Source organism: Streptomyces sp. AK08-02 (assembly GCF_033795085.1).
Lineage (GTDB): Bacteria > Actinomycetota > Actinomycetes > Streptomycetales > Streptomycetaceae > Streptomyces > Streptomyces echiniscabiei.
In genome coordinates this window covers 230,687-288,357 of record NZ_JARAZV010000009.1, presented here as the reverse complement: position 1 = coordinate 288,357, position 57,671 = coordinate 230,687, and the positions used below count along the sequence as shown (strand labels likewise).

Below are 57,671 nucleotides of genomic sequence, written 5' to 3'. Positions count from 1 at the left end.
ACGTCATGTGGCCCACCGCCCTGCCGTACGTGATGACAGGCGTACGGCTGGCCGCCACCGTGGCGCTCATCCTCGCCGTCACCGCCGAACTGGTCATCGGCGCACCAGGGCTCGGCCGCGAGATCGCCGTCGCGCAGTCGTCCGGCGCCGTGCCGCAGGTCTACGCCCTGGTCCTGGTCACGGGCCTGCTCGGCGTCGCCGTCAACCTGGTGGCGCGAGCGGTCGAGCGACGGGCGCTGCACTGGCACCAGTCCGTACGCACGGAGGTGGCCGGATGACCGTCCTCACCGTCCTGCGGCGCGCCCTGCTTCTGCTGGGCCTGCCCGCCGTCCTCTTCGCCGTGTGGTGGTACGCCACCGCCGACAGCACCGACTTCTACGTGCCGCCGCTGTCCAGCATCCTCGATGCCTTCGGGAAGGTCTGGACGGGAGAGCGGCTGCTGTCCGACGTCGTCCCGAGTCTTCTGCGCCTCACCGCCGGCTACCTCATCGCCGTGGCGGCCGGAGTGGGACTCGGCCTCCTGGTCGGTCTGCGACGAGCCGTACGGGACGTCCTGGAACCGGTCCTCGAACTCTTCCGGGCCATCCCACCACCCGTACTCGTGCCGGTGATCATGCTGTTCGCGGGTATCGGCGACACCATGAAGGTGATCGTCATCGTCAGCGGCTGTGTGTGGCCGATCCTGCTCAACACCGTCGAAGGCGTCCGCGCCGTGGACGAGGTGCTCAGCGACACCTGCCGGTCCTACGGCATCACCGGTGCCGCCCGTCTGCGGCACCTGGTGCTCCGTGCGGCGAGCCCGCAGATCGTGACGGGCATGCGCCAGGCGCTGTCGATCGGGATCATCCTCATGGTCATCAGCGAGATGTTCGCCGCCAGCAATGGCCTCGGCTTCACGATCGTGCAGTTCCAACGCTCGTTCGCCATCCCTGAGATGTGGAGCGGCGTCCTGCTGCTCGGCATCCTCGGCTTCCTGCTGTCCCTGCTCTTCCGGATCGCCGAGAACCGGGTCCTGGCCTGGTACCACGGCCTGCGCCGCGCCCGGCGCAACCCCTGAAACGGAGCCGTCGATGCTCGACGTACGCCACCTGCGGAAGATCTACACCGGACGGAACCGCAACGTCGAAGCCGTGCGCGATCTGACGTTCCACATCGATGCCGGTGAACTCGTCTGCCTGGTCGGCCCCTCGGGGTGCGGCAAGACCACACTGCTGAAGTGCATGGCGGGACTGCTCGACCCCACAGACGGCGAAGTACTCCTGGACGGACGCCCGGTCGTCGGGCCCCCGCCCGGAATGGCGGTCGTCTTCCAGGAGTACGGCCGCTCGCTGTTCGCCTGGATGAACGTCCGCGACAACGTCGCCCTGCCCCTGCGCCGCAAGAAGCTCGGCAAGGCGCGGACGCGGGAACTGGTGGACCACGCACTGGAGGTGGTCGGTCTGGCCGACGCCCACCAGGCCTACCCCTGGCAGCTTTCGGGCGGCATGCAGCAGCGCGTGGCCATCGCCCGGGCCGTCGCCTTCGAACCGAAGGTCCTGCTCATGGACGAACCCTTCGCGGCCGTCGACGCCCAGACCCGTGCCGAACTGGAGGACCTCATCCGGCACTTGTGGCGGGAACTCGGTGTCACCGTCCTGTTCGTCACCCACGACATCGACGAAGCCGTCTACCTCGGCCAGCGCACCGTCATCCTGTCCGCGTCACCGACCGTGGTGCGGGAGGACGTCACCATCGATCTCCCCGACGAACGCGACCAGTTGCACACCCGCTCCAGCCCGCGCTTCGCCGAACTGCGCGCCCACGTCTACGAGCAGATCCAGCAGGCGAAACACCACAACGGCGACACGGCCACCGAGGTCGCCGACCGGATCCCCGAGCCCTCGCTGCCGAAAACCGTACGCTGAGCGGCAGTTGCCGCGGAACACCCGCACCCGGCCGCCGTCCCTCACCTGTGGTGCTCCAGTTCCCGCGCGGGTGACCCGGCTCGGCGCGCTGCTACGGCCATGACGGCGACGGCGATCAGGACGAGGCCGGCGCCCACGTACAGCGGCGCCGTGTAGCCGAGGCCCGCGGTGATGGCCAGGCCGCCGAGCCAGGCGCCGAGAGCGTTGCCGACATTGGACGCGGACACGTTGGCGCCGGCGGCCAGCGCCGCTCCCTGGGCGTGGTCGGTGACGCGAGTGATCATGCCGGGCACACTGGCGAACCCGGTCACTCCCATCAGGAACACCAGGACCACCGACGCGGCGGCGCTGGTGGCCAGCAGACCGAACGGGGCGAGGGTGACGCCGAGTCCGAGCAGGGAAAGGACCAGCGTACGGTCCCGGTCCAGGTCGGCGGCCCGGCCGCCCACCAGGTTCCCGACGACCAGGCCGACGCCGTACACCATCAGCAGCCAGGCGACGTCCGACGACGAGAAGCCGCCGACCTCGGTGAACGTGTAGGCGATGTAGCTGAACGCGCCGAACATGCCGCCGTAGCCGAGCGCGGTGGCCGTCAGCGTGAGCCAGACCTGCCAGGAGCGGAACGCACGGAACTGGGCCCGCGGACCGGTGGGCGGCAGCCGCTCCGGGCGGCCCGTCACCTCCGACGTCAGGGGCCCTCCGGCCGAGCCGGGCACGAGGGCGACGATGCCCGCCAGCGCGAGCAGGCCGATCGCGGTGACCGCCCAGAAGGCCGCCCGCCAGCCCCAGCGTTCCCCGACGAGTGCGCCGAACGGCACACCCAGCACGTTCGCCACCGTCAGCCCGGCGAACATGACCGCCACCGCCCGGGACTTCCTCTCCGGCGCGACCAGACCGCGCGCGACCAGCGAGCCGATACCGAAGAACGAACCGTGGCACAACGCGGCGACGATCCGGCCCAACATCATCACCTCGTACGTGGGCGCCACCGCGGAGAGCAGATTGCCGATGACGAACAACACCACAAGGCCGACCAGCACCTGCTTGCGGGGCAGCCGTGCCGTGGCGGCGGTCAGCGCGATCGCACCGACCGCGACGCTCAGCGCGTACCCGGAGATCAGCCGGCCGGCGACAGCCTCCGACACGTCGAAACTCGACGCCACCTGCGGCAGCAGCCCGGCGATCAGGAACTCGGTCAGCCCGATCCCGAAACCGCCCAGGGCCAGCGCGATCAGTCCACTCGGCATCTGTCGCATGGCCCCACTCTCACCCCCGGCGGCGGACCCGTCCATGGACAAAGATCGATGACGCTTGGACGGAACCCAAGAGGCCCTGGGGCCGGTACACAGTTGGCCGCGCCGTGATCCCGTCGTCAGGACGTCGTGCCGTGCGGCTCCCGGACGACGGCGACATGCGACCAGAAACAAACGCGATCGGACAGATTCGATCGGCTGACGCGGTGGAGAGTGAACTTTCCGAGGGTTCGCTGTCAAGGCTCTGCGGGGAAGTCGTCCGTCGGATCGTTCGCAGGGTGTCGATTCGGTCCTTCGAGGCAGGAAATCCCCCGCGCACTCTTGACGGAGGGTCTATGGCTGCGTAGACATGACCGCGCGGTCAGTGATCGCGCGGTCATACGGTTGACCTGGTTCGATACTCACAGCCATCGGGAGTTCTCATGACACGAGTGGTGGGGCGGAACGCGGGTTCCGCAGCGCCGCGCAGCGCGGACGTGGCCCGGGTGGCCGGCGTTTCACGCAAGTCGGTGTCGCGGGTCCTCAACAACGAGCCGTACGTCTCCGACGAGATCCGCCGACGTGTCCTGGAGGCGGCCGAGCAGCTCGGGTACCGGCTGAACCACGCGGCCAGAGCGCTCGCCTCCGGCCGGAGCCGTTCCATCGGTGTCGTGGCCCTCGGAACAGCCGGGTACGGAACGGCCATGCTCCTCGTGGGTGTCGAGAAGGCCGTTCGGGACGCCGGTTACGCGCTGCGGGTGGTGAACACGGCGGACGGTGACCCCGACGGCATCGCCGGCGCGGTGCTGTCGCTCCTGGAACAGGGAGTTGACGGCATCGTCGTCTCCGAGCCCATCGTGGAGGGAGAGGTCTCCGTCAGGATCGACGTACCGGTCCTCTTCCTGGGCGCGCCGCCGGCCTTCACCTCGGCTCGGACCCTGAGCGTGGGTGTGGGCGCCTTCGAACTGGCGCGGGCGGCCACCGATCACCTGCTGGATCTGGGGCACACGACCGTGCACCATCTCGCGGGCCCGCGACGCTGGTACGCCTCGAAGGACCGTGCCGACGGCTGGCGTGCGGCGCTGACGGCACGGGGCGCGCCGGAACCTCCCGTGTTCGACGGCGACTGGTCACCCGAATCCGGTCACGCCGCGGGCCGTGAACTGGCCGAGGACCCGTCCGTGACCGCTGTCTTCGTGGCGGGCGACGAGATGGCCATCGGCCTGATCCACGCCCTGCGCGAGGCGGGCCGCCGGGTACCGGAGGACATCAGCGTGGTCGGCTTCGACGGCAACCCCGTCTTCGCCTACGTCACCCCTCCGCTCACCACGGCCCGTCAGCCCTTCGACGCCGCCGCACGGGAAGGGATCAGGCTGCTCGTGCACGCCATCGAGGAGCCGGAGACCGACCTTCCCGCGGCGACCGAACCACCGGTCGAGCTCGTCGTCCGCGGTTCGACCGCACCGCCGCCCTCCCACCGGAGGCAGCCGGTGCCCCGCACCAGCTGAACCACCATGCAGTCCGCGTGTGGAACAGGACCCACGCGTGAGCACCACCTCCGTCTCCGAGCACCCTCGTCCAGTGAGGTTCGCCGGAGCCGTCTCACCACGACGCCGGCCGCTGTCAGGGCCGGCCGGCGTCACTCGTCCGCCGACTCCACCGTTCTCCGCCCGGCTCGATCCGGCGGTCGGTGGGCGGCGGGCACGGAAACCCACCACACATCTCATCCCTTTCCCCGGGAGCCGCAATGTCCCCTGCCCAGACAGGCGCCAGACCCGGCGTCGCTCCGCAGACCCGTCCCCTCTTCCTCCTGACGGCCGTACTCGCCCTGCTCGCCGCGGTGGCGACACTCCTTCTGCCCGCGGCGGGCCGGGCCGACGCCCTGACCCGCCCGTCGCAGACGATGTACACGCCGCCGTCGAACGCTCCTTCGCCCGGCTCGTTCTATCCGCGGGAGCTGCGTCTGCAGCACAACGGCTCGGCCAACGGCACGCTTCTGTCGACGTTCGAGCAGTACACCACCGGCACACCGGTCTTCCCGATCTATCGCAGCACCGACAACGGCAACGCCTGGACGAAGATCTCCGACGTCGCCGACACGCAGAACGGCTGGGGCATGCGCTGGGAGCCCGAGCTGTTCGAACTCCCCGCCGCGATGGGTGACTTCCCGGCAGGCACCATCCTGGCCGCCGGAGCGTCCGTCCCCGCCGACCGATCCGCCATCAAGATCGATGTCTACGCCAGCCTGGACCGCGGCCAGACCTGGACCTTCGTCAGCAACGTCGCCACCGGTGGCGCGGCCTACGACACGAACGGCAACACCCCCGTGTGGGAGCCGTTCTTCCTCTACGCCAACGGCAAGCTGATCGTCTACTACTCCGACCAGCGCGACCCCGCCCACGGCCAGAAGGTCGTGCACCAGGTCTCCACCGACGGCCGTAACTGGGGCCCGGTCGTGGACGACGTGGCGATGCCCACCTACAGCCAGCGCCCGGGCATGCCCACCGTCGCCAGGCTGCCCAACGGCAACTACGTCATGACGTACGAATACGGCGGCTCGCCCGCGGGCAACTTCGCCGTCTACTACAAGATCTCCGCCGACCCGGAGGCGTTCGACTCCGTCACGGGCATCCCCCTGCGGTCGACGGACGGCGCGGTCCCCACCAGTACCCCGTACATCACCTGGCTGCCCACCGGCGGGCCCAACGGCACCCTCGTCGTCAGCGCCTACAGCACCGGCGACCTGTTCCTCAACACCGCCGGAGGCGCCGCCGACACCTGGACGCGCATCAACTCCGCGGTCGCCGGCGGCTACAGCCGCGGCCTGCTGCCCCTGGCCGACGGCCACAGTCTGCTGGTGCTCAGCGGGGGAAGCGGCGGCAGCGACGTCCGTAACCCCGTCACGTACGCCACCATCGACCTGGGCGGCGGTATCTCGGACGGCGCCACCTACACGGTGTCGAACGCCAACAGCGATCTCAGGCTGACCATCGCGGGCGGCACCACCGCCAACGGCACCGGCGCGACCCAGCAGACCACCACCAACGCCACCGACCAGCAGTGGCGCTTCGTGGCGCAGCCCTCCGGCTTCTTCAAGATCTTCAACGTGGCCAGTGGCAAGGTCCTCGGCGTGGAGAACCAGTCCACCGCCAACGGCGCCAGGATTCTCCAGTGGGACGACAACGGCACCCTCGACCATGAATGGGCCGTCGCCCCGAACCCCGCAGGCGGCTACACGCTCACCAACCGCGTCACCGGCAGGTTCCTGGAGATACCGAACGCCTCCACCACCGTCGGTGCCACCGCCGACCAGTGGGGCGACACGGGCTGCGCCTGCCAGCGCTGGAATCTGACGCAGACCGCACCGCCGCCGCTGGGCACGGGGCAGTACATCCTCGTCAACAAGAACAGCGGCAAATACCTCGACATCCCCAACGGCTCCACCGCCACCGGTACGGCCGTGGGCCAGTGGCAGAACTCCGCCTGCCTCTGCCAGCTGTTCACCTTCCAGTCCGCGGGCGGCGGAGCCTGGACCATCAGGAACGCCAACAGCAACCTCAACCTCGACATCCGCAGCGGTTCCACCACCGCGGGAGCCGCCCTCGTCCAGAACACCCCCTCCGCCGCCAACTCGCAGAAGTGGACCCTCACCGACGCGGGCAACGGATACTACGAGCTGAAGAACGTCAACAGCGGCCTCAACGCCGGCGTCGCCCAGTCGTCCACCAGTAACGGCGCGGCGGTCGTCCAGTGGACCGACGTGAACGTCGACGACCAGCTCTGGAAGATCGTCCGCATCAACTGAGCGCTGTAGGCCCCGCTCGCACAGGGTCTCCCGCCGGCTCGGACTCGCACCGCGACCCGAGTGCCGGGAGGCCCTGTGCCGCGCGGCCACGACGGCGACGCCGGGCGGCGAGATCGGTGGCGCCGCGGCCCGGACCACGCCGTCACAGGCAGCGAGTCGTCGGGGCGTCGCCGCCGGACCGCTGTACGCCCCGCCCGCCCGGCTCCGTGATCGAACGGCGGCACTTGCCCGCGTGGCGGGAGGCGTTCGCCTTTCCCGGTCAGCGGACCGGAGTACGGCTCTCCGGACTCGGCCCGCTTCTGCTGCCCGGTGCCGGCGGTGTCGGGCCCCGGCCGATCCACGACGAGGACGCGGCGGCGGGCGCGGAAGCGGGACCGAGACGTTCCAGGAGGCCGATGCGCAGGGGATCCGTGTCCGGGAGACCGAGATCGGTGACGACCGCCAGGGCCTGGGTCCAGGCGCCGGTCGCGGCGTGGGTGTGGGCGGTGACGTGGTGGACGTCGCCGAGACAGACGAGCCCGGCGGCCTCACCGTGGCGGTCGCCGGTCCGCTGGAACAGGTCGAGGGCCCGCCGGTAGCGGTCGACGGCCTCCGGGTGCTGTCCGAGACGGTGATGGATGTAGCCGAGGCTGTCCTGGATATGCGCCTGGCCGTTGAGATCCGCGGTCTCCTGGGCGAGCGCGAGGGCCTGGCGGCAGTGCGCGAGAGCCTGGGGGTGGTCGCCGAGTTGGGCGAGGATCCACCCGATGTGATTGAGAGCGGCGGACTGCCCGGCCCGGTCACCGGCCGCCCGATGATGCCGAAGGCTGTCGTGGGCGTGACCGAGCGCCTGATGGTGCCGGCCCTGTGCCTCCGACATCCGGGAGAGATGCTGATGGATACGGGCCTGCCCGGTGTGGCCGCCGGCCTGGTCGAAGAGATCCAGCGCGCGCAGATAGTGGGCACGGGCTTCCTCGGGACGGTCCAGCCGGTCCTGGGCGAGTCCGAGACCGCGGTGGGCATCGGCCTGCCCCTCCTTGTCACCTCGGCGCCGCGCGGCGTCCAGCGCCGTGGTGTGGACGGCCGTCAGCGCTCGCCGGTACCCGTGCCGGTCGAGATACGTGGTGAGCGCCGACGCGAGCCGCCAGGTATGGCTGTCGAAGCCCTGGGCCGGAGCCTGTTCCACGGCGGCCAGGAGGACCGCGTGCTCGGCGGCGAACCAGGCCTGCGCCTGTGGGTGGTCCGACAACTCCTCGGGCACGGCACCCGGCTGGGCGGGTGGCAGGGGAGTCGGACGGGGCCGGGGAGTCAGCAGGGCGTCGGCGCTGTGGGCGGTGTGCAGATAGTGGTCGAGCATCCGGTGCGTGGCCCTGCGCCGGGTGTCCGCACTGTCGTGCGCGGCGACGAGTTCGGCGGCGTAGGCGCGGAGCAGGTCGTGGAAGGTGTACCGGCCGGGCACCTGCTCGGTGACGAGGTGCCCGCGGACCAGTTCGGCCAGCAGGACCCGGGCACGCGGCGTCGGTACGTCGGCCAGGGCGGCGACGGCCGGAAGGGCGGCGTCGGGTCCGGGGTGCAGGCCCAGCAGCCGGAAGAGCCGGGCGGCGTCGGGGCCGAGCGCGTGGTAGCTCCACGAGAACACCGCCCGCACCTGGCTGGCCGCCTCCCCGCCGTCGAGGGCGTCCAGGCGTCCGTCGGCCCGGCGCAGCTCCCCGGCGAGCGCCGCGAGCGGAAGACCGGACTGGGCGGTGGCGCGGGCGGCGACGATCGCCAGCGCCAGCGGCAGCCCCGCGCACTGGCCGACGATCTCCCTCACGGCGGCGGGTTCGGCCGTCACCCGGTCCGCTCCCAGCCGGCCGACCAGCAGTTCCCGAGCCTCGACGGGACCGAGCAGGCCGAGGGTCAGCAGATGGGCCCCCTCGGCCGCGGCCAGCCCGGTCAGCGACTTCCGGCTGGTGACCAGCGCCAGACACCCGGGCGCGCCTGGCAGCAGCGGCCGGACCTGTTCGGCGTCACGGGCGTTGTCCAGGACCACGAGCACCCGACGCCCGGCCAGGAGGCTGCGGTACAGCCCGACCTGGGCTTCCAGGCCGGCCGGGACACGGGCCGGCGGCACGCCGAAGGCGTCCAGGAACCCCCGTACCGCCTCCGCCGGACCCACCGCCGGTCCGCCAGGATCGAACCCGTGCAGATTCACGTACAACTGCCCATCAGGGAAGGCCTGTTGGGTCCGGCGTGCCCAGTGCACGGCCAACGCGGTCTTGCCCACCCCCGCGGTTCCGGACACCGCCGAGATCACCACCGCCGACGGTTGCTCCAACGCCGATTCGAGGATCTCGTCGAGCCGCGAGAGCTCCTTGCCGCGTCCGGTGAATCCTCGTACACCCATGGGCAGTTGTACGGGGATTCCGCCCGGCCACGGCACGGTCGTCGGCGGCCGGCGCACCGGGGGAGCGGCGAGGTGGGCGATCTCGGTCGGCGGCCGGGGCGTCGGCCATGACGAGGGGCCCGGCCCGTCTCCCCGCAGGATCGACTGATGCGCCTCCCGCAACGCCGTCCCGGGGTCGGCGCCCAACTCCTCGGCCAGCCGCCGCCGGACGGTGGCGTAGCGGTCCAGCGCCTCCGCGCCGCGCCCGGCGGCGTGCAGGGCCCGCATCAGCGCCCCGGTGAGCGGCTCCACCAACGGGTACTCGCCGACCAGTTCGGTCAGCGGCCCGATCACGGCGACGGGATCACCTGTGCGTGACTCCAGGTGGGCCCACCCGACGGCGGCGTCCACCCGCTGCTGCCGCCACGCCTCCCGTACCCGCCCCGCCCACTGCCCGTCCAGCCCGGCCAGCGGTTCGCCGCGCCACAGGCCGAGTGCCTCGCGCAGCATCGAGGCCCTCGCTTCCGGCGTACGCCCCAACTCCCGTGCTCGTGAAGAGAGTTGCCGGAACCGGTGGACGTCGACCCGATCCGGGTGAGCCTCCAGGAGGTACCCGCCGGAGCGGCGCAGCAGGCGTAACCGGGCATCCTCCCTCTCCCTGTCCGCGGTCTGCTCGCACAGCCGCCGGAGCCGGGCGATATGGGCGTGCAGTGCGCGTCGTGCCCCGTCGGGCGGATCCGCGCCCCAGACCCGCTGGATCAGGACGTCGACCGTGACGGGCCGGCCGGTGTCCACCGCCAGCGCTGCCAGCACGGCCCGGCGCTGGGGTGGCCCGACCTCCGCCGTCCGGCCCCGTACCGACAGTTCCACCGCACCGAGAAGTCGCACATCCATCACGCTCTCCGCACCCCCCGTGCAGATCTTCTCCACGTGTCGCGCACACTCTCACGCTGGGCGACAACCTATCGACAACGTTCTGAGCCACATTCGAACCTCAGTCTGAGGGCCGAAGAGGCGTCGACGCACGGCGGCGCTCCGCACCCGGGGGACGGTGATGCGCGGAGCGGACGTATCGGGGTGCCCGCACCGCGACCGACCAGTCCGCGGCCCGGGCCCGAACCGGTACGAGAGGTGAGCACGGTGACGGGAGCCGTCCACCCGGTGGCCGTGTGTCGGCGGTGTGGGGGGAGACGGACGTGAACGAGCCATGGGGAGCACCGGGGACGGGGACGGCGGCGGGAACGGCGGCTCTGTCGGTGCGGCAGCTGGACCGGCCCGCGGAGTCGGAGCGGGGCGCGGCGGTGTACCCGCCGACTGTTCCGGACGGTGGCGGGCGGAGCGTGCTGGAAGGCGCGTTCGGATTACTGGACGCGGTGGAGCGGGCCGGTCACGCCGGACTGACCAGGCTCGCGGCGGAGTGCGGGCTGCCCAAGACGACCGCGTACCGGCTGCTGGAGCAACTGGTCGACCTCGGTGCCGTGGAGCGGAGCCGCACGGGCTATCGCATGGGCTCGCGGATGTTCCGGCTCGGGCAGGCGTGGCAGCCGTATCCGGGGCTGCGATCCGCCGCCCGGGGTCCGGCCCGCCGTCTGGCGCGGGCCACGGGCGCGGGTGTGGGGGTCAACGTGCTGAGCGAAGGGCGGACCCTGGTCCTGGACTGGACGGTCTGCGAGACCGACGAGGCGCTCGACCCGCTGCTCGACGGCGCGGTCTGGCCCTGGTCCACCGCGGCGGGCAAGGTGCTGGTGGCCGGGGCGCGCTCACGGCTCCCGCTGGGGCCGATGCCCGCGTCCTGGCGACGGGAGTCCGCGGCGATCCGTGACCGGGGCGTCGCCTTCGACCGGGAGGAACTGGTGGCGGGAGCCTGCTGCGCGGCCGTGCCGCTGTACGGCCCGGGTGGCGCGCTGCTGGCGTCCCTGAGCGTCGTGACGGATCCGGCGCACAGCCTGGAGCGGCTCGTGGACGTCGTCCAGCAGACGGGACGGACGATCAGCGCGCGCCTGCGCGCCCGGTGAAACGACGCGTCCTTCCGAATTCCCGGATACATGGGATTCCCGCAGGCAGGGGATTCCCGGAGACAGGGGCTGTCGATGAACTGTCGACGGATTGTCGACGGGCTCTGGGACGGTTCACCGGAGAAGGACGCACGGTCGAAACCAGAAGGGGGATTCCGTGGCAGCCGACGAATCTTCGGTGACTGTTGACGCTGTGACACCCAGGATCACGCCGAAACCGGACGACACACCGCCGAGCGCGAGTATCTCCTGGCCGACCGGAACGGTGCGAGCGGGCAAGCCGGTCACGATCACGGTGAACGCGAATCCCGGCACCGGGTGGACCTGGAAGACCAACCATTGGGAGCCCGTACCTCTGGTCACCTTCTCCGAGACGCTCCTTGTCATTCCGACCGTGGTGAACCTGAGGGATCACCGGGGAGGCGGCACGAGCTATTCCGCGAAGTTCCCGAACTCGGGCAGCTTCGTCATCACGGCGACCCTGGTGCAGTCCAACGGAACCCAGATACAGGCCCCCTCACGGACCATCACGGTGAGCGCGCCGGTCGCCCCGGTCTTCACCTGGGCGGCTCCGGCAGCGGGTGCCGCGCTCGATCTGGGGCCGGGCGGCGGCCAGGCCGAGGTGAAGCTGACCGCGGGGAGCGACGAGTTCTATCCGTTCACGGTGAGCATCACCCACGACGGTCTGCCCGCCACTCAGGACCAGTTCGCGGCCGGCACACAGTTCCAGAAGACGGTCGCCTTCGGTCCTGCGACGGCCGGGCCCCGGACCATCTCCGTGACCTGTGCCGATCCGAACGGTCTCTCCTCGACCCAGACCCGCACGCTGGCGGCGCGGGACAGCGCGCCGCCGACGGTGGCGCTCGCCCCCTTCAGTGACAGGCAGACCGTCAGGTCCCTCCCTCACACGGTCACGCTCACCGGGACGACGAACGGGGCGCAGTCCGGGATCACCGGGGTCACGTTCGCGTTCACCGACGGCCCGTCGGGATCCGCGCAGGACACGTCGTCCGGTGGCGACTGGTCGGCCTGGCGGGTGCAGGCTCCGCTGGCCGCCACCGGGACCTACCCGTTCAAGATCACCGTCACCAACTCCCGCGGTAGCAGCGCCACCGCCTCCGGGACCGTCACGCTGGTCGCCCAGGGCCCTCCGGTGTTCACCTGGGCGGCTCCGGCCGACGGTGGCGCGATCGACCTGGGACCGGCCGGCGGCCAGGTCGAGGTGCGGCTGACCTCGGGGAGCGACCAGTTCTATCCGTTCACGGTGAGCATCACGCACGACGGTCTGCCGGCTACGACCGATCAGTACACGGGTACGCAGTTCCAGAAGACGGTCCCGTTCGGGCCGGCTCCGCTCGGCGCCCGGGCGATCACCGTGACCTGCGCCGATCCGAACGGTCTCTCCTCGACCCAGACCCGTTCGCTGGTGGGACGCGACAGCGTGCCGCCGACGGTGGCACTCGCTCCCTTCGAGGGGAGCCAGACGGTCGACTCGCTGCCCCACACGGTCACGCTCACCGGGACGGCGAACGGGGTGCAGTCCGGGATCACCGGCATCGCCTACGAGTTCACCAACGGCCCGTCGGGATCCGCGCAGGACACCTCGTCCGGTGGCGACTGGTCGGCCTGGCAGGTGCAGGCCCCGCTGGCCACCACCGGGACCTACCCGTTCAAGATCACTGCCGTCAACTCCCGGGGCACCACCGTCTTCGCCTCCGGAACCATCACCCTGCATCTGTAGCCACGGCAGTCGACGACCGAGGGAGTTGCCATGGCTGTGGCGACAGCGGAGCCGATCGGATCACACACGTGACGTCATTCAGGGACCAGGTGATGCTGAAGCTGGGCGACCCGGCCGCGTTCGGCGCCCTGCTGCGGCCCGCCGAGGACACCGACCGGCAACTGATCCGCACCATGCTGGCCGCGAGCCACGACCTGTCGGCGCTCCGCGTCGACCGGGTCCGGGACGTGGCGGTGGACGCACTGGAACTGCAGCACCCGCTCCGCGCGACGGCCCGGACAACGGGCACCTGGACCCGGACGGTGCCCAGTTACGCCCGGACGGAACTCGCCCTGGACGCGGCGGAGTCACGCAACCCCGTCTGGATCGACGTGCTGGCCCGTCTGCGGGTCACCGTCGTGGCGGAGATCGATCCGGCCGGCGCCGAATCGGTCGTCAGCGAGGCGGCCGACACCTTCACCACACTGGACGAGTTCCGTCGGCAGTTCCCGTTCGTCGACCTCGACCGGTTCATGGCCGAGCACGGCATCACCACCGTGGAACAACTCCGCGACGCCTACCAGTACCTGCGGACCACGGTCCGTCTACGGGCCGCCGCACCCTTCGATCCGGACGACCCGGCCAACGCGTACACGCTGAACGTCGCGCTCGCCGCCCTCGCGGTCGATCCCTTCGATCTCGCCGAGGGACTGCGCGCCGCCCGAATGGTCAGGGAAACGAGCAGAGAACTCACCGGGGCGCCACCGAAGGGGGTGGTGGCCGAATGCACCGCCGCCTACGCGGTCGCCGTCGTCTTCTCCGCGGAAGGCCCCGGAAAGAACGGGATCACCTCCGCCACGGTCGGGCGACTGTTCGCCGGGGCGGGTGTGGCCGCGCTTTTCCTTGACACGAGCTGAGGAATCCAAAATGCCGTCGAACAGGCAGTCCGACAAACGATCCACACCCACTCCAGAACCTGAACCTGCACCTGATGAGCGGGGCCCGTCGGCCGAGAGCGGGTCGGCACGAACCGCTGACGCGCGGGCCACCGCGGAATCCGGTGAGCCGCCCGGCGAGGCAACTCCCGAGCCCACCGTTCTCTCCCAACAGGAGCTGCAGCGCCTGCGCGCCCGGCTCCTACGCAAATACCACTGAAATTCAACCACCACTGAAATTCAACGCACTTCAGGCCCGAAAAAGATTGAGGAGGGGCCGATGACCGTTCGCTACGTCCGCGTGAACCCGGTAGTCGATCTGTTCGCACCAGCCGTTCGCGCCTACGGCAACATCGCCGTGGTCGGCAAGGTCACGCTGCCGCCGAAGTCACCGCCGACCGATCCGGCGAAGGTGAACACACCGATCGACTTCACCGACCCGGCCGAGGCGCGTCGACGCGCTCCGGGCGACCTCGGGGAAGCCGTGGCGCTCGCCTTCCAGCAGTCGCCGGGCCCGTCCCTGGTGACGGCGGTACGGGTGGACGAGCAGAATCCGGACTGGAAGGCCGCGCTGGACGTGGTCGCGAGCCTGGACGTGCAGCTCGTGGTGCTCGCCAACACACCGCTGAACGCCACCACCGGTCGTGTCGACGCCCCGGAGGGCGCGTTGGTGACCCTGGCCAAGCATGTCGCCTCGGTGTCGGAGACCGGCGGCGAGGGCCGGCAGCGGATGGGCGTGGCCATGCTGCCCAAGGACTCGTCCGACCCGGGCCCCGTACAGGGCACCCTGGCCCACGACCGCATGGTCTACGTCGCGCATCGCAGCACCCAGGACGCCGCGGCGGCCGTGGCCGGCGCTGTCGCGGGCCACCAGCCGCACATCTCCCTGCTGTTGAAGCCGGTCAACATCACCAGCCCGTCGTTCAGCCAGGCCGAGATCGAGACCCTCAACGGTCCCGAGACGTTCGAGTCCGGCCCGGCCGGACGTGGCGTCAACTGGCTGACCAGCCCGTCGATCATCCCCGGCAGCGGCGTCTACATGGGAGAGGGCTACACCGGGAATCCGGGCGGGACGAAGTACATCGACGCCATGCGCACGGTCGACGACCTCAACTTCCGGCTCAACGCGTCGCTCATCAAGACGATCGGCAACGTGCGGATCAGCCGTTCGGGGCTGCGCGCGCTGATCGCCCGGCTGGAGGCCATCCTCGGACCGGAGGTGCAGCGAGAGGTGCTCAACGGGTTCGAGGTCTTCGTGCCGCTGTTGACCCTGCTGGACAAGGACCCGGCGACGCTCACCGCCGCGGAGGCCGAGCGGATCCACCAGGCCGAGGTACGGCGGATGGTGCAGGTCATGATCGCGATCCACTACGCCGGTATCACCCACAGGCTTTCCATCGCGATGAATTTCAACTGAGGGAGCATCGATGCCGGACTGGAACACACGGCTAGAGGTGAAGCTCGGGGACAGCACCATCACCCCGATCTCCAGCTTCACCCCGACGTTCAACGTGCCGCACACCGTGCTGCACAGCATCGAGGCCGACAACGTCGGCTTCGTCCGCCAGCCGTTCACCTTCACCTTCATGATGGCGGTGCCCGCGGTGGCGGCGGCGGTCGCCGATCTGACCGAACTGGCCGCGAACGGCCAGGAGTTCTCCGTGGTGGTCGCCGAGAAGAAGGGCACCGACTGGGCGTTCGACTCCATGAAGTTCGCCCGCTGCGTCGTCACCTCGGCCAATCCCAGCAACGTGGTGATCGACGGCGTTCCGCAGGCCAGCTTCAGCTGTCTGGCGCTGGACGTGGGCCTGGAGGCGTAGCCGTCGTGGACACGGAGGCCGTGGACGCGGAGGAGGAGGCGGGCGACCCGTTCACGGTCGCACCGCACGCGGCCGGTGCCGGTGCCGGCCCGGTGATCAACTACCACTTTCCGGTCGAGATACAGGCGTTGGGCGCGCTGCCCGAGAGCGAGAGCGAGCAGTTGGTCTGCCGGGTGTTCGACCAGCTCGGGCGGGAGCTCGCCAGCCGGCTCTGACGCCGGGTGCGGGCCGGATCGACAAGGGCGGGGGAGACATGGCTGCGGGGACGAACGTTCCGGTGCTGGTGGGGCCGGTGCCGCTGCTCTACGTACAGAAGATGACGGTCGTCGAGGGCTACGAGATCGAGCGGATCATGGGCAGCCGGTTTCTTCAGGCCACCCAGCCCACCAAGAAGCAGATCGGCATCGAGGCGCTGCTGATCGGTCCGAGCCGGTGGGGACTGAAGAAGGCGCTGGAGGCTCTGGCGCTGACGTCCAGGGCGCTGGTGGCGACCTCGGCGGCTCTGCTGCCCAGCGGCATCCCGGTGGTGTCCGGTCTGACGATCAGTGTGGACATGCAGATCACCGAGCTGCATTTCACGCAGAGCGTGGCCAGGCGGGAAGCCCTGGACGTGTCGATCTCACTGCTCGAGGTGCCCCGGTCCAGCCTGACCGCGGTGATCGGCGAGGTGGCGGATCTCGCCGTGGCAGCCGGGACCGCGCTGCTGCCGGGGTCGGTGGCGCCCAACCCGATCGCCCGTGGCGTGCAGGGCCTGTTGTAGCCGCCCGGCGGCTCAGGGGATCAGCGGATCAAGACCAGGACCAGAACCAGGACGAGGAAGGAGGCGATCCGTGGCGACGCGCAGTTTTCTCCGGTTGCCGATCGACGCCGACGAGGGTTTCCCGCAGGCGTTCCGGCTGGCCGTGGCCGGTCGCAACTACCAGTTCCGGCTGTACGCCAACGTGGCGGAGGACGTCGTCCGCGGCGCGCCGGCCGGTCCGCTCGAACTGCCGGCCGCCCAGGCGTTCCTGGTGCTCTCGGTGGACCGGGAGGAACCCGGCGGACCCGTCTCGATCCTGCGCCGCAAGCTGGTGTCGGGCGTCGAGTACCCGGCCGCCGAACTGGTCCTGACCTTCCGGACGATGCGGCTGGACCTCCGGAACCTCAACTCGGCCGGTTCGTTCGGCTCCGAGGTGGTCGGCGGGGTGGCCGTCGGATGAGTTTCGTGCTCTGGTACATGATCGAGATCGCCGAGGCCGAGCAGCCCGGCGGTCGGGTGACGGGGGCGGCGGCCGGACGGTTCGGCCCGGGCCTGCCGCTCAGGGTGTCCAACGATGTGCTGAGCGGTTCCCTGGTCATCGACGCGGACGTCACCGTGACGATGACCGACGGCGCGTCGGCGGACACGTTCGAGATCAGTCTGATCAACCTGCCCGGCCAGGTCACGGACCTGATCAAGAACACCCATGCCGCCGGGCCGGTGAACACCACCATCCATCTCGGCTACTTCGACGAACCGACGACCAGGACCACCGCGGGACGGGTACTGGTCGGCCGGGTCGTCACCGTCACCGGCGGTGTCGGCGACGACGGTCTGTCCCGCACCGTGCTCCGCGGCCAGGAGGAAGGCGGGTACCTGCTGCGCAACACGCCGGTGGAGCTGGACCGCCGCGCGGGCACCGAAACCGTCGACCTCGCCAAGTCCCTGGCCAAGGCGGCCGGGGTGTCGCTGGCGGACGGCTCCACGATCGGCGGCGGCCCGAGGGACCTCACCGTCCGGGCCGGATCCGCTCTGGACGCCCTCGGCGCGCTGGCGGCGCAGGCGGACGTGCCGCTGGTGGTGCGGGACGGTGCGGTCTACCTCGGCTCGGCGGTCGGTGCGCTGACCGACCCGGCACCGGTCGTGTTCGACCCGGACACCAACCTGGTCTCCCTCAGCAGCTCGACCTCCGAGGACACCGAGGCGCGCCCCGTGTTTCCGCCCCGGCCCGCGGTGGACGACGTACCCCGGGCCGAGTCGGCGGTGCTGCCGCCGGTCCGCACCACACTGGACCTCACGGTGCTCGGCCATCCCCGGCTGCGCGTGGGCCAGGTGGCCACCACGACCGGCCTCTCCGGTGTGCCGGCGGGCACGCTGAGGGTGTCTCACGTGGAGCACTCCTTCCGAGTCGGCGCGGGCTACACCGCGCGGCTCCGACTGATCGCCGCCGACCCCGGAGAGCGGGCCCAGGTCCGGACCGGCGTACAGGGTGTGGTGGACCGCTGGCGTGACGTCGTGGACCGAAGCCGTGCGGACCACCCGTCGGTCGATCTGGGCGAGGTGACCGAGTACGTCCCCGGCGCCGACGGCAGGCACGTGGCGTCGCTGCACTACGGGCAGCGGCCGGAGCCCGGAGCGGTGGCGCCCAGTGTCACCACCCCGATCGACACCGCTGTCGAGCTGAACGACAAGCCGATCGTGTCGCCGTTCGCCTTCCACCGGACCGGGTTGATGACTCCCGTGTACCCGAAGATGCGTGCGGTGCTGGCACACAACCGAGGCCAGGTCGACGACGCACTGATCACCGGATACGTCTGGCCGGACAACCCGGCCCAGGAGTGTCCGCCCAACCGGGTGGGCGACCACTGGCTGGCGCTGCCCACCGGGCTGGGCGAGGACGGTCTGCCCCGGGGCAAGGGCGCGAACGACCTCACCGACGCCGCCGGACAGCGGGTCGTCCAGGTGGCCGCCCTGCACGTACTCGTCGGCACCGACGCCCTGCCCGAGGTCGGCACCCGGCCCGACCCACCCACCGACAACTCGATCACCATCGAACACCAGAGCGGAACGATGATCACAGTGGACTCCGAGGGCGCGGTCACGATCAGCACGTCGGACCGGCCCATCACCCTGACCAACGGCTCGGTCAGCATGAAGCTCGACGGCTCCGCCGTGGCGGTGACGTGATGCCGGCCGTCCTGACCACCGCGTCCAGGCTCGGCTGCGCACATCAGGGGGCCGTGCTGGCGACGGCCGGTCAACACGCGCTCACGGTGGACGGATCGCCGGTGCTGCTGGCTGACGATCTGAGGCTGGCCGTGATCGTCGGCTGCGCCGCTCCGACTCCGTGCGTCCGGATCTCGGCGATCGCCGCGGGAGTCAGTACGACGCTGACGGTCGGTGGCCGGCCCGTGCTGCTCGCCACCGCGCAGGGGACGACCAACGCCGGCACCTGGCGGGCGCGCGACGCGGGCCAGACAAAACTGGAGGCAGCATGACCATCTCGTTCGGTCGCAGCCTGCTGCTCGACGACGGCGACCTGGTAGTGACCCAGGGGCGGTTGCGCGAAGTCGAGTCGGTGGCCAACCTCAGCCAGGCGCTGACGCTGCGAGTACTCACCCCGCTCGGATCCGACCCCTTCAACACCGGCTACGGCCTGGACATCGGCCGGATCTTCACGCAGCCCAACCCCGTGTCGGTGGTGAAGCAGTTGGTGCAGCTGAACCTGGTCCGCACCCTCGGCACCGATCCACGGGTCCGGGACATCCGCCGGATCGTCTTCGACGACGACCCGGCCGCACGCCACCGACGCGTGTGGACCGTACGGGTCGAACTGGACACCGTCGCGGGCGACCCGTTGACGCTTCTCGCAGAGGTGGGGGTGTGAGGGAGGAATGAGCGACTTCGGAGTGACCGACGACGGCTTCGTGCTCAAACCGGTCGATCGGATCCTCAGCGAGGCGTTCGAGCGGGCCCGTGCCGTCTTCGACGACATCGACCTGACCGGCACCAGCCCGCTGCGAAAGATCCTGGAAGTCACCGCCGCCGAGGACGGCGAACTGTGGAAACGGATGGAGGACCTGTACTACGGCAACTTCATCTCCACCGCCTCCGGCGACAACCTGGACCTGCTCGGCGAGGACATGGGCCTGGCCAGGCCCCACCTGCCCAGTACCGGCACCGTGCGGATCACGCTGGACGGCGGCGCGCCCGGCAGACGCTACGTCGTGCCCGAGGGCACCATCCTGGTCACCGCGGCGCCGGTGCGGGCCTTCGGCACCACGGCCGCAGTGACACTGGACGCGACACAGCGGACCACCACGGTGGACGTGGTCGCCTTCGAACCGGGACCCGACGGCAACGTGGCGGCCGGCGCCATCGCCGCCATCGACCCCACCTACCGTTCGATATTCCTGGCCGACCTCGGCACCGCCACACTGACCGTGACGAACCCGCGGGCCACCAGCGGTGGCGACAAGGCCGTACTCGACGACACCTACCGCGCCCGGCTCGCCGGACTCGCCCGCAATCTGTGGACCGTGGAGTCGGTGGCGCAGGCGGCACTGGGCGTGAGCGGAGTACTGGACGTGGTGCTCTCCGATCCGCTCGGCGGAGTGGACGTCTCGCAGAGCTACTTCGGGACGTTCGCGTTCGACCAGCGCGCCTTCAGCTCCGAGGCCCGGCGGATCGGCGAACCGTACTTCTTCAACGTCCTGGTGGCACACGACTCCCGAGCGCCGTGGCGGACCATCGGCCCTGTCCAGGGGATCTTCGAGCGGGTCACCGCGGCCGTCGACACGGTCCGGCCGGTCGGCGTCCACCCGAACATCGTCGAAGCCATCCACGTCGAGGTCGGCGTACGGGCGAAGGTCGTCGTACAGCCCGGATCGGACGGGGCCGCCCTGCTGGCCTCGATCCGGCAGCGCCTGGCCACCGACATCAGCAGCCTGCGGCTCGGCGGCGACGTCCTGTACTCGCAGGTGGTGCGGGCGTTCGTGACCCAGTCCGGAGTGGTCGACGTGCGACAACTGCACCTGCGCCGCAGCGCGGTGACATCCGGGCCGGCCAGCTTCGGCGCGGGGTTCCGGCAGAGCGCCACGATCGAGGCGGAGGTGGGGGAGAACCTGGTCATGGGCCCGTCCGAACTGGCGATCTTCTCGGCCGACGGGGACGTCCTGGACATCGCGCTGGTGACGTCATGACGGCGCCGACGCTCGCCGCCGTCCGGATGAGCGAGCGGCTGACCACGCCGTTCGCACGTGGCGCCGACACCCTGACGCTACGACTGCTGCCGGGCGCCGACCCGTCGGCCGCAGAGGTGGCACCGTACGACTTCACAGAGCACCAGAGCCGGTTCGACCGGACGCCCGAGCCCAGCTATGTGCTGGCCGCGGCCAGGGACGTGGCAGTCGACACCACCGTGACGGTGACCTGCACCCGGCCGGGCGAGCCACCGCTGACGGCACGGGCGACCTTCCCGGCCGGCACCGTGGCCGGCGCCTCCGTCGCGCTCGGCATTCCCGTCTCCGCGCAGTTGCGGCTGACGGGCTTGCGGACGGCGCCGGCCGCACCGGACGGTCACCCGGACCAGGCCTGGCGGCTGACCGCGCTGCTGGGCAACACGGCCAAGGTGCTGTGGGTGCTCGGTGGTGAACGCGACCAACTGCGCGGGCAGTTCGCCCGGACGGTCGCGCAGCGGCATCTGCCCAGGGCCACCGGCCGCAGCCTCGACCTGATCGGCGCCGACCTCGGGGTACCGAGGTTCCCCCCGCTGCCCTACGGCTTCGACGACGCGACCGTCGCGCTCTACCACCTCGACGACGTCCCCGGCAGCACGGTGGCCCAGGACGTCACCGGCCAGTATCCCGGCCGCACCGGCCACCCCGGATCCCCGAAGGCGTCGGTACAGCGCGGCGCGGCCGGCCGGTACGGCGCCGCCTTCGGCTTCCACTCGCCGGACGCGGTCGTCGAGGCTGTGACCGACGCCGCGTTCGACATCGCCCCGACCGGCAGCGCCACGGTCGAGTGCTTCGTACGGCCCGACGCAGGCGGCGGCGACGGTCAGGTGCTGTTCCGGCACCCGGCTCCGGGCGGCGCGGGCGCGGGCTGGCTGCTCTCCGTCGGCGAGTTCGGCCGCGGAGTGGCCCGCAACCCACGGCTGTTCGTCAGCGACGGGACCACGCCGCCCCTCACCCTGTTCGCCGACCTGAGCCTGCCGACGGACGCCTTCACCCACCTGGCCGGCGTGCTGGACCGGACCGCCGGAGAGCTCCGGCTCCACGTCGACGGGGTACTGCGCGCCCGCGCACCACTCGGCGGACTCGGCGCCGTCGTCAACACCGCGCCGCTACGGATCGGCCCGGCCGACAGCGCCTTCCGGGGAGTGATCGACGAAGTACGGATCTCCGCGACGGCCCGGACCGACTTCGCGCCCGCGCTGGGCGAGGCGGACGAGCACTACCGAAGGCGCCTCAGGCTGTTCAGGCGCTGGGCGCTGCCGACCCCGGCCAACCTCGCGGCGATGCTCAACGAACTGGTCGGGACCATCGGCGGCCGGAGTGATCCCCTGGTCGTGCAGGACGCCAACGCCACCCTCGTCCGCGGCAGCCGGCCGGTCCGTATCCGGCCGGTGGCGCTGCGCGAGGGGGAAAGCATCGACGCTGCGGGGCGCCGCGGGGCCAACGAGGCGGACACCGTGGGCACCGCTCAGCAGGAGGAGCGGTTCGACCCCGTGTTCCTGCTGCGCTACGACAGTCCGGCGGTCGACTTCACCGTGCCGCCACCACGCGACCTCGACCCCGGTGAACTCCCGCCCGATCCGCACCTGGTCCAGGTCCGCCTGGCGGACACCCTGAACAGACTGGTCACCCTCGGGGCGGCGGAGCCGGGCGCCCCAGGCCGGCTGCGGATCGCCGCCGCCTTCGATCCCCGCGCCGCCGACCTGCGGGCCACCGGGCGGGCGGTGCTGCTCGGACACAGCAGGGTCGCCCCGGGCCGGCTGGCCGCGCTGGCCCACCGCGCCGGTTTCGACTTCGTACGCCTGCGCACCGACGACAGGGGCGACGGGGCGTCGGTCTACGCGGCGTGCGCCCCCGGCGACTACTTCGCCGTCGACCTCACCCCGGCCCCGGCCGGCCCGACCGACCTGGACGTCGGGCGGACAGCGGCGCTGACGCTGCGTCCGGCGCCTCCCGCGGACTCGGTGCTGCGCTGGCTGACCGTACCGGCCGGACCCGGGCGCGCCACACTGACCACGAGCGGCGTACTGGGCCGTCCGACGTCGGTCACGGAGATACGGGCCGACGCCCCCGGCGGCTTGATCGTCAAGGCGGAGGTGACCCGGGGCAGACACACCGTGTCCGCGAGCCGCCCCCTGCGCATCGGGCTGCCCGACCTGCCGGACGGCGGGACGATCGCTGCCGACGGCACCCTCGGAGCACCGCCGGGGACAGTGAGCGACCCCGACGAGTTCTTCGCCCGGGAGTTCCTGGTACGCCACGACGACCCACGGGTGAACTACGGCGGCGACGACAACAACCACCTCATGCAGCCGTCCGTCGGGCGGACACTGGACGCCCTGCTCGCCGAACTGGACCGGCGATCGACCGCCGGCCGGCTCACGGTGACGTCGGCGTTCAGGCCGGCCGGTGACGAGTTCGGCACCCACGGCCGGATGCTGACCCTGCAGCACGCTGCAGTCCCGCCCGGCGCGCTCGCCGGGCTGGCACACGCCGTCGGGTTCGGCCATGTCACGCACACCGGCGCCACCGTGGCCCTACGGCAGGCCCCCGGGGACCTCGTCGTGGTGCACGGCCCGGACGGCAGGGACAAGACCCCGGTCGTCGAACTCGACGAGGGCGAGACGCTGGACCTGTCGGTACAACCGGCCCTGAACCCTGACACGCCCCCCGGCCCGGGCACCGGCCGTCTCCGGCTCGGCTGGGCGACGGGCACCTTCGGCACGGCCCGCGTCTCCCTGGGCAACCCCAAGCAGTCGTCCACCGTCCTGCGCGGCGACTCGGCGGGAGCGGCCTGGGTACAGGCGAGTTACCTGCTCGGCGACCTGCCCGCTCCGTACACCTTCCGGGTCGGTCTACGGCCGGAGCTCGACAACCCGGACACGGTGATCTCCAAGGACCAGTACGACCTGATCCTCAACATCCTCAACGCGCTGCACCCGGTGGGCATCGAGGTCAACACCCAGCTGATCCGGGATCACACCGTCGAGGTCCGCGGCAATCTGGCCGAGGTCAATCCCGACTTCACCTTCCCCAAGTTCCGCATCCGCAGCGTGCTGCCACCGCTACGAAGGGACAACACTCGTGGCTGACTTCAGTTACACCCCGAAATTCCACCACTTCGCCTGGGTCGACAACATCGACCGGTGCGAGGCCGGAGGCACGAACGGCTTCAACATCCGCTTCGAGACCATCGAGAGCGACCTCCACGGCGTGTCCACGGTGGTCGCCCAGATCGGCACCCAACTCGACCTCCTCAACGCACGGGTGCCACCCGTACCGCACACGGTCACCCTGTCGTTCCCGCCGACGCTCCAGCCGGTCCAGGGCTCACCGGCATGGGCACTGCAGACCTCGGGAAACGCCGTGGCGCCCACATCCGGCGCGCCCGCGGGAATGCTCCCCCTGGCACTCCCGGACCACGTGACGATCACCTCGCTGCGGGTCCGCGGCAAGGGCGCCGCGCCCAGCGGACAGAACACCAGCTTCTTCTTCAACCGGGTCTCGGTGAGCGACGGCACCAGCCAGAAGATCATCAACTTCGACACCAGCACCGTTCCGCTCAACACCGAGCTGGCGCTGCCCCCGGCCGAGGTCAACGTCGTCAATCTCGCGAACTTCCGCTACGTCATCTCGGCGAACAGCGGAGTGGGAACCACCGACCCGGTCACCCTGGCCTCCTTCCAGGTCACCTACACCAACCCCTGAGGGGACTCCCATGCCGACCAACAGCCCGGCCGCCCCCGCTCCTCCGAAGAACAGGCCACCCTCGGTCCAGATCAAGCCGCTGCCAGAGAACGTCACGGCGAACACCCCCGTCCAGATCACGGTGATCGCCGACGAGGGCGTCCGCTGGAAGTGGATCGCCGCCGACCAGAGCTGGGACAGCGAGGACTTCGTCACCTACACGGAGACCGAGGTGGACATCCCGGGCGTCGAGTCGATCAGGGACCACAGGGGCGGCGGCGGAACCTACTCCGTCACCTTCCCCCGGCCGGGCGGCTACTCGGTGTCGGCGGCAGGAGTCACGTCCGACGGAGCGCACATCACGGCTGCCCCGGTGAACGTCCATGTGTCACCCGCCGGTCCGCCGGTCTTCACCTGGGTGGCGCCGGCCGACGGGACCGTTGTCGACCTGGTCCCCGGGGGTGCCTCGGTGGAGGTGGTGCTGACGTCGGCCGACCAGTACTACCCTCTCTCGGTCGACATCACCTTCGACGGTATGACAACGACCCAGCAGTACGGCGGATCCGAGTTCCGGAAGACCATCACTCTGTCCCCGGCGCCGCTCGGAACCCGGTCGATCACCGTGAAGTGCACCGATCCGGACGGTCGCGCGTCGACCCAGACCCGCTCGGTCGTGGGACATGACGGCGCACCGCCCACGGTCACGCTCGACGCCTTCGACAGCGACGTGGAGGTGGCCTCGCTGCCCTACGTGCTCACCCTGACCGGGACGACACCCGGGGCGTCGTCGGGGGTCACGGAGGTGCGGTACTCGGTCGCGAACGGTTCCTCGGGGGTCGCCCGGAACACCGCGGCCGGCGGTGACCTGTCGACCTGGCAGGCCGAGATCGCGCTGCCCACCACCGGAACCTTCGCACTCACGGTGACCGCCACGGACTCCCGCGGCGGGACCGCGTCGGTGGCGGCTTCGATCACCCTGCACCTGTAGCCCGTACCTGCAGCCCGTACCTGTCGGGCAGTTCCCGAGGTGGTGACATGCGGACCAACTGCCACATCCCGATAGCCGTGCGGATGGTGGGGGAGCCGACACCGGCGCAACTGGAGGCGCTCGGTCACCTGTTGGCCCGCACCGTGGCGGCGCGGCTGGCGCACGCGGAGCGGGTACTGGCCGAGCGGCACCACGGCGACACCGGGATCGCCTCGGCGCAGTGGGAACCGTACGAACCCGGTCAGGGAGCCGCTGCCGCGTTCGCCGTACCGGCCCACGGGGCCGAGGGAGCGCCGGCAGACGTTCCGGTGCGATTGGCAGTACGGACTTCGGCCGGCCCACCGACGACCCGAACGCCCGCAGCGGTCAAGGCAGTTGGCGCGGAACCGCCGCCCGCGAAGGCGCCGCCGACGGCCGGGAACGCCGGTGGAGAACCGCCGGTCGGTGCGGCACCGGACACGACGCCGACGGCGCCCGAGAGCGCCGGTGGGCAACCGCCGGCCGCGACGCCCCCGGTCGGCACACGGCCGGGGGCCAGGACAACCGGAACGCAGTCGCCGACCGCCGCGGCACCACCGACGGCCCCGGCAACCGGTGCGGCACCGCCCGCCACGAAGACACCGGCCAAGGCCCCGGCGCGCGGACCGAAGGGGGCGACCGGCGCGGCAGGCGCGCAGCCGCCGACGCCGAAACCGCCCAGGCTCCAGGACCTGCGTCGGCGTGCCCGGACCGACGCATCCGCCGCGCACGAACTGGTCGACAGATACAGGAGCATGTCCGACCGCGAACTGGCACGCCGTCTCGCGGACGGCGACGAAACGGCGCGCGCCGTCATGCGGCAGCGGATTCCGTCGAACGACAGCGCGCGCGCCAAGGCGCTGGAGAGTGACTACCGCCCGCCGCACCACGCCACCGCCTCCGTCCGTCGAGCGGGCGTCGAGGTGTGGCGGCGGACAGATCTCGTCAGCGGCAACATGACCAGCGAGGAAGCGGCCCTGCCTTTCCCGCACAACGTGAACGCCACGCATACCGAGGCGCGGGCGGTGCGGGAGGCGGACCTCCGCCCCGGGGACGTCATGACCATCATCGGCCAGTACAACCCCTGTTCGGCCTGCCGGGAGGTCATGCTCAGAGCGGCCGGCCGAACCCGCGCGACCATCAAGTACATCTGGATGGGCGGAACGAGGACGTTCCGGCCCATCCGCGGGACGGCCATGCCCGGCACACCGACGGCTGCGGTGACCGACGCGGTGCTGGAGACCCCCGTCGTGCCACGGCCCACGTCGGAGCGGACCCCGGCGGAGTCACCGGGACCGGGACCTGTACCGGGCACCCCCTCGGCCTCCGGCGCGACCGAGGGCGTCGGGCCCGTCGGCGCGGGGTCGGTCCGGCCGACCGCACCCCGACCACCGGAGGTGATGAGCCGGTACAGCGGGGGACAGCGGGCGGTGGCGGGCGCGGCGCTGGCCATCGCAGCGGTCAACGACATCCTCACCTACGTCAACCTCGCCCGCGGCGCCGCCCAGCACAACATCGACCTCGGCAACGCCGAGCTCGCCTTCTGGACCTGGGCCGGCGCCAAGCCGACCCGCGGGGTCCGGGACAGCTGGAAGGGCCCGCTTCCGCCGGGCAGCGAACCGGACGTCAGCACGTTCGGGTCCTCCTCCTGGCCGTACGTGGCCGACATCGACGTCGACGCGCTGCGGCGCAACCTGCCCGGTGTGATCCACGGTTACCAGGACTTCCTGCACTTCATGGACACGGCCAGAGAGCTCGGAGCGATCGTGGAGTATCCGGAGATCCCCGACCGTCCGAACGCCCTGCAACGAGCTCAGGCCGAACACGTGCGGTACTACGCCGAGGTCAGCAAGGACGATCGCGGGAAGCGGCACCGTTACGACCTCACCGAGGTGATCGCACCGATCAGGGACGCCGCGCTCGCCGCACTCGACGCCGGCATGCGTGCCAGGACGAGCACTCTCTCCGCCGGCCAACGTCACCAGATCTTCCGGCTCAGGCGCGGCGCGGGGACCGTGATCTACCGGGCCGCGCACAAGGGTGGCCGACTGGAGCAGCGGATTCTCAACTCCCAGCGACTGTTCGGGCCCGATCCATGGGTGCGTGCGGTCGGTCCGGACACGGATGTCGGCGGCTGGTTCGGCACCGACATACGGGTACGTGTCACTCCGGCCAACGCGGACGCCCAACGGGTCGCACTGGCCGCCGCGTACTGGGTCGGAGGAGACATCCACGACGTCTTCGACGAGGTGCGGGAAGCCGGCCGCCCGATCGTGGACCGGCAGCCCGAGGAGGGCAGGTTCGTCGACGTCCTTGACAGTTTCGTCGCCGGCCCGAAGCCCGGAGACCCCCGCTTCGGCAACACCCGCTATCACCGGCACCCCGATCCCGACGTCGGCCTGACGGCCGCGATCGGTGAACTGAACGAGTTCTGGGTCGAGCGCGACGACCTCGTCCAGGTGCCGGCCGCCGACCTCGGTCGCTATATCCAGTAGGGAGACCTCGATGAGGCCGCAGTACCACCTTCCCGGCGTCGCCGACGGAGCGGACGCCCTTTCCGACCGCATGTCCAGGCAGGCGGCACGGCGGTTGACCGCGACCGTGCTGGCCGGTGTCGCCCGAGGCGTGGGTACGGTCGCCCCGGCCGGGACGGCCCTACCCACACCCGCGCGGGGGCCGGCCGCGGCGCCGTACGACGGCGGCCCTGGACGGTCCGCCGACGGCGTCGACCGGCTCCCTGACGGCGGTCGTGACCCGGTGGCTGTTCCCCTGCGCGCGGCGGGCTCGCCTTCGGGGGGTCCGGCGAGCCCTGTGGGGCCTGCGGGCACCGGCGGTCCGCCGGCCACCGCCACGCCACGAAGCGGTCGGGACCGGCTGAAACCGCCGAACGCCGCGCCTCCCACGGCGAGGGTGTTCACCCACCCCGGTCACGCGCAATGGCGTCTGCTCTTCCCCATGGCGGTGACGAGAGAGCAGGTGGCGAACTGGGTCTTCCTCGGCGGCGGCCTCCCGGACGGGTTCAGCCTCATCTCCGGCCTGCCTGCCGGGTTGCCCGGTCCGGCCTGGTATCTCACGTGGGCGGACTTCCGTAGTCGCCACCCGATGGACGCCGTCGAGTTCGCCATGACCTTGATGATACTGCTGACCCCGTACGGCCAGAATCTGGCGAACCGTGCCCTGCTCGGCGGTGACGCGACGGACGAGGACATGGCGGCGGGAAGGGCCGAACAGATGGAGAAGGCGCGCCGATGGGCGGAGTACGACAGGGAGTTCGTCCCGGCGCTGGGAATGACCCGAGGAGAGGCGGCATCAGGACTGGCCGGCGGGCCGTACGAGGTCAACGGACAGTTCGTCTGGATCGGCTGGCGCAGCGCCTGGGGGCGCACCATCGTCGAGACGTGCCCCTTGTCGTCGAACGAGGTGTTCAACCGGGACATGCGGTTCTATCTGCGCCGCGGACTGTCGGTGAAGGAAGCGGTCGCCGCGTTCGAAGCGCAGTGGGACGAAATCCTCGGTATCGAGCTGGCGTTCGCCGGAGCCGGCGCCGGATACCGCGTGCCGGGAGCCGGGAACGCGGCGGAACTCGAGAACGAGGCCGGGCTCCTCGGACGCCGGTCGGCCAGAGCGCAGGGGATCTTGACCAGGGGCGACATCGCCCTCAGCAGGGCTCTGGCGGCGGCGGACTCGGCGGTGATCAGGACCGAACTGGTCGAACAGGCCGAGATCCGTTCCGTGTTGCGGGCGGAGACAGGGGCGCGGAGCGCGTCGCCCGCGAGAGGCGCCCTGACCGATCCGGTCACCCCGCGGGCCGCGTCGGGACGTCGGATCGGTTTCGCGCCGCCGTCGGCGGCACCTCCGGCAGCGACCGACGCGGCCCCGGCGGCCTCCGCGGAGTACCGGCCGGTCGCCGGATTCGGCCGCGACCGCGTGGCACCGACGGCGCGGCCACCGGGCGCGCTGCCACCGGATCAGGGGACCCACACGCAAATGCCCCCGGCGCGGCAGGTCTCCACCCCGTCGAGCGGACCCGGCGCGGTGCCCGGCACGCCGGTGGGGCAGCGGCGCGGACAGCCCACGACGGCGATGGCCGGCAGGCCGCCGAGCGGCGACACCCCGGCCGTCACCCCGGGAAGGCCGGCCGGCGGCACGGCTGCCCGGGGAACGGCGGAGACCGCCGCGACGGATGCGGAACGCGGCCGAAAGCTCACGGTGTGGGAGAAGAACGGAAAGGTCACCGGGGATGTGCAGGGCCTGCGCAGGAGGCTCAGGTCGGGCGACGCCCGGACACTCGACGAGGCCAGGGTCGAGTACGACGACCTGCAGGGCGAGATCGCACGGGGAGGGAAGCCGCACATCGAGGACTACAGCGAGATACCCGCGCGGCGGACGGCCGACGAGGTGCGCAGCGAGAACATCAGCACCGCCACGAAGTCCGAGCTGGAAAACTCCGGTTGGCTCAGAAAGAGGCTCACCCGGCCGGAGGACCGCAGGGACCTGATGGACTGGCTCAAGCGAGGACACCGTGAAGGGGAACTGGGCAAGGAACCGGTGCCCGGGAAAACCGTTCCGAAGGGCCACGACCACTACGAACCCGGCACACCGGAGTCGGAGGAGATGGTGAAGGAGTGGGAGCGTACGAAGGGCAGACGACGCGACTGACGCGGCGGGTGCGCCGAGCCCGTCCCCAAGCCGGCGGTTCCTGGCCGCAGGACCAGGAACCGCCGGAGGGGATTGGCTCACAAGTTATGGACGTGACGTCAGACAGCCGTGCCCCACGGCGCGACGGGTGAGTCATGGTCCGGGGCGGCGCACAGCGCGGCGCCGACGCCGGTGAACACCCCGGCGGAGCCCGCCTCGGCCCGCCGGTCGTCACTCCGGGCGAGCGGGATGACCGCCGAACCGGCGGACTGCGAACGCCCGGCCGGGCTCAACGCGACATCGTGCCGCAGGACCTGGCGATGGATCTCGACCAGCCCCGGTGAGGGCTCTACCCCGTGATCCTCGATCAGGACGGTACGGGCGATCCGGAACGCCGACAACGCCTCAGCCTGGCGTCCCGAGCGGTACAGCGCGGTCATCAACTGGCCCCACAGCACCTCCCGCGTGGGATGGATCCGGACCAGTGCCTCCAGTTCCACGGCCACCTGGGCGTGCAGTCCCATGACCAGGGAGGCCTCGGTCCGCGCCTCGATCGCCGACATCCGTGACCGCTCCAACCGGGTCGCCTCGGCGGCGATCGCCGGGTGGTGGTCGAACTCGGCGAAGGCGTCGCCCCGCCACAGGCCCAGCGCGCTCGTCAGACGCTGGACAGCGAGCTGCGGCTGCCGGGCCGCCAACGCCTGCAGACCGGACGCCGCCAGCTGTTCGAACCGCGCGGCATCGACCGCCGTCGGATCCACGCGCAACTGGTAGCCCGGCGGCCGGGTGAGCAGCAGCTCCTCCGGGCCGGCGGCGCAGCGCAGCGCGGTGCGCAGTCTCGACACATACGTACGCACCGTCCGGTGGGCGTCCGCAGGCGGGCGCCCACCCCACAACTCGGCCGCGAGCGCCCCCACGCTCACCGTCCGACCGGGTACGACCGCCAACCGGGCGAGCACGCACCGCAGTTGCGGACCACCGAGGTCCACGGATCTGCCGTTGACGATGGTCTCCAACGGTCCCAGCACTTGCAATTCCAGCGCAACTGTCTCTGATGTCACTTTCGCCCCCGCGATTGACATAGGTACCGTGCGATCGACCTCTCCTTGGGGGAGGTCGAATTCCGGTCGACAGCGTGGCACGCGGGAAACCCTCTGTCGCCTCCTGTTCCGCTCAGCGGACCAGCAGCGCCGGCGATGCGACCTGCGCCTTCGCCCGGTCGTACCTCCTCGCTCGTCGTCGGGTCACGCTTCCTGCAGTACGGGGACGGGGAGTTCGCCGGAGCCCCGCACGATCAGGCGCGTGGGCACGGTGACGGTCCGGACGCGGGTGCGGTCGCCGTCCAGCCGAGCCAGAGCGGTGGTCGCCGCCGCCCTGCCGAGTTCCTCGGCGTCCTGGGCGACGACCGACAGCGCCGGCTCCAGCGCCTCGGCGAGCGCCACATCGTCGAAGGCGACGACGGCGACGTCCTTGCGCCTGCTGCGGGCCAGTTCGGCGACCGTGCCCAGCGCCATGATGTTGTTCCCGGCGAACAGGGCGGTGGGGGGATCGGCGAGACCGAGGAGCTGGGCGGTCGCTGCCTCGGCGCCCCGCTGGTCATGGGCGTTGGTGACGAGCGCGCGGTCGTGGGGGATGCCGGCTTCCTGCAGCGCCGAGCGGTAGCCGGCCAGACGCTCACGGCGCGTGTACAGGTTCAGGGGCAGGTCACCGACGAAGCCGACGCGCCGGTGTCCGTGCGCGAGGAGATGGGCGACGCCGTCGTGGGCACCGGCCCGGTTGGAGCTGACGATGCTGTCCGTGGCGAGTCCGACTCCGGGCCGGTCGAGGAAGACCACCGGCAGTCCCGCCGTACGGTGCGACTTGAGGTGGGAGTGGTCGGCGCCGACGGACGGCACGACGAGCAGGATGCTGACCCGGCGGGCCAGGAACTTGTCCGTCAGGGCGCGTTCGCGCTCTGGGTCGTCCGCCGAGGAGCCCATCAGCAGGGTCAGTCCGCGTTCGCGGACGGTGTCCTCTATGGCACGGGCCACGGCTCCGAAGAAGGGGTTGGCGAGGTCGGGAATGACCAGGCCGATGGTGGTGTCGGGGCCGCCGACGCGGATGTTGCGGGCCATCAGGTTCGGCTGGAAGCCGAGCTTGGCCACTGCGGCCAGTACCTGTTCCCTGGTCTGCGCGGAGGCGGGCCCGTCCTCGTTGAGGACCCGGGACACCGTCTTGGCACTGACGCCGACTTCGCGGGCGACGTCGGCCAGGGTGGGGCGGCGGTTCGCTGCCATGGAGGAAACCGTCTCCTGAGGGCTCTCGGTTGCGGCCGCGGCCTCGGCCGGCAACTACGAGAGCGGGGTTGTTCTGTCAGGTGGCCTGGACTCCGGCGGCCTTCGCGGCCTCCGAATCCGCTACGACAGTATCTCCGGCCTCGTCGACGGTGAGTGCGCCGGTCATGATGGCGACGACCTCGGCCATGGAGTAGTCGGAGGGCTTGATCACGGCGGCGCGCCGCCCGAGACGGTGTACGTGGATGCGGTCGGCGATCTCGAAGACGTGCGGCATGTTGTGGCTGATCAGCACGACCGGCATGCCCTTGTCCCGGACCCGCCGGATCAGGTCGAGAACCTGGCCGGACTCCTTCACGCCGAGGGCTGCGGTGGGTTCGTCCATGACGACGACGCTGCTCGCCCAGGCGACGGAACGGGCGACCGCCACGGCCTGCCGCTGTCCGCCGGAGAGCGTCTCCACCGACTGTGTCAGTGACCGCAGACCGATCTTCAGGTCGGCCATGTGCTCGGCGGCCTCCTGCCGCATGCGCTTCTTGTCGAGCATGCGGAAGACACTGCCGAGGACACCGGGGCGGCGCAGTTCCCGCCCGAGGAACACGTTCGAGGCGATGTCCATCGAGGCGGCCACGGCGAGGTCCTGGTACACCGTCTCGATGCCGTGGGCGCGTGCGCTCTGGGGCCCCGAGAAGCTGATGGGTTTGCCGTTCAGTCGTATCTCGCCCGCGTCCGGGACCACCGCGCCGGTCAGGGCCTTGATGAGGCTGGTCTTGCCCGCGCCGTTGTCGCCGATGACCGCGAGGACCTCGCCGGGGAGCAGATCGAAGTCGGCGCCGTCGATGGCGGTGACCTGTCCGTACCGCTTGACCAGACCGCGGGCCTGCAGCACGGGAGTGGGGGAGGAGGTGGCGGTCATCGGGCCTTCTTCCGGGAGAGCTGGTCGACGGTCACCGCGAGGATCACCAGGACCCCGGTGATCAGGGTCTGGTAGATGGAGGCGACGCCCATCAGCTGGAGGCCGTTGCGGAACACCCCGACGATGAGGACGCCGATGAAGGTGCCCAGCACCGAGCCGCGTCCACCGAAGAGGCTGGTGCCGCCGAGGACCACGGCGGTGATGCTGTCGAGGTTGTCGGTCTGTCCGGCCTGCGGATCGCCCACGCCGGTGCGGGAGATGAGCAGCAGGGCGGCGACCCCGTACAGCAGGCCGGCCACGGTGTAGATGCCGATGGTGAGGCGGGAGGTGCGGATGCCGTTCAGCCGGGCGGCCTCGGCGCTGTTGCCCAGGGCGTAGACGTGGCGGCCCCAGCCGGTGTTGCTCAGCGCGTAGGCGAGGAGGAGGAACAGGGCGATGGTGACGAGGGAGCCGTAGGTGATGTCCGTGTGACCCATCGGGAAGGTCTCCCCGAGGGCGGTCAGCGGGCCGGGCAGGTTGGTGACCGTCTGCTCCTCGGAGTAGATGTGGGTCAGCGCGAAGGCCACGTTGAGCATGCCGAGGGTGACGATGAACGGCGGCAGCGGGATCTTCTGCACCAACAGCCCGTTGAGCAGCCCGAACCCACCGCAGACCACCAGGCCCAGAGCGATGGCGAGAAGCGGGGGCAGGGAGCCCTCGGCGGCCATCTTGGCGATCACGATGCTGCCGAAGGCCATCACGGCGCCGCACGACAGGTCGATGCCCGCGGTGAGGATGATGAGGGTCTGCCCGATGGCGAGCGTGCCCACGACCATGACCTGCTGCACGATCAGCGAGAAGTTACCGCCGGTCAGGAACTGGTCGGTCGAGACGGAGAAGAAGGCGCAGGCCAGGATGAGGGCGACCAGCGGCCCGGTGGTCGGCGCCGTGAGCAGTCTCCGCGCCGTGGTCGGCGCCTTGAGTTCGGAGTACGGCGTGGTCGTGGCTGTCATGCGAAGTCCTTGTCGGAAGACAGATGTCCTTGTCGGCGGGCGAGGGGACGGGGTGAACGGGGTGGTTCTGTTGAAGGCCGCCCCGCAGGGCCGCCTTCAAGGGGCGCGGGGAACTGCGCGACCAGCCCCCACCGGGCCCGCAGCAAACCACCGCGCCCACCCAGCGGAGCGACCCGCTCAGCCCCAGCAGTTCTCCAGGCCGTAGGCGGTGTCCTTGGAGTCGACCCCGTCCTGAGCCTTGTCGCTGATCAGCGTGACGCCGGTGTCGGTGTAACCGGACGCCTTCTTGCCGTCCTTGGCATACGTCACGACGGCCTTGACGCCCTCGGCGGCCATCTTCAACGGGTACTGCTGCGAAGTCGCGGCGATCTTGCCGTCCTTGACGGCCTGGGTGCCGGTGCAGCCGCCGTCGACGGAGACGATCAGAACGTCCTTCTCCCGGCCCTTGTTCTTCAGCGCGGTGTACGCGCCCAGGGCCGCCGGCTCGTTGATCGTGTAGACGACGTTGATGTCCGGCTCCTTCTGGAGGCAGTTCTCCATCGCAGTCTGACCCTTTGCCTGGTCACCGCCGGTGTCCTGGGCGCACGCGACGTCCTTCTCGGTGGCGCCGAAGCCCTTGAGGAAGCCGTTGTGCCGCTGAACGCCGACGGAGACGCCCGGCGCGAGGTCGAGCGCGGCTATCTTCGCCGTCTTGCCCTTCATCGCGGCCTTGGCGTACTCGCCGATCAGCTCACCGGCCTTGAGGTTGTCGGTGGCGAAGAGGGCGTCGACCGCGCTCTCCGGCTCGGTGGGGGTGTCCAGGGCGATGACCAGAACGCCCTTGGCGCGGGCCTTCGCGATCGCGGGGACGATCGCCTTGGAGTCGCTCGGAGTGATCAGGATGCCCTTCACCCCGGCGGCGACCATGTTCTCGATAGCGGTGACCTGACCGGCGTTGTCTCCGTCGAACTTGCCTGCGGCGGTGGACAGTTGGACGCCGTTCTCCTTGGCGGCCTGCTCCGCGCCCTCCTTCATCTTCACGAAGAACGGGTTGGTGTCGGTCTTGGTGATCAGACCGACCTTGACCTCGCCCGAGCCGGAGCCCGACGAGCCCGATCCGGAACCGGATCCGCAGGCCGTCAGGGTGAGTGCCGCGACGCCCGTGACCGCGGCTGCTCTGAGGAGGGACGAGGACAGGCGAGTGGTGCGAGACATGATCGACTCCTGTGAGATAGCGAGCGGCACTGGGTTTGGATCAGCGCATGCCGTCCGAGGTGTCATCGTTGACTTATGTCATCGTTGACACTGCCTGGCGAGGATGATGGACTCCGGATCCCGGCAACGTCAATGCCTTCCACCCGTCACAAATCGGCAACGCTCGCCGTCGCCGCCTCCGAGCAGCCGTTCGGAGGCGAGTCGCCGAGCCTCCCCGGTGCCCGTCTTTCCTCGCCGTCCGAGCACCTCCGAGCACCTTCGAGCCCTTCCGAGTCCCGCCCGAGCCCTTTCCGAGAGAGAGCAGCCCATGAGCCCGCGTCAGATCACTGTTCTGGGAGAGTGCGTCGCGGATGCCTTCACCGAACCGGCGAAAGGCGCCTTGAACGAACTCGCTCTGCGGGTGCTGCCCGGCGGCGGACCCGCGAACACGGCGGTGGCCCTGGCCCGCCTCGGCACCCCGGCCCGCTTCCTCGCCCGGCTGTCCGGCGATGTGTTCGGCCGTCTGTTCCGGGCCCACCTGGAGGCGTCCGGCGTAGACCTGTCGGACGCCGTCGCGGCCGGCGAGCCCAGCACACTGGCCGTGGCGGAACTGGACGCGGAGGGCCAGGCCGCCTTCTCCTTCCACGCGCAGAACACGGCCGACTGGCAGTGGACGGCGGCGGAACTGGCGAAGGTGGACCTGTCCGAAACGGCCTGCCTGCACACCGGATCGCTGGCGCTGGTCCGCGAACCCGGCGGGGCGGTGGTGGAGGAGTTCCTGGCCGCGGTGGCAGCGGCCGAGGGGGCCACCATCAGCATCGATCCCAACGTCCGGCCGCTGTTGGTGAGCCCCGAGGTCTACCGCGCCCGGCTGGCCCGCTGGTGCGCACTCGCCGACATCCTGCGCCTGAGCGAGGACGACCTGGAACTCCTCCTGCCGGGTACCGCGCCCGAGCAGGCATGTGACACCTGGCATGCGGCGGGAGTACGGCTCGTCGTGATCACGCTCGGCGCCGGCGGCGCCCTGGCATCGCTCGACGGTGAACGGCTGCGCGTGCCCGCGGTGACCACGCGGGTCGTCGACACGGTCGGGGCGGGGGACTCCTTCACGGCCGGCCTGCTGCACCACCTCGGCGCTCGCGGACTCCTCGGTGGCCGACTCGCCGGGCTGGGTACCGACGAGGTCGCCGAGGCCTGCCGGTTCGGTGCTCGGGTGGCATCCCTGACCTGCTCGGTCGCCGGCCCCAATCCGCCGTGGCACGACCAGTTGGTACAACTGGCGACAGCCGATCCCGTTTGACCGCCGGACGGGCCCCACCGGGCAATCCAGCCCGAACAGTTGACGCATCGGCCGGATGACGCTCATCATCGGGCCACTCGATGTCAGCGTTGACACAAGTCATCGCTGACACCCTCTGGTCGGCGGTGTGGACGACATCGCGAACCAGGGCGGCACACTTTCGGACCGCCCGCCGCAGGCTGTGCTGCCTGGGTGGCCGCAGCACAGGAGACACCCATGAGCTCTGGACGCGTATCCCGGCATGCCCGCGTGCGGATGACCGCTGCGGCGGCCGTCTGCGCCCTGTCCGCCCCTTTGCTCGCCCCCCAGGCCGTGGCCGCCGATCCCCCGCCGTACTCCGAGACCTATCGTCCCCAGTTCCACTTCACCCCGGACAAGAACTGGATGAACGACCCCAACGGTCTCGTGTACTACCAGGGCGAATACCACCTCTTCTACCAGTACAACCCGAGTGGCAACTCCTGGGGCGACATGTCCTGGGGCCACGCGGTGAGTACGGACCTCGTCCACTGGCAGCAGCTGCCGCTCGCCCTGTCGCACGACGACGAGGAGATGGTCTTCTCCGGCAGCGCGGTCGTCGACGAGAACAACACCACGGGTTTCGGCACCACGGAGAACCCGCCCATGGTGGCGATCTACACCAGCCACAACACGTCCACCGGCATCCAGTCGCAGTCGCTCGCCTACAGCACCGACCGGGGCCGCACCTGGACCAAGTACCAGGGCAATCCCGTCATCGACATCGGTTCGAGAGACTTCCGCGACCCCAAGGTCCAGTGGTACGCGCCGACCAGGAGCTGGCTGATGACGGTGTCGCTGTCCGTCGAGCACAAGGTGCGGTTCTACTCCTCCAAGAACCTCAAGGACTGGACGCAGCTCAGCGAGTTCGGCCCGGCCGGCGCGACGGGCGGCGTGTGGGAGTGCCCCGATCTGTTCCCCCTCGCCGTCGACGGGGACGCGAACAACATCAAGTGGGTCCTGGTCGTCAACATCAACCCCGGTGGCATCGCGGGCGGTTCGGCGGCCCAGTACTTCGTCGGCGACTTCGACGGCACGAAGTTCACCGCCGACGACGACGGCACCTACACCCCGCCCGCCGGGACCGTCGTGCAGAACTTCGAGGGCACCGGCTTCGGTTCGTGGACGGCCACGGGCACCGCGTTCGGCCCGGGACCGGCGGCCGGGACGCTCGAAGGGCAGCAGAGCGTCTCAGGCTTCGACGGCCAGGGCCTCGCCAACAGCTTCCACTCCGGGGACGCCACCACCGGCACCCTCACCTCGCCCGCCTTCACCGTCGGCAGCCCCTACCTGAACTTCAAGGTGGGCGGCGGCCGGCACCCGCACCAGCCCGGGAAGATCCTCGCCGACTTCGACGGCGGCACCTACGGCGGCTGGACGACGACCGGCACCGCGTTCGGCGCGGCGCCGGCCACCGGCACCCTCCCCGGTCAGCAGCAGGTCTCCGGCTTCCAGGGCGGCGGCCTGGTCAACACCTTCCTGAACGGCGACGCCACCACCGGCACCCTCACCTCCCCCGAGTTCACCATCGACAAGCGGTACGTCAACTTCCTCATCGGCGGCGGCAACCACCCCCTCAGCGCCGCCAACCCCACCGCCCTCGAACTCCTCGTCGACGGACAGGTCGTGCGCAGCGCCACCGGGAAGGACGCCGAGGCACTCGAGACGGCCTCCTGGGACGTCAGCGACCTCGCCGGCAAAAAGGCACGGATCCGGGTGGTCGACGACAACACGGGCAGCTGGGGCCACATCAACGCCGACCAGATCGTGCTGTCCGACACCCAGGCCCAGCCCGGCACCCAGGAGACCTCCGTCAACCTGGTCGTCGACGGCCAGACCGTCCGCAGCGCGACCGGCTCCGACAGCGAGACGCTGGACTGGGCCTCCTTCGACATGCGCCCCTACCTCGGCAAGCAGGCTCGGATCCAGCTCGTCGACATGAACACCGGCGGCTGGGGCCACATCCTCGCCGACCAGTTCACCACAGCCTCCGCGCCCGCGAAGTCCGTCGTGCAGCGTGCCGACTGGGCCGACTACGGCAAGGACTACTACGCGGCCGTCTCCTGGGAGGGCGCCCCGGACGGCGAGCGGTACATGATCGGCTGGATGAGCAACTGGGACTACGCCGGCGCCGTCCCCACCTCCCCCTGGCGCGGGGCGCAGAGCATCCCCCGCCGGATGGCCCTGCGCACCGTCGACGGCCGGGTCCGGCTGACCAGCGAGCCGGTGAACAGTGTGGAGTCCCTGCGGCAGGCATCCCCGGCGACCGCCACAGCCGACACCGTGACGAACACGTCGAGGGCAGTGGCCGGTCCCGCCGCCGAAGGCAAGGCGCTCGACATCGAGGCCACCTTCTCCCTCAAGGACGCCGAACGCTTCGGGCTCAAGGTTCGCACGGGCGCCGCGGGCGAGGAGACCGTCATCGGTTACGACACCACGACCCAGGAGCTGTACGTCGACCGCACCCACTCCGGCGCCGTGGACTTCGACAGCACGTTCCCCGGCATCCAGACCGCGCCCCTGAAGGCCGCGAACGGCAGGATCAAACTGAGGATCCTCGTCGACCGGTCGTCCGTCGAGGTCTTCGGCGGCGACGGCGAAGCGGTGATCACCGACCAGATCTTCCCCGACCCCGCCGGCCAGGGAGTGCAGGTCTTTGCCGAGAACGGCTCGGTGACGCTCGACAAGGCCACCGTCTGGCACCTCGACTCCATCCACGACTGACACAACGGCCACCCGCCCCGACAGCCATCACAAGGACACGCACCGTGAAGAAGACCCTGCTCGCAGAGTTCACCGCCCGTGAAGGAACACAGGACGAGGTCGCCCGGATGATCGGGGACTACGCCCTGAAGGTCCGCGAGGAAGAAGGCAACCTCACCTTCGACGTCTACACCAAGGCAGCCAGCCCGCGCGCCTTCTGGATCTTCGAGGTGTACCGGGACGAGGACGCCTTCCAGGCGCATCTGAAAGCCCCGTACGGCGGCCCTTTCAACGCCGCCCTCGTCCCGCTGATCGAGGAGGACGCCTCCGTGCTGACGTTCCTGAACCCGCTGGCGGCGAATCCCTGACCGCTGTGCCGCCGGGCCCCGACGTGGAACCGGGCCGCATCTCCGTGGAGATCCGGCCCGGCCCTGTGTCGGAGTCGGTCGGCTACTCGCCGATGACCCGGCCCAGTTCGATCCGGTCGATGTTCGGGGCCCACGCGCTCGCGTTCCCGAACGTCACCTTGTTGGAGCCCGCCTTCAGGTCGACAGGGACGCCCAGCGTCCAGTAGTCGTCCCAGCCCCAGGTGTTCTTGAAGGTGACCGTGCGGGGAGTGCTCGTCCCCACCGTGAGGTCCGCCGTACGGGACATGATGTCCGTGTTGTAGGAGTGGCCGTTGTCGCGCCGCTCGTTGTGCGCGTAGCTGATGACCAGCATGTAGCGGCCCGACCTGGGCGCCTTGACCGTGAACTCGGCGGTGCTGGCCGCGCTGTTGCCGAGCCAGCCGATGTAGGAACCGGCGGACGCGTAGCGCGAGTCGACGAGCTTGGCGCCGCCCGCGAGGGTGGCCGAGGCGCCCTCGTAGGAGAGCGTGCCGGCGGTCGAACCGTTGCCCGAGACGTCGAGGGAGCGGACCGAGGCGGCCTTGGCCGTCAGCGCGACGCGGTTGTTGCCCGCGACCAGGTACAGCCGCAGCGCCTTGCCGGGTACCGCCGTCACCTTCTGGCCGTGCAGCTCGAGCCGTACCGGAGCCGAGGCTCGCGGCACCACCGAGTAGTAACCGTCGCGCGGGGCGTAGACGTCGAAGACCGCCTTGTCACCGGTGCGCAGGACGAGGGAGCCCGTGCCGACCCCGGTGGACGAGGAGTAGTCGAAGGACGGCCGGCCGCTGATGTCCGCGAGCGTGGCCTCGTACGACGCCGAGGGCACGGCGGAGGTTCGGGCGGTCAGGTCGATGCGGTCGAGGGTGACCTCGGTGTCGCCCTTGGCCAGGGTCAGGACGTGCCGCCCGGCCGGGAGGTCGACGGTGACGTCCTTCTTGGCGCGGTAGGTCCAGTTCTCGGTGGAGGGGTAGGAGACCGTGACCGGGTCCTGGCCGTCGACCGAGAGCTGCTGCGTGGCCGGTGTCCCGGACTGGTTGCCGTACAGGATCGCCAGGTCGTAGGTCCCGGCCGCCGGTACGTCCACCGTGAAGTCGACCTTGCTGGTGGCCTGGTTCAGCGAGCCGACATCCTTCGTCCCGGAAGCCGCGTAGCCGTTGGCGTTGCTGACCGTGCCCTGCGTGTAGACCTGGCCGCCGGTGATGGCCGCGTCCTCGGCCTCGTACGACGCCGACCAGGGGACGGACGCGGCGGACGGGGTGCCCGAGCCGCCGGGGGTGAGGACGATCCGGTACGCGGACATCTTGTGCAGGCCGCGCAGCGGGACGGTCACCGTACCGTCGGCCGTGACCTTCACCTTCGTACGGGCGAGGACGCGGGGCGCGGCGTGCTGTCCCTCGTAGCCGGACCAGGCGGCCTCGGCGACGGTCGCGGTGACCGTACGCCCGAAGGCGGACCGGGAGACGTTCCGTACCACGACGTCGGCGTCACCGGCCGAGCCGCCGAGCAGGACCTGCGCCTGGCGGCGCTTCCTGTCGTACGAGGCCAGCCCCTGCAGGGTGTCGACGGTGTTGGCCTGCGGCGGGGTCACCCTGACCGTGTCGCCGGTCATTCCCGCGTACCAACGGAAGAACCACCAGCCGCCGTTGGGGATGTTGCTGCGTACGACATTGCCGTCGAGGTTGCCGGCGGCGTCCCAGTAGGCCTGGTTGGCGTACACCTTGTTGCGCTCGAACATCGAGACCCACTGGGCGAGTTGGCCCGGCACGGAGAGGTCGCGGCGGTTGGCGTACTCATCGATGTTGATCTTCAGGGGTGAGATGCCGAGCCGGCGTTCGATCGCGCGGTAGTCGTCGTAGTTCCCCTGGAAGTTCTTCAGCGAGCTGGAGTCCAACTCGTGCCAGGTCAGGACCTGGGGCAGGACGTTCTCCCGCTTGGCGAAGGCGAGGAAGTCGGTCAGCAGGCGATTGTGGTAGCCGGACTCGTTCGGGCCGGCGATCCTGGCGTCCGGGTCGATCGCGCGGATGCGCTCGAACACCGTCTTCCAGTCCTTGAAGAACCGGTCACGGTTGACCTCGTACTGCGCCTGGTTCGAGGTGCCGAGGTTGTACCAGATCTGGTCGGGCTCGTTGAAGGGGATGTAGACGAAGTGCTCGCTGTTCGGGTCGGCCGACACCTCCTTGACGATCTTGTCGACCTTGGGGAGGTAGTCCTCGATGCCGAGGTCCTCGTACGGCCACTTCGCGTAGATGTCCTGCATCATCACGTTGATCTCGCCGCCGCCGTTGCGGAAGAACGACCTGGAGACCGTGAGCGCGTCACCGTTGGGGTGCTGGGCGCCGCCCTCCGGCTTCTGCGAGATGCTGGTGATCTTCAGGGGAGCCAGCATGGCGTCGCTGGGCACGCCGTCGTCGCTGAGCCCGTACAGGGTGCCGTTGGCGCCGAGCGTCACCGGGCCCTCGGACGCGCCGAGGTCGACGGTTACCCGCTGTGGGTCCGAAGCTGCCGCAGGCCCTGCGGCGGGGAGGGTGCCTGCCATGGCGGCTGCTCCAAGTACGGCTGTGACAAGGACGGTTGCGGAACGGGAACGGGATTTCGTACGCGTTCGCGTGGGGGTGCGGGTGCTCACGCCGAGGGACCTCCGGTCATTTGACGGCTCCACTGGTGATTCCGGACACGATCTTTCGCTGGGCCACCAGGAGGATGGCGACCATGGGCAGGCTCATCACCACGACGTACGCGAAGACGAGATGCCAGTTGTTGAGGTACAGCTGGGCGCTGGCGACCTTGTAGAGGTTCAGCGGCAGGGTCGCCTTCTCTCCGCCGCCGAGGACGAAGAAGGCGTAGAAGATGTCGCTCCAGGCGTAGAGCATGACCATGATCGTCGCGGTGGCGATGACGGGCCTGAGCAGCGGCAGGATGATCTGGCGGAAGATCCGCAGCGGCGACGCGCCGTCCATTCGCGCGGCCTCCTCCAACTCCACCGGGGTGGCCCGGATGAAGCCGGTCATGAAGAAGACCGAGGTGGAGAGGTACATCCCGGTGTAGACGGCGATCATGCCCGGCCGGGTTCCCGCGAGGCCGAGCTGCCGCAGCTCCATGACGATGGTGATGACGGCGGGCGGCAACAGCAGTCCGCTGATGCAGATCGCGTACGCCGCCGAGACCAGCTTCGACTTGCGGCGGGCGAAGACCCAGGCCGCGCCGGCCCCCAGGATGAGGACGAGGGCGACCGAAGGCACCACGACGAGCAGGGAGTTGAGGAATCCGTGCAGCATCTCGCCCTGACTGACGGCTTCTTCGTAGTTGCTGCCCGGCTGCCAGTGCCGCGGCAGGTCCAGGTTCGGGGTGATCGCCTCGGCCTGCGGCTTGGCGGACGTGACGGCGACCAGCCACAGGGGTACGCCGACGGCGAGGGCGGCGAGCAGCAGGACGAGCGCCGGACGACCGTACCGCCAGGCGGGGTTGACCGCGGACGCGCGACGTGCGACGGACGAGGGATTCACAGTGGATACGGGATTCACGGCGGTGCTCACAGCAGTTGCTCCCTTCGGCGCAGTCCGATGACGAGGGGGATCGCGACGGCGACCACGACCAGGAAGAGGACGAGGCTCATCGCGGAGGCCTGGGCGTACAGGCCCTGTCCGAAGATCCGGAACATGTAGATGTTGAAGACCTCCGTGGACCCCGCGGGTCCGCCGCCCGTCGTCGCCTGCACGATGTCGAAGGTGTTCATCGAGCCGATGAGCGCCGTGGTGACGTTGAAGGTGAGGGCGGGCGCCAGCATCGGCCAGCGCACCGACCAGAAGGTCCGCCACGGCCCCGCGCCGTCGCACTTCGCGGCCTCCAGCATCTCGCCGGGGATGCCCTTGAGGCCGGCGAGATAGATGAGCATGGACAGGCCCATCCACTTCCAGCCGTGGATGACGGTGACCAGGACCAGCGTCCAGGACGTCGAGCCGAGCCACGGGATGTCCGTACCGAGCAGGCCGTTGACGGCGCCGTCCTGGTTGAACAGGGACTGGAAGACATAGCCGGTGGCGAGCGCGGAGATGAGCACGGGCAGGAAGAAGACCGCGCGGAAGAACCGGTTGAACCGGCTGTCCGCCTCAAGGAGCAGCGCCAGACCGAGCCCGAAGCCGTTCTGGAAGACCGCCGCCATGACGGCGTAGAGCAGCGTTGTGCGGATCGCCCGCAGCAGCGAGCCGTCGTGGGCGATGGTCGTGAAGTTGTCGAGCCCGGTGAAGGCGATGTCCGGGTGGTAGGAGGACCAGTTGGTGAACGGGTAGTAGAAGTTGAGCAGGTTCGGCACCAGGAAGAAGGCCGCGAAGACGACGATCGCGGGAAGGGCGAACCACCAGGGGTGATGGACGGCGGCGCGGGGCAGCCGTCCCGCCTTTCCCGCCCGGCCCTTGGCGGGTGCCGGTTTCTGCGTGCGCGTACGTATGGCCGTGTCCGCCATCGGAAGAGTCCTTGCCGGTCGGGTCGGTCGATCCTCATGCCGGTCCGGAAGCCGGTTCACAAGCCGGTCCGGAGACCGGTTCGGTCGCCGGTCTAGAAGCCGGGTGCGGCCTGGGCCTTGGCCACCTGTGCGAACTGGTCCTCGATGGCCTGCGCGACCTGCTGCGGACTCTTCTTGCCGTACAGCATGTCGGCGAGGTAGAGGTGGGTGTCGGGCGCGACGATCGCCTTGGCCTGGAAGACGCCGATGGCCGTGGGGAGGGCCTTGACCTGTGCCATCGACGCCTCGGGAAGACCGGCGGGGGTCGGCACGGACGGCTCCACGGACGGGATCTTCATCGTCTTGATGTAGTCGGCGTAGTCCGGCCCGAGCCAGAAGGCCAGGAACTGCCGGGAGGCGTTCTGCCGCTTCTCGTCACCGGTCTTGAAGGCGACCACGCCGTTGGTCTGGTCCGGCGAGTACAGGCCGGTGGCGGAGGAATTGGCGACCGGGAACCAGCCGATCCTCTTGTCGATCTCGGCAGTCGAGTACTTGGCCTGCAACTGGCTCTGGAACGAGGTGACGTTCAGGACCATGCCCGACTCCCCCTTCCAGAGGGAGTCGGCCTGCCCGGTGAAGGTGCCGGTCTTGTAGTTCTTCTGCGCGAGCCCGGCGTCGAGCAGCTTCTCCTTGTACTTCTTGATGGCCCCGACGACGACCGGGTCGGTCCACTTCACCTTGTTCTGGTTGAGGTCGGCCCACCACTGCTTGTCGAGGTCGGTGAGCTGGACCTGCATCTGCCACTGCAGCGGCCACTTGTCGCCGCCGGCCTCGTAGAAGCCTGCCGCGTCGGTCCTGTCCGTGACGGTCCTGCCGAGGGCCAGCAACTGGTCGTACGACTTGGGGAAGTCGGCCTCGCTCAGTCCGGCCTTCCTGAAGACGTCCTTGTTGTAGTAGACGCCGAGCATGGCGGGACTCGTGACGATCGCCGCGTACCGCTTGCCGTCGATGACGCCGAGCGACCTCTCGGTGTCGCCGAGCTTCGACACCCACTCCTCACCGTCGAGGGTGAGGAGGTTCTGCTTCGGCTGGATGAAGGGCAGCGTGGAGATGGACGGCTGCCAGAACATCAGGTCGGGCCTGTCGCCGGACGCGAGTTTCGTCGGCACGTTCTGCTCGTAGAGGTCGGGGATCGCCTGCGTCTCGACCTTCGCCCCGGTGGCCTTCTCGAAGGCGTCGATGACCTGCTTGGGCGCGTTGAGGGTGTTCTGCGCGGTCCACATGGTCAGCTTCACGCCGTCGAGGCGGGCGGTCGGGTTCACCTTCGTCTGCCCCGTGCCCGAGTCGGCGGAGGAGCCGGAGTCCCCGGCGGTGGGGTCACTGCATGCGGTGACGGACAGGGCGGCGGCGCATATGAACGCCAGCGCGGGGAGGGTTCTTCTCGTCATGACGTGCCTTTCGCGAACGGGCTCGGACGGGCGGCGGATCGTGAAGCGGTCCGGCGAGGAAGGTGCGAGCGGACGATGCGGGCGGAGCGAGTTGGCGAGTACAGGAAGGACGAACGTGGGAGAGGCGAGGGTGGGAGTGCGTGCGTGGGGAGGGCTTGCGGGGGAGAGGGACAGGTGAAGGGGACGCGGGTTCAGGCGTGTCCGGGCGGTGGCCCCGAGCTCTCCCGCACCACCAGTTCCGGTACGGACACGGAGTGCGGGGCGATCGGCGCGGACTCCTCCAGCACGCCGTGCAGCAGGGCGAACGCCGACCGGCCGAGGCCCGTGAAGTCCAGGCGCACGGTCGTCAGCGACGGGGTGAGATAGGCGGAGTGCGGGGCGTCGTCGAAGCCGGCCACACTCACCTCGCCGGGGACGGTGCGGCCCGTCTCGTGGAGGGCGCGGATCACCCCGAGCGCGAGGTCGTCGTTGCCGCACAGGATCGCGGTGACGGCGGTGTCCTTCGCGAGTTCGAGGCCCGCCGCGTGACCGCCCGCCGGGCCCCAACTCCCTTGCAGTGCACGGGGTTCTGGTGCTCCCGCCTCCTTGAGCGCCTGCTGCCAGCCGGTCGTACGGGCGCTGGTGCGCCGGGTGCTGGACGGGATGGCGACGTAGTGCACGGTCTCGTGGCCGAGGGAGAGCAGATGGCGGGTCGCCTCGTAGGCGGCCTCGCGGTCGTCGGTCCACACCCAGGGGCGGTCGCCGCCGGGCGGGGTCGCGGGGGTCTCGACCACGCCGACGACGGGGAGGTCGGCGGGGACGGCGCCCAGGGCCCGTACACCGGCGGGATCGTATGCGATCACGATCAGTCCGCCGCCCGCGTCCGCCGCCCGTCGTACCTGGGCGTCGACGGCGGCCTCGTCGGCGCCGCCGGTCGATTCGAGGACGCCGACCCCGACGGTGTAGGCGGCGGCGCGGGCGGCCTCCTCGATGCCCTGGAGGATGGAGGCGTAGCCGTAGTGCGTGGTGTTGGAGGTGAGCACGGTCACGGCACGGGTGCGTCCGCTGGCGAGGGCGAGCGCGGTGGAGTTGCGCCGGAACCCCAGCTCGTCGATGGCGGCCAGCACCCTGTCGCGGGTGGACGGCTTGACGCTGGGGTGGTCGTTGATCACCCGGGAGACGGTCTGGTAGGAGACTCCGGCCGCGGTGGCGACATCCCGGATGCTCACTGAGCGTCTTGTGTGACCGGTCACATTCATGCCAGGATTGTGACCGGTCACATGAGGGTCGTCAAGAGACCGTAACCATCAATTCACGCGGCAGAAGCAGACCGTCGGCCCAGGCGGCATCGGGAGGGGAAGACGTTGACCGGTACGACGGATTCGGCGGGCACGGCCCCCCGCACCACCACTGAGCAGCACTTCGTCTGGGGTCATCGCGCCCTGGAGGCCGAGTTCGCCACCGGCGCCGACGGGATCCTGCGACTGGTCCGGCTGACCCGTCCCGATCCGCGGCCCGGTGTCGGCGCGGGGACCCGCACCGGCGAGTCGGCGCCCGAACCCGGCCCCGACGCACCCCTCCACCTCGTGGAACTCACCGCCCTCGGTCACGGCAGTGGCTGGTCGGGCCCCCGATTCACGGGCACGGCCTTCGGTGCCCGGCTGCGGCACCGGAGCCACACCGTTCGGGACGCCGACGGCTGGACGTACCTGACCGTCGAACTCCACGATCCCGACACCGGGTTGACGGCATTCGTCGAACTGTCCTCGCCTGTCGGACTGCCCGCGCTGCGCTCCCGCGTCCGCCTGCGCAACGGGGGAGAGGGGCCCCTCGTCGTCCAGTCCGTGAGCAGTCTGCTGCTCGGCGCCCTCCCCTCTCCCGACCGCCTCGACGTCCACCGCGCCCGCAACGACTGGCTGGCGGAGTGCCGTTGGTACACCGGGCCGCTGCGCGACACCGTCAGCGACATTCACGTCGACGTCCACCAGCACGACAGCCGGGCGGCACTGGCCCTGACCGGACGCGGCAGTTGGCCCTCCGACGGGCACCTTCCGATGGGCGCTCTCACCGAACGCGGCGGCGACCGGGCCTGGTTGTGGCAGATCGAGTCCCCGGCCGGCTGGCGCTGGGACGCGGGCGAGCGCGACCACGGCACGTATCTGGCGCTGAACGGGCCCATGGACGCGGAACACCAGTGGCGGGTCCGCCTCGCGCCCGGCGCCGAGTTCACCACCGTGCCCGGCGTCCTGGCCCTCGGCTCGGGGCTGGACGACGCCTTCGCCGCCTTGACCTCGTACCGCCGCGCGGTACGCCGTCCGCACCCTGACCACACCGCGCTGCCGGTCGTCTTCAACGACTACATGAACACCCTGATGGGCGACCCGACGACGGAGAAACTGCTGCCCCTGATCGACGCCGCCGCCCGGGCCGGCTCTGAGTACTTCTGTATCGACTCCGGCTGGTACGACGACAGCACCGAGGGCTGGTGGGACAGCGTCGGCGAGTGGCTGCCCTCGCCGCGCCGCTTCCCCGAGGGCGGCATCCAGGCGGTCCTGGCCCGGATCAGGGAGCGCGGCATGGTGCCCGGGCTGTGGCTGGAGCCGGAGGTCGTGGGCGTGCGCAGCCCCGTCGCCTCCGAACTCCCGCCGGAGGCCTTCTTCCAGCGGGACGGCGTACGGCTGACGGAACAGGGCCGTCACCAGCTGGACCTGCGGCACCCGGCCGCCCGCGCGCACCTCGACAAAACGGTGGACCGCATCGTCGGAGACTGGGGCGTCGGCTACCTCAAACTGGACTACAACATCGTCGTCGACCCGGGCACCTGCGCCCCCGGGGACATCGCGCCGGGAGCCGGACTGCTCGGCCACGCACAGGCGTATCTGGCCTGGCTCTCCGAGGTACTGGACCGGCACCCGGGCCTGGTGATCGAGAACTGCGCCTCGGGCGGGATGCGCATGGACGGCGCCACCCTGGCCGTCACCCAGCTCCAGTCCACCAGCGACCAGCAGGACCCGCTCCAGTACCCGCCGATCGCCGCCGCCGCGCCCACGGCGGTGCCGCCCGAGCAGGGCGCCGTCTGGGCCTACCCGCAGCCGGGGTTCGACGACGACCTGATCACCCTCACCCTGGGCGGGGCGCTGCTCGGCCGGATCCATCTGTCCGGCCATCTGGACCGGATGTCGGAGCACCAGCTCGCCCTCGTACGGGACGCGGTGACCGTGTACAAGACGCTCCGCGGCGATCTCGCGCGGGCCGTGCCGTTCTGGCCGCTCGGTCTGCCGGGGTGGACGGACGAATGGCTGGCGCTGGGCATGCGGGTGCCCGGTGACCGTGCGTCCTACCTCTCCGTCTGGCGCCGCGGCGGACCGACCGAACTCCGTCTGCCTGTCGGGCACTTGGCGGGCCGGGACGTCCGTGCGGAGATCCTGCACCCGACCGCCGAGACCGCTGCTGTCGCCGGCTCGACGGCCTGGGACGGGATCCGGGGCGAGCTGACGGTGTCGCTCCCGCGCACACCCGCTGTTCTGCTGATCCGCCTCACTGCGGAGAAGTAGGGAGGAGTTCGAGGAGCAGACGTTCACCCGGCAGAAGAATGACACCTTTGTGGTGATATGGGCATTGTTCCGGGAACACGGGTTCCGCCGGTGTGCATCCAATGCGTGCCCACACCCGGAAGTGGTCACCAGCGGGCGCCGCCCGTCAGTCCCTCCTCCTGCTCCCCGGAGTACGCACCATGAACGTCTCGGTCGTCCTGTTCACCGCGGACCTGCGTCTGCACGACCATCCGCCGCTGCGGGCCGCCCTGGACGACAGCCGCACGGTCGTCCCGCTGTTCGTGCGGGACCCGGCGGTGGACGGCGCCGGGTTCGCCGTGCCCAACCGGCTGGCCTTCCTCGCCGACTGTCTGCGCGACCTCGACACCGGTCTGCGCGAGCGGGGCGGACGGCTGGTCCTGCGCCACGGCGACCTGGTGCGCGAGGTGTGCCGGGTCGCCGCCGAGGCGGACGCCGACGAGGTGCACATGGCGGCCGACGTCAGCGGCCACGCGCGCCGACGGGAGGACCGGCTGCGGCGCGCCCTGGAGGCGGACGGCGTACGGCTGCACGTGCACGACACGGTGACGGTCGCCGTCGCCCCGGGTGCGGTGGTCCCGGCCGCCTCCGACCACTTCGCGGTCTTCACGCCGTACTTCCGGCACTGGTCGCAGCACCCGCTGCGGGAGCCGCTCGGGGCGCCGCGGACGGTACGGGTGCCGGAGGGCGTCGAGTCCGACTCCCTGCCGTCCAGGAGTGACCTGCCGGGACTCTCGGAGGGGCTCGCCGCCGGTGGTGAGGCCGAGGGCCGCGCCCGGCTCGCCGCATGGCTGCGCGCCGGGGTGGCGTCGTACGAGGACGGCCATGACGACCTGGCCGGCGACGTCACCTCCCGGTTCTCGCCGCATCTGCACTTCGGCACGCTCTCCACCGTCGAACTCGTGCACAGGGCCCGCCGAGCGGGCGGACCGGGCGCCGACGCCTTCGTACGGCAGCTCGCCTGGCGCGACTTCCACCGTCAGGTGCTCGCGGCCCGCCCGGACTCGGCGACCGCCGACTACCGCACCCGCCAGGACCGTTGGCGGTCCGGACGACAGGCGAGCGAGGACGTCGAGGCGTGGAAGGAGGGCCGCACCGGCTACCCGATCGTCGACGCCGCGATGCGCCAACTGCGGCACGAGGGCTGGATGCACAACCGGGGACGGCTGCTCACCGCGAGCTTCCTCACCAAGACGCTGTACGTCGACTGGCGTGTCGGCGCCCGGCACTTCCTGGACCTGCTGGTGGACGGTGACATCGCCAACAACCAGCTCAACTGGCAGTGGATGGCCGGCACCGGGACCGACTCGCGGCCCAACCGGGTCCTCAACCCCGTCACCCAGGCCAAGCGGTACGACCCCGACGGCGCGTATGTGCGCCGATGGGTGCCCGAACTGCGGTCGCTGGCAGGGTCGGTGGTGCACGAGCCCTGGAAACTGCGCGGCCTGGACCGGGCCGCCGTCGACTACCCGGACCCGATCGTCGCCCTGTCCGACGGGCTCGACCGCTTCAAGCGGGCCCGAGGTCTTGACTGAGCCACCTCTCCGACCACCGCGGACGACCTCACCGGCCCGCCCTGGGAGCGTCGCCATCGGCCAGTGCCTCCAGGGTGTCCAGGGCATCCTTCAGGGAGGTGGGCCACGGCATCCCCGGGTCGGTCCGGCCGATCCAGCCCGGGCCGCTCGGCAGCACCAGGGGGCTGCGGCGGGCGCCCTTCACCCCCCACCGGGCGCGGGCGACGCGCCGGGCCAGCGGGAGGCTCGCCGTGGAGCGGGCCTGCGCCCACAGGACGACGGCCGCCGGCCCGAGCCGCTCGACCGCCGCGGTCAGCGCCTCCGCGGGGACGGCGGCCCCGAACATCCGGGCGGGCAGGCCCCGTTCACCCAGACCGGCGTGCAGTGCCTCCAGCGCGAGCGTGTGCTGTTCGCCGGGCATACAGGCCAGAACCACCGGACCGGGTCCAGGGCCGCCGCTGCCGAGCGCCGGCGGGGTGAAGCGACGCAGCGCGGTCGACACCTGCCAGGACAGGAGGTGCTCCACCTCGACGTAACGGTCGCCGGACGAGGCCCATTTGCGGCCCACGGCGCGCAGCGTCGGCACCATCACCTCCTCCCAGGCGACCACGAGACCGTGCGCCTCGACCGCCTTGGCCAACTGCCGCTCCACGGAGGGCGCGTCGAGGCGTACGGCGGCGCGGGCGAGCCCTCTGCACTCCCGGCGCACATCGCCCAGCGGAAGCGGGCCCGCCGCGCGGGAGCGGACGCCGGCAGCAGGTCGTGGCGCGTCGGCGGACGCCCGGCTGTCGCCCGGAGCCACGGCCGCCGCCGCCCGCGCGGCGCGAGCCGCCTCCGCGGGCGGTACACCGGCGGACGTGAGCCGGCACATCTCCTCCAGTACGGCCACATCGTGCGGGGCCCATCGGCGGTGCCGGCCGTCGGGGCGGATCGCTGGCCCGATGCCGTAGCGGTGGTCCCAGGAACGCAGCGTGGTGGGTGACACCCCCAGCCGACGGGCCAGCGCCCCGGTGGTGAGACCGGTCGCGACGTCCTGGGGTGCCGGCTCGATCCGGGCCGCCGCGCTGTCGCCCGGAGTGCCGTCCATGGGCCGACTGTACGACGGTCCGCCGCCCATACGACGCAGAATCGATGCGAGTTGCCGCCCTGGGCCCGGGACTCGGAGCATGACGGAACCGACGTACGCCGGATCGAGGCGGTCGGATCGGTCGCGTACGAGGAGTCCCCCATGAACATGCCCGAGTGCGCCGCTCCGGCCGACGCGCCCGCCGCGTCACCGGACGACGAGGAGCTGGTCCGGGGCCTCGTCGCGGGCGACGAGGCATGCCTGGCGGCCGTGTACCGGCGCTGGTCGGCACTGGTGCACAGCTTGGCCTGGCGCTCCCTGGGAGACGTGAAGGAGGCGGAGGACGTCACCCAGCAGGTCTTCCTCGGCGTGTGGAGAGGCCGGCGGGGCTACCGGCCGGAGCGTGGGCCGCTCGCCGGGTGGATCGTGGGTATCGCCAGGCACCGGATCGCCGACGCGCTGGCCGCACGTACCCGCCGCGGCCGGCCGGTCGCCGTGGCGGCCTCCTGGCCGGCGCTCGCCGATCCTGTGGACGACCGGTTGGAGGGTGCCCTCGACCGGATGGTGGTGCGCGCGGAGATCGCCAAACTGGCCTCGGCCCAGCAGCGGGTGCTGCGGCTCGCCTTCTACGAGGACCTCAGCCAGAGCCAGATCGCCGAGCGCACGGGCTGGCCACTGGGCACCGTCAAGAGCCACGCACGACGCGGGCTGTACCGGTTGAAGCGCGAGCTCGAAGTCGCCTTCGACGCGTGACGCGACCCGGACGCGTTGTGACGGCCCGCGCCGCCGGAACCCGGAGGTGGCCCGGCGCGGGGACCGGGTGCCGGGAACAGCGGCGGCCCTGTCCCGTGTTGCGGCAGGCATGACGACGAACACGCCGAGGCCCGAGGTACTGCGCTACACCGCCTTCTCCACCTCACCCGCGGGCGGAAACCCCGCCGGCGTTGTCCTGGACGCCACCGGCCTGGACGACAGCGACATGCTGGCCATCGCCGCCGAACTCGGATACTCGGAGACCGCGTTCCTGACCGCGCCGCCTGACGGCCTCGGCGGCCAGGACAGCAGGGCGTACCGCATCCGCTACTTCAGTCCCCGGGCCGAGGTGCCGTTCTGCGGCCACGCGACCGTCGCGACCGCCATCGCACTCGCCGAGCGACGGGGCCCCGGAGAGCTGGTGTTCGCGACACCCGCCGGCATCGTGCCGGTGGTGGTGGCCGAGGAGGGCGGGACGCTCCGCGCCACACTCACCAGCGTCGAGCCACGGATCGAGGAGATCACCGACACCGACCTCACGGAGGCACTGGCCGCCCTCGACTGGTCCGCCCTCGATCTCGACCCGGGCTTCCCGCCCCGTATCGCCTTCGCCGGCGCCCGCCACCTCGTTCTCGCGGCGGCGACACGGGCCCGCCTCGCGGATCTCGCATACGACTTCGAGCGCCTCGAAACCCTGATGCACCGCCTGGACCTGACCACGACCCAGTTGGTGTGGCGCGAGTCGGCCACCGTCTTCCATGTCCGTGACCCGTTCCCCGTCGGCGGCGTGGTCGAGGATCCGGCCACCGGCGCGGCAGCCGCCGCGTTCGGCGCGTACGCCCGAGAACTCGGCCTGGTCCCCGAGGACACCGTCCTCACCCTGCACCAGGGCGAGGACCTGGGCCGCCCCGGCGAACTCACGGTGACGCTGCGCGCGGGTGACCCGCGCGTCCGGGTCGGCGGCGCGGGAACACGCATCGGCTGAAACGCGGGCCGGGTGACAGGAGTGTCGCTCCTCCACGTGAACCGGATTCGAGCGTTGGCCAAGGTATTCCCCCGGCTCCGCCAAGAACGGTTCAGTGTTTGATCATGATTGGGCAACCCGCACAGAGGTCCGTCGAGTCGGACGTACGTTCCCTTCCGTGAACTCTCAAGCAGCACCCCACACTGCCGTCCACCCGCAGCGGACGGCATCCGTCGCACCGGTCTCCGGCGCGACAGCCCCCGCTCGGCGCTCCCTTCTGCGTGCCGCGCTCACCGGAACCACGGTCCTCGGCGCCGGCCTGGTCATCGGGGCCGAACCCGCGGTCGCCGCCCCCTCCACCGCCGCTCCGCGAAAGCGGCCCACGACTGCCGAGGAGGCCCTGCGGGAGCTGTCCGCGGGCAACCGTCGCTGGCGCACCTTCCGGCAACAGCACCCCGACGAGTCTCCCGCCGTCCGACAGGCGCTGACGACCAGTCAGCACCCCTTCGCGCTGGTGCTCGGCTGCATCGACTCCCGGGTGCCTCCGGAGATGGTCTTCGACCAGGGCCTCGGCGATCTGATGACCATACGCAGCGGGGGTCAGGTCCTTGACGAGGCCGTGCTCGGCAGCCTCGCGTACGGCGTGCTCGAACTGGGGATCCCCCTGCTCATGGTGCTCGGCCACCAGTCGTGCGGGGCGGTGAAGGCCACGGTCCAGGCGGACCAGTCCGGCGAGCGACTGCCCGCCCACATCCAGTATCTGGCCGACCAGATCACCCCGGCCATCGATCGCGGCAAGGAGGGCGACGCGCGCGTCGACGCGACGATCGACGCCAACATACGGCTCATCCGGGCACGGCTCGCAGCGGAGCCCGACCTCGCCGCCAAGGTGGACTCGGGCGCCCTGTCCATCGTCGGCGCACGCTACGAGCTGACCACCCAGCGAGTGCACCGCATCAACTGAGCAAGTAAGCGGGAGCAGTCGGCCTCGGGGGACAGTCCCCCGAGGCCGACTGCGCCGTGGCCCCGCTTCGCCCTTGACCTCGCCGTCCCGTATCTGATCCCGCAGACGGCCTGTAGGGTCCAAGAGAGGGGTGATCATGGCCGATCGTGGCTGGTACGACGACAGTGACCATGACGAGGTGGTCCAACGCGCCGAACGGGCAACGCGGTTCGGCTGGGCAGCGATCGCCGGGAGCGTGGGGGCGCTCGGCTGTGCGGTGCTGGCCCTGGCGGTCGGTCTTGTGGTCGCGGTTCTCGGGTGCCTTTACGTAGTGGTGGCGATCGGGAGGTAGCCGCCGGCCGAGAACGCGATGCACTCCGTGGTGGTGGGGAGCCGGCCCGGTCGCGAGGGGTGCGGACCGGCCGTGGCCGTGTCGGCGACTCGCGAGCAGTGGATCACAAAGCGGCGCAACGACACCCAACGCGGGAGCTGGTGGGGGCTGTCTGCCCGTTCCCGGGATCTAGCCCTCACCGCGCGACCGAACAACTCGCCTACGGGATCAGCTGATGCAGACCAGCCCGAGCAGACAGATCCCTGCGGGCGACGACGAGGACGTGGAAGAGGACGTCGAGGAATCGGACGGCGACGGCGTCGCCGATGATGTGTCCGTGGCCGTGTCTGTACCCGATGCGCTGGTGCTGGTGTCGTCGGTGGCCGGGGGCGTGGGCGTGGGGGAGGGCGTCGTCCCTGTCGCCGCGTCCGTGGTGTCGGACACGGTGGAGGCCGCCGCTGACACGTCCGAGTTCAGCGCCGCGAGGGGACCTGTGACGCTCTTCTGCTGAACCGTCTGCGTCTTCGGCCTGGTGTGAGGCGCGGCGGCGGCCTGTTCGTGCGGCGTGCCGGTCGTGGCGCGCCGGTCGGCGACGGGAGAGGAGGCTTGCCTCGCCCGACGCGAGTCGGTGGGCGTCGAGTAAACCGGAGTGGGGTCCGTGACCTGCCCCTCGGCGGCCCCCATGACCTCCCTGTCCGGTGCGGACGCCGCCTGGGTCCGGTCCGGGGACTGGCGGTTCAGCGAGGCGACCGTCAGGCCTCCGCCGACGAGCGCGACCGCGGTGGCGACCAGTGCCTTGCGCTGCGTCTTCTTCCAGCGTTCCCGCTGCCGGCGCCGCGCCGCCCGGCCCGCAGGCACGGGGGAGGGAGCGTCCGGACCGTCGTACGGGTGCTCCTGCGGCGCCTGACCGAGATCCTCGGCGACGGAGTCCGCCTCGCTCCACAGGTGCGCGGGGGCGGGTGAGGCCGTTACGGCGGACGGTGCGGGCGTTCCGTCGGCGAGAGGAGCGATGTCCGGGGCGTAGGCGCCGCATCCGGGACACATGAGGGCACCGTTGAGATGCCGACGGCACGTGGAGCAGTAGTCCATCTACGGTCTTCCTGTATTCGCTTTCGCACGGGTGAGCGAGCCGTGAGCAAAGGTAGCGATGCTTTCGGCGAGGTATGTGCAGCCTGTGTGACGCTCCTGCGCAGATGTGCCGGGGCGTGACCGCTGTGAGATGCCTCTGAGTGCCTATCCTGCTGTTTTCGCTCATTTGTCGGTGTACGTGCGAACGCGGTCAGTCACCGATACGGACAGGGCGGCGAATCGAAACGTGTCAGCTCACGCCTGCCGCGTCGAGCAAAGTGGTCACGGTGGGGGTGATGAGCCCGGTGAGGTCGTCGGCTCCGATTCCCGCGCGGGCGCTGGCGCCGTCGAAGACCATGCTGAGCTGCCGGGCCAGCAGGTCGGGGTCGTTCGCCCCGCCCTGGTCGGCCTCGGCGCGGAAGAACGCCGTCAGGTTCTCCTTGATCCGGCGGGCCACCCGGCTCGCGGGGTGACTCTCGTCCTTGAGTTCGATCTGGACGGCCAGATACCGGCAGCCGTAGAACTCGGGGGCCCCCGCCTGCGACTCCACCCGCTCGAACACGTACAGGATCCGCTCGCGAGGTGAACGGCCGTCGTCCGCCGCAGGGAGGAGTGTCGCCACATAGGCGGAGGCGCGCTCCTTGAGGCTTGCCGCCAGTAGTTCGTCCTTGCTCTCGAACAACTGGTACAGGGAGCGTTTCGACACACCCGCCGCCTTGCACAGCGCCTCGACGCCGATGCTGACGCCCTCCCGGTAGGTGAGCGTGGCCGCTGCCTCCAGCAGTCGCTCTCTCGTGCTTGCCTTCGCTTCGGTGGTCATATGGCGAGGTTAACCGATGCCGACGAGTTAGAAACTGATCGGTTTCTGACTTGTGGCGGTAAGTGGCCCCGTCTGCGGCGATGAGGGGAACGGAAGGGAATTCGTCGCCGTCGACCGCGCCCGGACTGCTGTTCGGGCAGGGACCGGAACGCCTCGTGCGCGGCGGAGGGAAGAGAAGCCCGTAGGCTGCTCGTTTAGTTGGGAGACTGGCCGCTCGGCTTTACGGAGACCGTATCGCCCGAACCGCCCGTACCCTTCATTAGTGTCTACGGCGTCACATAGCGGGCGCCAAACCACTGGAGGCAACACCCCGTGCTGATTGCTCAGCGTCCGTCCCTGACCGAAGAAGTCGTCGACGAGTTCCGCTCCCGGTTCGTCATCGAGCCGCTGGAGCCGGGCTTCGGCTACACCCTCGGCAACTCTCTGCGCCGCACGCTCCTCTCCTCGATCCCGGGTGCGGCGGTCACGTCCATCCGCGTCGACGGCGTTCTGCACGAGTTCACCACCGTGCCGGGCGTCAAGGAGGACGTCACCGACCTGATCCTCAACATCAAGCAGCTCGTCGTCTCCTCGGAGCAGGACGAGCCGGTCGTGATGTACCTGCGCAAGCAGGGCCCGGGTCTCGTCACCGCCGCCGACATCGCGCCCCCGGCCGGTGTCGAGGTGCACAACCCCGACCTGGTCCTCGCCACGCTCAACGGCAAGGGCAAGCTGGAGATGGAGCTGACCGTCGAGCGCGGTCGCGGCTACGTCTCCGCTGTCCAGAACAAGCAGATCGGTCAGGAGATCGGGCGCATCCCGGTCGACTCGATCTACTCGCCGGTCCTCAAGGTCACGTACAAGGTCGAGGCCACGCGTGTCGAGCAGCGCACCGACTTCGACAAGCTGATCGTCGACATCGAGACCAAGCAGGCCATGCGTCCCCGTGACG

General features: G+C 70.5%; 47 protein-coding genes (2 of these 47 running past the window's edge). 32 read left to right on the top strand and 15 right to left on the bottom strand.

Features of this window, described 5'->3' with window-relative positions:
* The 3 genes in view from PV734_RS20525 to PV734_RS20515 are tightly spaced (at most 13 nt apart) and all read left to right on the top strand, a layout consistent with a single transcriptional unit that may run on beyond the window.
* On the top strand, window positions 1-278 hold the 3' portion of the coding sequence (locus PV734_RS20525; RefSeq protein ID WP_319094597.1) for an ABC transporter permease. The gene continues 478 nt to the left of window position 1, outside the view; only the last 278 of its 756 coding nucleotides appear in the window; its start codon lies beyond the left edge, outside the window; the stop codon is at window positions 276-278.
* Window positions 275-1,057, top strand: coding sequence for an ABC transporter permease (locus PV734_RS20520; protein ID WP_319094408.1), 783 nt, complete (start codon window positions 275-277; stop codon window positions 1,055-1,057). The genes PV734_RS20525 and PV734_RS20520 overlap by 4 nt, the downstream gene beginning before the upstream one ends.
* Window positions 1,058-1,070: 13 nt before the next feature.
* Window positions 1,071-1,904 carry an ABC transporter ATP-binding protein gene (locus PV734_RS20515; protein WP_319094407.1) on the top strand — a complete coding sequence of 278 codons (834 nt, stop codon included), beginning with the start codon at window positions 1,071-1,073 and terminating at the stop codon, window positions 1,902-1,904.
* A 41-nt stretch (window positions 1,905-1,945) separates the two neighbouring features.
* Here PV734_RS20515 and PV734_RS20510 read toward each other — a convergent pair whose 3' ends face one another.
* A complete protein-coding gene (locus PV734_RS20510) occupies window positions 1,946-3,151 on the bottom strand; it encodes an MFS transporter (protein WP_319290887.1) in 1,206 nt (401 codons plus the stop codon).
* A gap of 428 nt (window positions 3,152-3,579) precedes the next feature.
* On the opposite strand from PV734_RS20510, the gene PV734_RS20505 reads away from it, so the two are divergent.
* Together PV734_RS20505 and PV734_RS20500 are read left to right on the top strand one after the other, a co-directional pair.
* Complete coding sequence (locus PV734_RS20505; protein WP_319094406.1) at window positions 3,580-4,644, top strand: LacI family DNA-binding transcriptional regulator; 1,065 nt, start codon at window positions 3,580-3,582, stop codon at window positions 4,642-4,644.
* 239 nt (window positions 4,645-4,883) lie between these two features.
* Entirely contained in the window at window positions 4,884-6,941 is a 2,058-nt protein-coding gene (locus tag PV734_RS20500) for an RICIN domain-containing protein (RefSeq protein WP_319094405.1), read from the top strand.
* Window positions 6,942-7,200: 259 nt separating this feature from the next.
* Here PV734_RS20500 and PV734_RS20495 read toward each other — a convergent pair whose 3' ends face one another.
* Window positions 7,201-10,179 carry an AfsR/SARP family transcriptional regulator gene (locus tag PV734_RS20495; protein WP_319290721.1) on the bottom strand — a complete coding sequence of 993 codons (2,979 nt, stop codon included), beginning with the start codon at window positions 10,177-10,179 and terminating at the stop codon, window positions 7,201-7,203.
* 302 nt (window positions 10,180-10,481) lie between these two features.
* Between PV734_RS20495 and PV734_RS20490 the strand changes: the two genes are divergently transcribed.
* The 17 genes from PV734_RS20490 to PV734_RS20410 all read left to right on the top strand — a co-directional run bounded on the left by PV734_RS20490 (window position 10,482) and on the right by PV734_RS20410 (window position 30,104).
* Window positions 10,482-11,300, top strand: a complete 819-nt coding sequence (locus PV734_RS20490; protein WP_319094403.1) for an IclR family transcriptional regulator — start codon at window positions 10,482-10,484, stop codon at window positions 11,298-11,300.
* A 193-nt stretch (window positions 11,301-11,493) separates the two neighbouring features.
* Complete coding sequence (locus tag PV734_RS20485) at window positions 11,494-13,041, top strand: hypothetical protein (RefSeq protein ID WP_319290719.1); 1,548 nt, start codon at window positions 11,494-11,496, stop codon at window positions 13,039-13,041.
* Window positions 13,042-13,109: 68 nt separating this feature from the next.
* Window positions 13,110-13,937, top strand: a complete 828-nt coding sequence (locus tag PV734_RS20480; protein ID WP_319290716.1) for a hypothetical protein — start codon at window positions 13,110-13,112, stop codon at window positions 13,935-13,937.
* A gap of 298 nt (window positions 13,938-14,235) precedes the next feature.
* Window positions 14,236-15,372, top strand: a complete 1,137-nt coding sequence (locus PV734_RS20475; protein WP_319094400.1) for a hypothetical protein — start codon at window positions 14,236-14,238, stop codon at window positions 15,370-15,372.
* 10 nt (window positions 15,373-15,382) lie between these two features.
* Window positions 15,383-15,775 (top strand): hypothetical protein, encoded by a 393-nt coding sequence (locus PV734_RS20470; RefSeq protein WP_319094399.1) that lies wholly within the window; start codon window positions 15,383-15,385, stop codon window positions 15,773-15,775.
* Window positions 15,776-15,780: 5 nt separating this feature from the next.
* Window positions 15,781-15,990: a hypothetical protein gene (locus tag PV734_RS20465; RefSeq protein WP_319094398.1), complete on the top strand. Its 210-nt coding sequence runs from the start codon at window positions 15,781-15,783 to the stop codon at window positions 15,988-15,990.
* 38 nt (window positions 15,991-16,028) lie between these two features.
* Window positions 16,029-16,535, top strand: a complete 507-nt coding sequence (locus PV734_RS20460) for a hypothetical protein (RefSeq protein WP_319094397.1) — start codon at window positions 16,029-16,031, stop codon at window positions 16,533-16,535.
* A gap of 70 nt (window positions 16,536-16,605) precedes the next feature.
* Window positions 16,606-16,974, top strand: a complete 369-nt coding sequence (locus tag PV734_RS20455; protein WP_319094396.1) for a hypothetical protein — start codon at window positions 16,606-16,608, stop codon at window positions 16,972-16,974.
* Window positions 16,971-18,701 (top strand): hypothetical protein, encoded by a 1,731-nt coding sequence (locus PV734_RS20450; RefSeq protein WP_319094395.1) that lies wholly within the window; start codon window positions 16,971-16,973, stop codon window positions 18,699-18,701. Before PV734_RS20455 ends, PV734_RS20450 begins: the two co-directional genes overlap by 4 nt.
* Complete coding sequence (locus PV734_RS20445) at window positions 18,701-19,012, top strand: hypothetical protein (RefSeq protein WP_319094394.1); 312 nt, start codon at window positions 18,701-18,703, stop codon at window positions 19,010-19,012. The genes PV734_RS20450 and PV734_RS20445 overlap by 1 nt, the downstream gene beginning before the upstream one ends.
* Entirely contained in the window at window positions 19,009-19,401 is a 393-nt protein-coding gene (locus PV734_RS20440; RefSeq protein ID WP_319094393.1) for a hypothetical protein, read from the top strand. The genes PV734_RS20445 and PV734_RS20440 overlap by 4 nt, the downstream gene beginning before the upstream one ends.
* 7 nt (window positions 19,402-19,408) lie before the next feature.
* Entirely contained in the window at window positions 19,409-20,716 is a 1,308-nt protein-coding gene (locus PV734_RS20435) for a baseplate J/gp47 family protein (protein WP_319094392.1), read from the top strand.
* The gene (locus PV734_RS20430; protein ID WP_319094391.1) at window positions 20,713-23,844 is read left to right on the top strand and encodes a LamG domain-containing protein; all 3,132 of its coding nucleotides are present in this window, start codon (window positions 20,713-20,715) and stop codon (window positions 23,842-23,844) included. The genes PV734_RS20435 and PV734_RS20430 overlap by 4 nt, the downstream gene beginning before the upstream one ends.
* On the top strand, window positions 23,837-24,460 hold the full coding sequence (locus tag PV734_RS20425) for a hypothetical protein (protein WP_319094390.1): 624 nt from the start codon (window positions 23,837-23,839) through the stop codon (window positions 24,458-24,460). Before PV734_RS20430 ends, PV734_RS20425 begins: the two co-directional genes overlap by 8 nt.
* A 10-nt stretch (window positions 24,461-24,470) precedes the next feature.
* Window positions 24,471-25,427, top strand: a complete 957-nt coding sequence (locus PV734_RS20420) for a hypothetical protein (RefSeq protein ID WP_319094389.1) — start codon at window positions 24,471-24,473, stop codon at window positions 25,425-25,427.
* A gap of 47 nt (window positions 25,428-25,474) precedes the next feature.
* A complete protein-coding gene (locus PV734_RS20415; RefSeq protein ID WP_319290713.1) occupies window positions 25,475-27,940 on the top strand; it encodes a hypothetical protein in 2,466 nt (821 codons plus the stop codon).
* A gap of 10 nt (window positions 27,941-27,950) precedes the next feature.
* Window positions 27,951-30,104, top strand: coding sequence for a hypothetical protein (locus PV734_RS20410; RefSeq protein ID WP_319290711.1), 2,154 nt, complete (start codon window positions 27,951-27,953; stop codon window positions 30,102-30,104).
* Window positions 30,105-30,202: 98 nt separating this feature from the next.
* On the opposite strand, the gene PV734_RS20405 is transcribed toward PV734_RS20410, so the two are convergent.
* The 5 genes from PV734_RS20405 to PV734_RS20385 form a co-directional block, all read right to left on the bottom strand.
* Window positions 30,203-31,111, bottom strand: a complete 909-nt coding sequence (locus tag PV734_RS20405; RefSeq protein WP_319094386.1) for an AfsR/SARP family transcriptional regulator — start codon at window positions 31,109-31,111, stop codon at window positions 30,203-30,205.
* Between the two features lie 216 nt (window positions 31,112-31,327).
* Entirely contained in the window at window positions 31,328-32,359 is a 1,032-nt protein-coding gene (locus PV734_RS20400) for a LacI family DNA-binding transcriptional regulator (RefSeq protein WP_319094385.1), read from the bottom strand.
* A 76-nt stretch (window positions 32,360-32,435) separates the two neighbouring features.
* Window positions 32,436-33,272: an ATP-binding cassette domain-containing protein gene (locus PV734_RS20395; RefSeq protein ID WP_319094384.1), complete on the bottom strand. Its 837-nt coding sequence runs from the start codon at window positions 33,270-33,272 to the stop codon at window positions 32,436-32,438.
* Complete coding sequence (locus tag PV734_RS20390) at window positions 33,269-34,264, bottom strand: ABC transporter permease (protein ID WP_319094383.1); 996 nt, start codon at window positions 34,262-34,264, stop codon at window positions 33,269-33,271. The genes PV734_RS20395 and PV734_RS20390 overlap by 4 nt, the downstream gene beginning before the upstream one ends.
* A 177-nt stretch (window positions 34,265-34,441) precedes the next feature.
* Window positions 34,442-35,458 carry a sugar ABC transporter substrate-binding protein gene (locus tag PV734_RS20385; protein WP_319094382.1) on the bottom strand — a complete coding sequence of 339 codons (1,017 nt, stop codon included), beginning with the start codon at window positions 35,456-35,458 and terminating at the stop codon, window positions 34,442-34,444.
* Between the two features lie 307 nt (window positions 35,459-35,765).
* Here PV734_RS20385 and PV734_RS20380 point away from each other — a divergent pair, with 307 nt between their 5' ends.
* The 3 genes from PV734_RS20380 (at window position 35,766) to PV734_RS20370 (ending at window position 39,826) form a co-directional block, all read left to right on the top strand.
* Window positions 35,766-36,737, top strand: coding sequence for a carbohydrate kinase (locus PV734_RS20380; RefSeq protein ID WP_319290709.1), 972 nt, complete (start codon window positions 35,766-35,768; stop codon window positions 36,735-36,737).
* Between the two features lie 216 nt (window positions 36,738-36,953).
* Window positions 36,954-39,479, top strand: coding sequence for a GH32 C-terminal domain-containing protein (locus PV734_RS20375; RefSeq protein ID WP_319290707.1), 2,526 nt, complete (start codon window positions 36,954-36,956; stop codon window positions 39,477-39,479).
* A gap of 44 nt (window positions 39,480-39,523) precedes the next feature.
* A complete protein-coding gene (locus PV734_RS20370) occupies window positions 39,524-39,826 on the top strand; it encodes a putative quinol monooxygenase (protein WP_319290704.1) in 303 nt (100 codons plus the stop codon).
* An 82-nt stretch (window positions 39,827-39,908) separates the two neighbouring features.
* Here PV734_RS20370 and PV734_RS20365 read toward each other — a convergent pair whose 3' ends face one another.
* The 5 genes from PV734_RS20365 to PV734_RS20345 all read right to left on the bottom strand — a co-directional run bounded on the left by PV734_RS20365 (window position 39,909) and on the right by PV734_RS20345 (window position 46,968).
* Window positions 39,909-42,380, bottom strand: coding sequence for a CBM35 domain-containing protein (locus PV734_RS20365; protein WP_319290702.1), 2,472 nt, complete (start codon window positions 42,378-42,380; stop codon window positions 39,909-39,911).
* A 106-nt stretch (window positions 42,381-42,486) separates the two neighbouring features.
* Window positions 42,487-43,347 (bottom strand): carbohydrate ABC transporter permease, encoded by an 861-nt coding sequence (locus tag PV734_RS20360; protein WP_319290884.1) that lies wholly within the window; start codon window positions 43,345-43,347, stop codon window positions 42,487-42,489.
* Window positions 43,348-43,373: 26 nt separating this feature from the next.
* Window positions 43,374-44,303 carry a sugar ABC transporter permease gene (locus tag PV734_RS20355; RefSeq protein ID WP_319094377.1) on the bottom strand — a complete coding sequence of 310 codons (930 nt, stop codon included), beginning with the start codon at window positions 44,301-44,303 and terminating at the stop codon, window positions 43,374-43,376.
* 92 nt (window positions 44,304-44,395) lie between these two features.
* Entirely contained in the window at window positions 44,396-45,730 is a 1,335-nt protein-coding gene (locus PV734_RS20350; RefSeq protein WP_319094376.1) for an ABC transporter substrate-binding protein, read from the bottom strand.
* A gap of 191 nt (window positions 45,731-45,921) precedes the next feature.
* Window positions 45,922-46,968 carry a LacI family DNA-binding transcriptional regulator gene (locus PV734_RS20345; protein ID WP_319094375.1) on the bottom strand — a complete coding sequence of 349 codons (1,047 nt, stop codon included), beginning with the start codon at window positions 46,966-46,968 and terminating at the stop codon, window positions 45,922-45,924.
* A 105-nt stretch (window positions 46,969-47,073) separates the two neighbouring features.
* Here PV734_RS20345 and PV734_RS20340 point away from each other — a divergent pair, with 105 nt between their 5' ends.
* Both PV734_RS20340 and PV734_RS20335 read left to right on the top strand, forming a co-directional pair.
* Window positions 47,074-49,263, top strand: coding sequence for a glycoside hydrolase family 36 protein (locus PV734_RS20340; protein WP_319290700.1), 2,190 nt, complete (start codon window positions 47,074-47,076; stop codon window positions 49,261-49,263).
* Between the two features lie 179 nt (window positions 49,264-49,442).
* Complete coding sequence (locus tag PV734_RS20335; RefSeq protein WP_319094594.1) at window positions 49,443-50,816, top strand: deoxyribodipyrimidine photo-lyase; 1,374 nt, start codon at window positions 49,443-49,445, stop codon at window positions 50,814-50,816.
* A gap of 28 nt (window positions 50,817-50,844) precedes the next feature.
* On the opposite strand, the gene PV734_RS20330 is transcribed toward PV734_RS20335, so the two are convergent.
* Window positions 50,845-51,882, bottom strand: a complete 1,038-nt coding sequence (locus PV734_RS20330) for a MerR family transcriptional regulator (protein WP_319094373.1) — start codon at window positions 51,880-51,882, stop codon at window positions 50,845-50,847.
* A 141-nt stretch (window positions 51,883-52,023) separates the two neighbouring features.
* Here PV734_RS20330 and PV734_RS20325 point away from each other — a divergent pair, with 141 nt between their 5' ends.
* The 4 genes from PV734_RS20325 (at window position 52,024) to PV734_RS20310 (ending at window position 54,873) form a co-directional block, all read left to right on the top strand.
* Window positions 52,024-52,614, top strand: coding sequence for a sigma-70 family RNA polymerase sigma factor (locus PV734_RS20325; RefSeq protein ID WP_319094372.1), 591 nt, complete (start codon window positions 52,024-52,026; stop codon window positions 52,612-52,614).
* A gap of 109 nt (window positions 52,615-52,723) precedes the next feature.
* Window positions 52,724-53,599, top strand: coding sequence for a PhzF family phenazine biosynthesis isomerase (locus PV734_RS20320; protein WP_319290698.1), 876 nt, complete (start codon window positions 52,724-52,726; stop codon window positions 53,597-53,599).
* Window positions 53,600-53,756: 157 nt separating this feature from the next.
* Window positions 53,757-54,542 carry a carbonic anhydrase gene (locus PV734_RS20315; RefSeq protein ID WP_319094370.1) on the top strand — a complete coding sequence of 262 codons (786 nt, stop codon included), beginning with the start codon at window positions 53,757-53,759 and terminating at the stop codon, window positions 54,540-54,542.
* Window positions 54,543-54,678: 136 nt separating this feature from the next.
* Window positions 54,679-54,873, top strand: coding sequence for a hypothetical protein (locus PV734_RS20310; protein ID WP_319094369.1), 195 nt, complete (start codon window positions 54,679-54,681; stop codon window positions 54,871-54,873).
* 207 nt (window positions 54,874-55,080) lie between these two features.
* Here the strand turns inward: PV734_RS20310 and PV734_RS20305 are convergent, their stop codons facing one another.
* Complete coding sequence (locus PV734_RS20305; protein WP_319094368.1) at window positions 55,081-55,896, bottom strand: hypothetical protein; 816 nt, start codon at window positions 55,894-55,896, stop codon at window positions 55,081-55,083.
* Between the two features lie 274 nt (window positions 55,897-56,170).
* Window positions 56,171-56,740, bottom strand: coding sequence for a TetR/AcrR family transcriptional regulator (locus PV734_RS20300; RefSeq protein WP_319290696.1), 570 nt, complete (start codon window positions 56,738-56,740; stop codon window positions 56,171-56,173).
* A gap of 312 nt (window positions 56,741-57,052) precedes the next feature.
* Between PV734_RS20300 and PV734_RS20295 the strand changes: the two genes are divergently transcribed.
* A protein-coding gene (locus tag PV734_RS20295; RefSeq protein ID WP_006373391.1) for a DNA-directed RNA polymerase subunit alpha crosses the window boundary here: on the top strand, window positions 57,053-57,671 show its 5' portion. The gene runs 404 nt beyond the window's last position; 619 of the gene's 1,023 nt are visible here — the first part of the coding sequence; the start codon lies at window positions 57,053-57,055; its stop codon lies beyond the right edge, outside the window.

Coding starts and splice junctions, on each gene's coding strand:
- PV734_RS20385 (WP_319094382.1), bottom strand. CDS start 35,458: ATGTCTCGCACCACTCGCCTGTCCTCGTCCCTCCTCAGAGCAGCCGCG.
- PV734_RS20305 (WP_319094368.1), bottom strand. CDS start 55,896: ATGTGTCCCGGATGCGGCGCCTACGCCCCGGACATCGCTCCTCTCGCC.
- PV734_RS20520 (WP_319094408.1), top strand. CDS start 275: ATGACCGTCCTCACCGTCCTGCGGCGCGCCCTGCTTCTGCTGGGCCTG.
- PV734_RS20510 (WP_319290887.1), bottom strand. CDS start 3,151: ATGCCGAGTGGACTGATCGCGCTGGCCCTGGGCGGTTTCGGGATCGGG.
- PV734_RS20505 (WP_319094406.1), top strand. CDS start 3,580: ATGACACGAGTGGTGGGGCGGAACGCGGGTTCCGCAGCGCCGCGCAGC.
- PV734_RS20335 (WP_319094594.1), top strand. CDS start 49,443: ATGAACGTCTCGGTCGTCCTGTTCACCGCGGACCTGCGTCTGCACGAC.
- PV734_RS20310 (WP_319094369.1), top strand. CDS start 54,679: ATGGCCGATCGTGGCTGGTACGACGACAGTGACCATGACGAGGTGGTC.
- PV734_RS20435 (WP_319094392.1), top strand. CDS start 19,409: ATGAGCGACTTCGGAGTGACCGACGACGGCTTCGTGCTCAAACCGGTC.
- PV734_RS20330 (WP_319094373.1), bottom strand. CDS start 51,882: ATGGACGGCACTCCGGGCGACAGCGCGGCGGCCCGGATCGAGCCGGCA.
- PV734_RS20345 (WP_319094375.1), bottom strand. CDS start 46,968: ATGAATGTGACCGGTCACACAAGACGCTCAGTGAGCATCCGGGATGTC.
- PV734_RS20320 (WP_319290698.1), top strand. CDS start 52,724: ATGACGACGAACACGCCGAGGCCCGAGGTACTGCGCTACACCGCCTTC.
- PV734_RS20440 (WP_319094393.1), top strand. CDS start 19,009: ATGACCATCTCGTTCGGTCGCAGCCTGCTGCTCGACGACGGCGACCTG.
- PV734_RS20495 (WP_319290721.1), bottom strand. CDS start 10,179: ATGGATGTGCGACTTCTCGGTGCGGTGGAACTGTCGGTACGGGGCCGG.
- PV734_RS20400 (WP_319094385.1), bottom strand. CDS start 32,359: ATGGCAGCGAACCGCCGCCCCACCCTGGCCGACGTCGCCCGCGAAGTC.
- PV734_RS20415 (WP_319290713.1), top strand. CDS start 25,475: ATGCGGACCAACTGCCACATCCCGATAGCCGTGCGGATGGTGGGGGAG.
- PV734_RS20395 (WP_319094384.1), bottom strand. CDS start 33,272: ATGACCGCCACCTCCTCCCCCACTCCCGTGCTGCAGGCCCGCGGTCTG.
- PV734_RS20445 (WP_319094394.1), top strand. CDS start 18,701: ATGCCGGCCGTCCTGACCACCGCGTCCAGGCTCGGCTGCGCACATCAG.
- PV734_RS20460 (WP_319094397.1), top strand. CDS start 16,029: ATGGCTGCGGGGACGAACGTTCCGGTGCTGGTGGGGCCGGTGCCGCTG.
- PV734_RS20430 (WP_319094391.1), top strand. CDS start 20,713: ATGACGGCGCCGACGCTCGCCGCCGTCCGGATGAGCGAGCGGCTGACC.
- PV734_RS20325 (WP_319094372.1), top strand. CDS start 52,024: ATGAACATGCCCGAGTGCGCCGCTCCGGCCGACGCGCCCGCCGCGTCA.
- PV734_RS20300 (WP_319290696.1), bottom strand. CDS start 56,740: ATGACCACCGAAGCGAAGGCAAGCACGAGAGAGCGACTGCTGGAGGCA.
- PV734_RS20365 (WP_319290702.1), bottom strand. CDS start 42,380: ATGGCAGGCACCCTCCCCGCCGCAGGGCCTGCGGCAGCTTCGGACCCA.
- PV734_RS20420 (WP_319094389.1), top strand. CDS start 24,471: ATGCCGACCAACAGCCCGGCCGCCCCCGCTCCTCCGAAGAACAGGCCA.
- PV734_RS20380 (WP_319290709.1), top strand. CDS start 35,766: ATGAGCCCGCGTCAGATCACTGTTCTGGGAGAGTGCGTCGCGGATGCC.
- PV734_RS20390 (WP_319094383.1), bottom strand. CDS start 34,264: ATGACAGCCACGACCACGCCGTACTCCGAACTCAAGGCGCCGACCACG.
- PV734_RS20515 (WP_319094407.1), top strand. CDS start 1,071: ATGCTCGACGTACGCCACCTGCGGAAGATCTACACCGGACGGAACCGC.
- PV734_RS20450 (WP_319094395.1), top strand. CDS start 16,971: ATGAGTTTCGTGCTCTGGTACATGATCGAGATCGCCGAGGCCGAGCAG.
- PV734_RS20375 (WP_319290707.1), top strand. CDS start 36,954: ATGAGCTCTGGACGCGTATCCCGGCATGCCCGCGTGCGGATGACCGCT.
- PV734_RS20500 (WP_319094405.1), top strand. CDS start 4,884: ATGTCCCCTGCCCAGACAGGCGCCAGACCCGGCGTCGCTCCGCAGACC.
- PV734_RS20410 (WP_319290711.1), top strand. CDS start 27,951: ATGAGGCCGCAGTACCACCTTCCCGGCGTCGCCGACGGAGCGGACGCC.
- PV734_RS20475 (WP_319094400.1), top strand. CDS start 14,236: ATGACCGTTCGCTACGTCCGCGTGAACCCGGTAGTCGATCTGTTCGCA.
- PV734_RS20355 (WP_319094377.1), bottom strand. CDS start 44,303: ATGGCGGACACGGCCATACGTACGCGCACGCAGAAACCGGCACCCGCC.
- PV734_RS20470 (WP_319094399.1), top strand. CDS start 15,383: ATGCCGGACTGGAACACACGGCTAGAGGTGAAGCTCGGGGACAGCACC.
- PV734_RS20350 (WP_319094376.1), bottom strand. CDS start 45,730: ATGACGAGAAGAACCCTCCCCGCGCTGGCGTTCATATGCGCCGCCGCC.